Here is a 56,424-nt window from a genome sequence, read left to right on the forward strand (position 1 = left end):
ATGATGACCAGGCGCCTGACCCGCCACTAAGCGCGCCAGGACCACCCAGTCAGGTTCAAAGACACGCTCTAAGAACGGTTCTAACCGTCCTTACCACTCACGAGACGCGCCCCAATGCCTTACCGCGCCCTGACTCCGTCCGTGCCTCCAGGACCGGTCTAAGGCAGGCGCTGCCCCAGGAAGAGCGAAGCCGCGGCACCGATCATCAGCACCAAAGTCCCGATGATGACCCAAGGCTTGCTCGCGTCGGCGTCCTTCAGCTCGTACCCGATCTGCTCGCCGAGGTCGTCGTACACCCGTTTCAGCTCGTCCGCGCTCGCCGCCTTGTAGAAGTCACCGCCCGAAAGCCGCGCGATCTCCTCCAGCGATTCGTCGTCGACCTTCACGTCCTGCGGTTTGCCGTCGATGTCGACCGAACCGTGCGTGGTCCCGAACGAGATCGACGAGATCGGCACCTGGGCCTGCTTCGCGGCCTGCGCGGCCGTGTAGCCGCCGCGCGGGGCGTACAGGTCGTCCGGGACGGTCTGTTTGCCGTCGCTCATCAGGACGATCCGGGCGGGCGGCGGGCCTTCGGCGCCACCGACGATCGCCGAGAAGCTCTCGATCGACTGCAACGCGGCGAAGATCCCTTCGCCGGTGGCCGTCGACTGCGCCAGCTTGAGATTGTCGATCGCCTTCACCACGCCGCCGCGATCAGTGGTCGGCGCGACCAGCACGGTCGCCGTCCCCGCGAAGGAGATAAGCCCGAGGTTCACCCCCGGGGTCATGTTCTGCGCGAACGAACGCGCCGACTCCTGGGCCGCCTTCAACCGGGTCGGGGCGACGTCGGTCGCTTCCATCGACAGCGAGGTGTCGATCACCAGCATCACGGTGGCCCGGTTGCGGGGCACCTTCTGCTCGGCCGTCGGCCCGGCGAGGGCGACGGTGAGCACCAGCAGCGACAGCACGATCAGGATGGCGGGAACGTGCCGCACCCACCCCTGGCTCTTCGGCGCGACCTTCTCCAGCAGTTCCAGGTTGGCGAACCGCATCGTGCGCTTGCGCCGCGCGCGCTGGGAGAGCACGTAGCCCACGGCCACCGCGGCGACCGCCAGCAGCAGCAGGAACCACCACGGCGACGCGAATCCGGTCAGGCTCACGCGACACCACCGGACCAGCGGCGCTTGCGGGCCACCACGAACCGGACCATGTCCGCGATCCAGTCCGAATCGGTGCGCAGCACCAGATGCGCGGCACCGGCCCGGCGCAGCGCGGCCGCGACCTCCTGCCGGTGAGCGTGCGCCGCGGCGCCGAATTCCTTGCGCAGCAAGGCCGAAGCGTGCACTTCGCGCTGTTTCCCTGTCTCCGGGTCGGCCAGCACGACGGTGCCCACGTCGGGCAGGTCGATGTCGCGCGGGTCGAGGACTTCGATGGCGATGAGGTCGTGGTGGCCGCCGAGCGCGCGCAACGGGCGCTGCCATTCGGTGTCGCCGAGGAAGTCGGAGATCACGACGGCGAGGCCGCGACGACGCGGCGGGCGGCGCAGTTTCTCCAGTGCCGCGGCGAGATCCCCGCGGACACCTTCCTCGGCACGCGGGGTCTCGGCGATCTTGCGGACCAGTCCCCGCGCGTGCGGGAGCCCGCCGCGCGCCGGGATCCGCGTGATGCTGCCCGCACCGTTGGAGACGAGCGCGCCGATCCGGTTGCCGCCACCGCCGGTCAGATGGGCGACCGCGGCCGTCGCGCAGACGACCAGGTCGCGCTTCTCGCACAGCGCGGTACCGAAGTCGAGGCTCGCGGACACGTCCGCCACCAGCCACGTCTCCAGTTCGCGGTCGGCGACGGTCTCCCGGATGTGCGGGCTCGTCGTCCGCGCGGTGACCGCCCAGTCCATCCGGCGGACGTCGTCACCGGGCTGGTACGGCCGGGCCTCCCCCGGTTCCGAACCGGGCCCCGGTACCAGGCCGAGATGGTTTCCCTGAAGCAGACCGTCGAGACGGCGGCGCACGTCGAGTTCGAGCGTGCGCAGGCCCGCTTCCATCCGCTCCCCGCGGAGTACCGGCGGAGCCCAGGAAGGACGTTCGCCCTTCTCGTTCTTCACTCGGATTCCTTCAATCCTGTTGGTGAACCCGCGACCGACGTCGGGGTTCACGCATTTGGTCGCCTTTCCTGGTACATCTTCAGCTCCGCCTACCGGCCCTACCTGACGGGTGCGCCGGCCGGGACCGGGCCGCCCTGCCCGGCGCCGCCCTGCGGACGGGCCGAGACCTGCGGCAGCGGTACGGTCTGCAGCACCCGCGTGATGATGTGGTCGATGGGGACGCCGTCGGCGAGCGCGTCGTAGGACAGCACGAGCCGGTGACGCAGCACGTCGGGAACGACGTCGACGACGTCCTGCGGCAGTACGTAGTCCCGGCCGCGGACCAGCGCCAGCGCACGGGCCGCGGCGATGATGCCGAGGCTGGCACGCGGCGAGGCACCGTAAGACACCCAGCCCGCGACGTCGGCGAGCCCGTGGTCGTTCGGTGTACGGGTGGTGAGCACGAGGCGGACGACGTAGTCGACCAGCGCGTGGTGCACGAAGACCTGCGAAGCGACGTTCTGCAGCCGGACCAGCTCGGCCGGGGTCAGCACTTCTTGCGGAGTGGGCGGGGTGACGCCCATCCGGTAGATGATCTCGCGCTCTTCCTCGGCCGTCGGGTACTCGACGACGATCTTGAACAGGAAGCGGTCGCGCTGCGCCTCGGGCAGCGGGTACACACCCTCGTTCTCGATCGGGTTCTGCGTGGCGAGCACGAGGAACGGGTCGGGCATCGGGAAGGTCTGGCCGCCGATCGACACGTGCCGCTCGGCCATCACCTCGAGCATCGCCGACTGCACCTTCGCCGGCGCGCGGTTGATCTCGTCGGCGAGCACGAAGTTCGCCACCACCGGGCCGAGCTCGACGTCGAACCGCTCGGCCCCCTGCCGGTAGATCCGGGTGCCGAGGATGTCGGCGGGGACCAGGTCCGGAGTGAACTGCACACGCGAGAACGAACCGCCGACCACTCGCGCGAAGGTCTCGACGGCGAGGGTCTTCGCGACACCGGGGACGCCTTCGAGCAGGAGGTGTCCCCTGGCCAGCAGGCCGACGAGCATCCGCTCGACCAGCCTGTCCTGGCCGACGATGATCCGCTTGACCTCGAACACGGTCCGCTCCAGCAACTGGGCGTCCCGCGCCGGCGTTCCGGGCTGCTGCGCGCCGTCGGCGTAGCCGGGCTCGGTCACTCGTGCCTCCTGTGTTCCCCGCTTGCGTTCTTGCGTCCGGATGTGACCGTAGTGGTCGGTGACACAGCCGTTCGTGACGGTAGCCAACCCGATCAGCGGTATGACGGCTGTGAAGGGACCTCGCGCGCCTTCCGGAACTCCACCAGGTCGTCCCACGCCTGCTTCGGATGCATCGCCATCCGCTGCCGGACGACGGCGAGCCGGTGCAGGGCCGGCGTCAGCCGGTCGCCGGTCAGCGTGTCGTCGAAGATCTCCAGCACGGTCGCGCAGAACAGCACGAAACAGCCGCTGTGCCAACGCAGATCACGGATCGCCGCGGCGTCGCCGTCGCCGTCGGCCACCAGCCGCTCGGCGATCCCGGCCAGTTCCCCCGGCTCCTCCGTCCCCGGGATGCCGAGCAGCTCCGTGGTGAGCGCCGTCAGCTCCGGCGACCGGTCCAAAGTGGCCGCGGTGGCGGTGAAGGCGCGGGCTTTGCCGGCCAGCTCCCCGGTGACGAGGCTTCGCGCGACGATCTCCAGTGACGGCCGGTAGACCTCGCTCGCGAGATCGACCATCTCGATGGCGCAGCGTTTGAGGTCCCTGGGCAGGCCGCCCGACAGACAGTGCGCCAGGTAGCAGAACTGTTCCGAGATCCCCCGCAGCCGCAAAGCGATCCAGAGCCTGCTCTCGTCCAAAGTGAACGGTTCGAGCCGCAACATCTCCGAGAACGCGCTGTCGAACGCGTCGCGGACGCCGAGCCCGCGCTGTTCGAAGCCGAGGACGGCATCGTCCGAAACGGACACGAAGAACAGGCATCCCGGGACGTCGAAGACACCTTTGACGTCGTTGATGAACTGATGCGCCTTGTCGGGCTCCCCGATCTTGTCCAGTTCGTCGATGGCGATCACGACCCGGCCGGCGACCCTCTCCGCCGCCAGCCGTCGCGCCGCCTCTTCGGCGAACTCCCGGAACTTGTCGACGACCTCGGGATGGGTGAGCTGCTGCTCGGCACGTTGCGTCGACCAGGTCCGGCCTGCTTCCCCCTTCAGCGGCATGCTGAGCTTCCCGGACCATCCGGTCGTGTAGGTCTGCAGGAACCGGATCCGGTCGAGTTGCTGTTCGGTCAGGCGCCGGAAGCCCGCCAGGCGAACGTCCCGGCGGCGCGCGATCAGCAGGCGGGCGACCGCGGCACCGGCGACCGACACACCGAACACCAGCCGCAGGAGGAACAGCGACACCACTCCGATGGCGACGAGCCGCCCCACCGGCTGTCCCGTCCACACCTGCTGAGGCGTGACACGCCCGTTCACGACATCGAGCGCGAGCACCCAGAGGTCCTGCCACGGCGTCCCGCCCCAGAGAAGCCAGACGGCCGACGCCGCCGCTCCCCAGAACGCCAGGAACGACAACGACTTCCGGAGCGCTCGCCCGAGCATCCGCCGCCGCCGAAGACGGCCGGACACCGTTCGCGAGTCCTTCGAGATCTTCGCCAGCACCGCCTTGCACAGCAGCGCGTGCAGGTGCAGCACGAAGTCGCGCGCCTCGTACGCGGCGGGCGCGGAGGCGACCACGACCAGCGGCGCCGCCCGATCCGACCGGCTCAGCAGGCCTTGCTCCAACGACCGGATCGACGTGGTCTTGCCGGTGCCGCGATGCCCGGCCAGCGCGACGGCCACCGAATCCGCCCGGTCGACGATCCTGCGGAGGCGCTTCACCGCGGCCGTCCGCACGAGCCCCGCTTCCAGATCCGTCGAGGTATCCGGCTCTTCGAAGACGAGCTCCACCCCCTCTCGGATCCGCCGGTGATCGCGCAGGTAGTCGCGGAGTTCCGGCAAGACGATCTCGCGCAGCGCGTACTCCCACCGGTCACCCAGGCCGATCATCTCGGGATGCGCCCATTCCTCCGCGCGTGCCCAGCCTTCCGTGACGAACAGGCCGGGGACCCGGCGGCCGATGACCAGGACGGCCATCCCGATCACCGCGCCGAGCCCCAGCACACCGACCAGTTGGAAGGGCAGCGGCATCGACGACCACGACAGCCGCAGGATCCGGAGGTAGCCCACCAGGAGCGCACAGGTCACGAGCAACCAGCCCACCTCCCGCGCGGTCACCCGCCGGAACGGGAGACGCCGGGGACGTTCGAACACCACGCCCGCCCGCTCCCGTTCCATCCGGATCCGCGCGAGCGCGGTGACGTTGCCGAGAACGGCCTCGCGGGCGTCTTCGGCACGCAGTCCTTCCCTGCGGAGTCCCGAGGCGATCTCCGGCTCGGCGAGCGCCTCGTCGAGCACGTCCTCCAGTGCGAGCAGCGAGGACCACGTGTCGAAATCCTCGATGAATCCTTCGCCGTCACGCAGGAGGTCCGACTCGTATTCGTCCGGATGCAGGTCGCTCACCGGCTTATGATGCCGAACCGCCTCCCCGCGTTCCCCTGCTTCGGTCAGGAGAACCGGTTCAGATCCTCCGGCGTGTCGATGTCGTCGCTCTCGCCCGGCTCTTCGGGCACCTCGACGATCTCCAGCCCGCCCAACGTCCGCCGCAGCGACGCGTTCTCCACCTTCTCCGGCAGTGCGTCGCGCAGTGCCTCCGCACGCCAGGCACCGAGCAACCACTGTCGCTCCCCCGAGGCGTCGACCAGCACCGCTCCGGCGGCGGAACCGAGCCCGGACAGCAACCGGTCCACGGTGGACTTCCGGACGCCGGCGAGGTCGCCGGCCAGCACCACGACGATCTCCGTGCGCACCAACGCGAGCCCGGCGGCCAGCGCGGCGACCGGACCCGTTCCGGGTGAGGACTCGCGGGTCCAGACGACGTCGCCGAATCCCGGCCGTTCCGGGCCGACGACGATCACCGGATCCGCGTCCGCCAGTGCGGCCAATGCCCTGGCCAGCAACGGTTTGCCACCAACGGACAGCGCGGGTTTGTCCACACCGGACAGACGACGCGCGGCGCCGCCCGCCAGCACGATCCCCGCGTGCGCCACGCCTAGCCGATCAAGCGGGTCGCGTACGGCATGATGCCGCCGTAGCGCACCGGCGCGATCCGGACCCGCAGGCCCGACTGCGGCGCCTCGACCATCTGCCCGTTCCCGAGGTACATCGCGACGTGGTGGATGCCCCGCGCGCTGCCGCCCCAGAAGAGCATGTCGCCGCGGCGCATCTGGGACAGCGGCACCTTCCGCCCGGCGTCGTACTGGTAGCCGCTGTAGTGCGGGAGCGGCTTCACCCCGGCGAACGCGTAGATCATCAGGCCCGAGCAGTCGAAGCCGATCTTGTTGTAGTCGCCGTAGCGGTCCGCCGTGCCGCCGTCGCGGATACCCCGCGTCGGGCCGGAGGTGTTGCCGCCACCCCACGCGTAGACCACTCCGAGTTGGGACAGGGCCCGCTGGACGACGGCTTCGACACTCGCCCCGGCAGGGGCCGACTGGACGGGCCTGCCGGCCGGACGGCCACCGCCGCCCTGGCTGGGCCTCGACGCGGCAAGAGCGGCCTGACGAGCGCGTTCCTCGTCCTCGCGGGCCTTTTGCGCCTTCCAGTCCTCGTAGCGCTGCCGCTGCCCCTGCAGGCCGCTGACCTTCTGCTGCGCTTCGAAGAGCTGCTTCTCGACGTTCGCCTTGTCGGCTTCGAGCTTCTCGTTCTGCGTGGCCTGGGTGTCCTGCGCGTGCTGCGCGGCGCTCTGCGCGTTGTCGGCCTCGTGTTTGGCCGCCTCGGCCGCGCGCTTGCGCTCCTGCGCGATCTCCAGCTTCTTGCGCGCGGTCGCGTCCTTGTTGGACTTGTCCGTCTGCGCGCGCTTCATCGTGTCGAGCGCGTTGAGCCTGCTGCCGCCGACCGCGTCGAGCAGCTGGGCGCGGCCGAGCAGTTCCTTGGGGCTGTCGGCGGTGAGGTACGCCGAGACCGAGCCGACGGTGCTGCCCTGCTGGAAGCTGGCGGCGGCGAACTTGTCGAGGTCGGCGCGAGCCTTGTCGATGGCGGCCTGCGCGGCGTCGGATTCGGTGCGCGCGGACTTCGCCTCGCGATCGGCCTGCGCGGCTTCGTCCTGCGCGGTCTCCGCGTCGACCCTCGCCTTGTTGGCCTCTTCCATCTTCAGCTCGACGTCGTCGTTGAGCTGAGAGAGCTTCGACTCGGCCTGGGCCAGCTGGTTCGTGAGCCTGCCGACATCACCGGCCTTGGCGTTGGCCTCGGCCTTGCTGGAGTTGATTTCGGAGTCGCTGGGGTTCGGCGGGGGCGGCGGAACCGCGACGGCCGTACCCGTCACGCCGAGCAACAGGGCGATGCCGAGCGCGCCGATGGTCATGCCACGGCGGACACCGGTCCCCGACCCTGCTTCACCACGCACGATCCGCCCACCTCCTGATCTTGAACGACGAGGTCACTGTGCCACTGCCGTCACAGCATTACCAGAAGCACCACCAGGAACTTACACACCGTAGGCACCAATTCCCCTCAACGGGGGACGAACAAGCGAACGTTTCGCCACTCGAACGGCCGCAGGCCGATGAGACCTGCACGACTCGCGTGTCGGCTTGCCAAGTCAAAGTGAGCGGCAAGGGTCCGGAACCCGGGGGCGACTTGAATTTAAAAAAGGACGGGCGTACTGTTTGAAGGGACGAACGAGGTGTGCCATCCCGGGTCCGGACTTACGGTGGGGGTGCGCAACACTCGCTCCGGGTCGGCCCGAACGACCTGGAGAACACACCGAACTGACCCGCCACTGGAGTTAGAAGTGACCGCACCCGCCAGCAAGGACAGCTTCGGCGCCAAAGACACGCTGAAGGTGGGCGACGCCTCCTACGAGGTGTTCCGCCTGAACAAGGTCGAGGGCTCCCAGCGCCTTCCCTACAGCCTGAAGATCCTGCTCGAGAACCTGCTGCGGACCGAGGACGGCGCGAACATCACCGCCGACCACATCCGCGCGCTCGGCAACTGGGACGCCAAGGCCGACCCGTCGATCGAGATCCAGTTCACGCCCGCCCGCGTGATCATGCAGGACTTCACCGGCGTGCCCTGCGTCGTCGACCTCGCCACCATGCGCGAGGCCGTCACCGACCTCGGCGGCGACCCGGACAAGGTCAACCCGCTCGCCCCCGCCGAGCTGGTCATCGACCACTCCGTCATCATCGACGTCTTCGGCCGCGCCGACGCCTTCGAGCGCAACGTCGAGATCGAGTACGAGCGCAACCGCGAGCGCTACCAGTTCCTGCGCTGGGGCCAGGGCGCCTTCGACGAGTTCAAGGTCGTCCCGCCGGGCACCGGCATCGTGCACCAGGTCAACATCGAGCACCTCGCGCGCACGGTGATGGCCCGCAACGGCCAGGCGTACCCCGACTCCTGCGTCGGCACCGACTCGCACACCACCATGGTCAACGGCCTCGGCGTGCTGGGCTGGGGCGTCGGCGGCATCGAGGCCGAAGCCGCCATGCTGGGCCAGCCGGTCTCCATGCTCATCCCGCGCGTCGTGGGCTTCAAGCTCACCGGCGAGATCCCGACCGGCGTGACCGCCACCGACGTCGTGCTCACCATCACCGAGATGCTGCGCAAGCACGGTGTGGTCAGCAAGTTCGTCGAGTTCTACGGCGAGAGCGTCGGCGCGGTGCCGCTGGCCAACCGCGCCACCATCGGCAACATGAGCCCGGAGTTCGGCTCCACCGCCGCGATCTTCCCGATCGACGAGGAGACCGTCCGCTACCTCAAGCTCACCGGCCGGTCCGAGGAGCAGGTCGCGCTCGTCGAGGCCTACGCCAAGGAGCAGGGCCTCTGGCACGACCCGTCGCACGAGCCGGAGTACTCCGAGTACCTCGAGCTGGACCTGTCGACGGTCGTCCCGTCGATCGCCGGCCCGAAGCGCCCGCAGGACCGCATCGAGCTCACCGACGCGAAGAACTCGTTCCGCAAGTCGATCCACGACTACGTCGGCGGCGAGCAGGTCCCGCACACCAACGTGGACGAGACCGTCGAGGAGACCTTCCCGGCCAGCGACCCGGCCGCCCTCTCCTTCAAGGACGAGGACGCCGTCGAGATCCAGTCCGCGGCGAACGGCCACAGCGGCCGCCCGACCAACCCGGTCAAGGTCAGCACCGCCGACCGCGGCGAGTTCATCCTCGACCACGGCGCCGTGGTGATCGCCTCGATCACCTCGTGCACCAACACCTCCAACCCGTCGGTCATGCTCGGCGCGGCGCTGCTCGCGCGGAACGCGGTCGACAAGGGTCTCGCGGTCAAGCCGTGGGTCAAGACCTCGATGGCGCCGGGTTCGCAGGTCGTCACCGACTACTACGACAAGGCCGGCCTCTGGCCGTACCTGGAGAAGCTGGGCTATCACCTGGTCGGCTACGGCTGCACCACCTGCATCGGCAACTCCGGTCCGCTGTCCGACGAGATCTCCGCGGCGATCCAGGAGAACGACCTCACCGCGGTTTCGGTGCTCTCGGGCAACCGGAACTTCGAGGGCCGCATCAACCCCGACGTGAAGATGAACTACCTCGCGTCGCCGCCGCTGGTCATCGCGTACGCGCTCGCCGGCACGATGGACTTCGACTTCGAGAACCAGCCGCTCGGCCAGGACACCGACGGCAACGACGTCTTCCTGAAGGACATCTGGCCGTCGGCCAAGGAGATCCAGGAGACCATCGACTACGCGATCACGCAGGAGATGTTCACCAAGGACTACGCCGACGTCTTCGACGGTGGCGAGCGGTGGAAGTCGCTGCCGACCCCCGAGGGCAAGACCTTCGACTGGGACGCGGAGTCCACCTACGTCCGGAAGCCCCCGTACTTCGAGGGCATGCAGGCGAAGCCCTCCCCGGTCACCGACATCTCCGGCGCGCGCGTGCTGGCGAAGCTGGGCGACTCGGTCACCACCGACCACATCTCCCCCGCCGGCGCGATCAAGCCGGGCACCCCGGCCGCGCAGTACCTGACCGAGCACGGTGTGGAGAAGAAGGACTTCAACTCCTACGGCTCGCGTCGCGGTAACCACGAGGTCATGATCCGCGGCACCTTCGCGAACATCCGGCTGCGCAACCAGCTGCTGGACGACGTCCAGGGCGGCTACACCCGCGACTTCACCCAGGACGACGCCCCGCAGGCGTTCATCTACGACGCGGCGCAGAACTACGCGGCGCAGGACATCCCGCTGGTCGTCCTGGGCGGCAAGGAGTACGGCTCCGGTTCCTCCCGTGACTGGGCGGCCAAGGGCACGCGCCTGCTCGGGGTGCGCGCGGTGATCACCGAGTCGTTCGAGCGCATCCACCGGTCGAACCTGATCGGCATGGGCGTCATCCCGCTGCAGTTCCCGGCGGGCGAGTCGGCCTCGTCGCTCGGCCTCGACGGCACCGAGACGTTCGACATCTCGGGCATCACGAAGCTGAACGACGGCGAGACCCCGCGCACGGTCCACGTCACCGCGACGAAGACCGACGGCACCAAGGTGGAGTTCGACGCGGACGTCCGCATCGACACCCCGGGTGAGGCGGACTACTACCGCAACGGCGGCATCCTGCAGTACGTCCTGCGGAAGATGACCCAGGCGTAAGCACCACATACGAAGGCCCCTTTCCCCGCACTTTGGGGAAAGGGGCCTTCGTATGTTCTTCGGTAGCTTGGACACATGGCCCACGGTCGGATCCAGGTCGAGAACGGCGAGCTCGCATACGAGATCCGGGGCGAAGGTGATCCCGTCATCCTGCTCCACGGCGGTATCCTCGACTCGCGAATGTGGGACGCCGAGATGACGGCGCTCGAACGGCGCCACACCGCCATCCGGTACGACGCTCGCGGACATGGCGAGTCGTCCACGCCGACAGAACGGTTCAGGCACTACGAGGATCTCCGCGAGCTGATGATCGCGCTGGAATTCCCCCGCGCGTCACTGGTCGGGTTGTCCGGCGGTGGGCGGATCGCGGTCGATTTCGCGCTGACCTACCCGGATCTGGTCGAGAACCTCGTCCTCGTCGCCACCGGCCTCAGCGCTATGGTGGCGAAGGACCCCTTCGTCCTGGAACAGAACAAGAAACTCGAAGAAGCGGGCGCCCGAGGCGATCTCCCCGCCGCCATCGAAGCCATCCTGCGCATGTGGGTGGATGGCCCCCGGCGGGCGCCCGCGAACGTCGACCAGCGGGTCCGGCGGCTGTGCCAGGAGATGTACACGCAGACTGTCGTGCGGCACGGACTCGCCGGCTTCACGCTGATGGACGAACTGCGCGCCATCGAACGCACCGGCGAGCTGACCCCGCGCACATTGACCTTGGTGGGAGATCTGGATTCCTCGGACATCGTCGCCATCGCCGACCAGATCGAAAGCGAGGCACGCGACGCCCGGAAACTGGTCGTCCCCGGGGCCGCGCACATGATCAATCTGGAGAAACCCGCCGAGTTCTCCCGGATACTGCTGGATTTCCTGGCCCGCTCGTGAGTGGTGAGGACGGTTCTAACCGTCCTTACCACTCACGAGGTCTTCTTCCCGGTGTCCCCGAGCGCGTCGTGGATCGTGTCACGCAGCCAGCGCTGGGCCGGGTCGGCATCGAGTCGCGCGTGCCAAAGCTGGCAGACCTCGATCCGCGGGAGATCCGCGGGGATCGGGAACCAGCGGATGCCGAGCGAACGGCCGTACTGCTCGGCGAGCCGCTGGGGCGCGAGCCCGATGTAGTCGCTCGACGCGACCAGGAACGCGGCGACGGCGGAGGTGGGAACGACCGCCGCGACCCGGCGCTGGAGACCGGCCGCCTCCAGCACGTCGTCGAGCGGCCCCCTGCCCCTGCCGCGCCGTGAAGCGGAAACGTGGGGATACCGGCAAAGCTGCGCCAGCGTCGGACGGCGAACGTCGCCGAGCGGACCGTCCGCCCTGACGATCGCGACCACGCGTTCGTGGTACAGGAGCGCCGAATGGATATCGGGCGCCGCGATGTCGCCCGCGCCGATGTCCAGGTCCACCGAACCGTCTCGCAAGGCTTCGGTGCTTTCGCTGCCTTCGGCGACAAAGCGCAGGACAACGCCCGGCGCGACGGCGGCGGTCGCCTCGACGGCGGCCGTCACCAGTGTCGCGGCGACGCCGTCGTTGATGCGGATGGTGAAGGTGCGTTCGAGGTCGCCGATCGCCAGCTCACGGTCCGCGCTGATCAGGGCCGACGCCTCGTCGAGCAGCGATCGCACCCGCGGAGCCGTCCGGAGGGCGAACGGCGTCGGCACCATCCCGCGGCCGGCGCGCACCAGGATCGGATCTCCCATCGCCCGTCGCAACCGGCCCAGCGCCCGGCTCGCCGCCGGGATCGACAGGTGCAGACGTTCGGCGGCCGCCGTCACGCTGCCCTCCCGCAGCAAGGCGTCGAACACCCTCAAAAGGTTGAGGTCCAGCTGATCGGCCATCGTTGCATGATACGCAACTCTCACTTGCCAAAGTTGCGTGGCATGAAGAACCTGCTGGCCCATAGCTTCATGGACATGCCACTCCGACTTCAACTCCGCGACAACCCCGCAGCCGCGGCGGACCGTCCGTCCTCGCGGCGCGGCCTGCCGGCCGCCATGTGCGCCTGTGTCGTGCTCATGGTCGGGATGGTCGCCGCGATCAACCTCGCCGTCCCGATGCTGGCCGCGAGCGACCTCCACCCGTCCGCGTCGGCGCTGATCTGGATCGTCGACACCTACGTCGTTTTCTTCGCCTGTCTCGTGATCCCCGGCGGAGCGGCGGGCGACCGCTTCGGCCGCAAGGGGGTCCTGCTCACCGGCCTGGCTCTGTTCGCGGCCGGCGCGCTGCTGTCGGCGATCGCGCCGAACGTGCCGTTCCTGCTGGCGGGCCGGGCGATCACGGGGATCGGGGCCGCCGCGGTACTGCCCAACACGCTCGCCGTCCTGCTGCACGCCGTCCCCGCCGAACGCAAGGGCGTGACCATCGCGACCTGGGCGTCGATGACCGGCATCGGTGGTGTGGTGGGGAACGTCGGCGGCGGCGCCGTGCTGGCGGGCGGATCGTGGCGCTGGCTGTTCGCGGCCGCCGTCCCGCTCTCGCTGGTGCTCGTCGCGCTCGTCGCCCGGATCGCACCGGTGTCCCCGCGGCACGACCGGCCGCTCAGTCCGCTCGGCGCCGTCCTGCTCGTCTGCGCGTCGGTCGCGTTGCTGCTCGGCATCGTCGAAGGTCCCGAAGCTGGCTGGACCAGCCCGATCGTCCTGGCCGGATTCGCCGGCGCGGTCGTGCTGTTCGCCCTGTGGACGTTCGTGGAGCTGAAGGCCGGGCATCCGCTGCTCGATCCCCGGTTGTTCCGCGTGCCCGCGCTGCGCAGCGCCTGTCTCGGCATGACCACGATCTTCTTCGGGATGTTCGCGCTGTTCTACGTCAACGCGTCCTTCCTCCAGTACGGCAAGGGTTTCAGTGTGCTGCTGACCGGGCTCGGGATCATCCCGCTGACCGTCCCGGTCATCCTCGGCGCACGGCACGCCGGCAGGCTCGTCCAGCGCGTCGGCGTCGACGCCACTGTCGCCATCGCGTTCGTCTTCTGCGGCTGCGGCCTCATCGGACTGTCCACAAGCGACACTTCGACGCCATATCCGGTCTATGCGGCCTGGCTCGTGGTGACCGGGATCGGTGTGACGGCGGCCCTTCCGACGCTGTCCGCCGCGATCTCCGGTTCGCTGCCTCCGGCGCAGGCCGGTGTCGGCGCGGGGCTGCAGGCCACCACCCGCGAGTTCGGCAGTGCGCTCGGTGTCGCGGTCATCGGCACCGTCCTCACCGGACGGTTCGTCGCCGCGCTGCCGTCCGGCATCCGTTCGGACCACGATCCGCACACCGTGGCGCAGGCGCTGGCCGCCGCCCCCGGACGCTCCCCCGAAGTGATCTCCGCGTTCGTCACCGCCGCGAGCACGGCCCTCCGGGTGATCGGTGCGAGCGTGCTCGTCCTCGGGGCGCTCGCCGTCCTGCAATCACGGCTTTCCCGTAACACCAAGTAGAAGGAGTATTCCCATGCACGTATTCGTCACCGGGGCGACCGGCTGGATCGGCTCGGCCGTCGTGGACGAGTTGCTCGACGCCGGCCACGAGGTCACCGGCCTCGCCCGCTCGGACACCTCCGCCGCCGCGCTGGAGCGGAAAGGCGCCCGGGTCCGCCGGGGCGATCTGGACGATCTCGACGGCCTCCGCGCGGGCGCCGAAGAGACCGACGCCGTCATCCACCTGGCGAACAAGCACGACTGGGGCAACCCCGCCGAGTCCAACCGGGCCGAGCGGGCGGCCGTCGAAACCTTCGCCGACGCCTTGACCGGGACGGGCAGGGCCTTCGTTCTCGCCGCGGGCCTCTCCACACTGGCCAAGGGGCGCCCCGCCACCGAGACCGACCTCTCCCCCGCCATCGGCCCCGACTCCCATCGCGGCGGTAGCGAGAACCTCGCGCTCGAGTACGCCGAGAAGGGCTTGCGGGTGATCAGTGCCCGCTTCGCGCCGTCAGTGCACGGCGTGGGCGACCACGGATTCCTCGCCGCCATCGTCGCGGCCGCTCACAAGCACGGCGTGTCCGGCTACATCGGTGACGGCACCGCGGCCTGGGCCGCCGTGCACCGTGCCGACGCGGCCCGGCTCGTCCGGCTCGGGCTGGAAGGCGCGCCCACCGGCTCGTTGCTCCACGCTGTCGCGGAAGAAGCCGTGACCACCAAGGAAATCGCCGAAGCCGTCGGACGGGTGCTCGACCTTCCGGTGGTGTCCGTGGCACCGGAGAACGCCGCCGAGCACTTCGGCTTCGTCGGCCGGTTCTTCGCGCTGGACATGTCCGCGTCCAACGAGCGCACTCGCGAACTCCTCAAGTGGACCCCGTACGGACCGAGCCTGGCCGAAGACATCGAAGCCGGCGCCTACGCCTGATCGAGAGGAATCATCATGTCCGAAGTGACCGCCTTCATGCTGGTGAAGACCACGCCGGAATGGCTCGGCCTCACCGTCGAACAGCGTGTCGAGGCCTTCAAGACCGAAGTCCTCCCGGCGATCGAGAGCAAGGTGAAGGGAGTCCGGTCCCGGTTCTTCGACACCGAGTTTTACTCCGCGCGAGTGACCGACGTGTGGGTGTGGGAGGCCGAGGACCACCAGTCGTATCAACTGCTCGTCGAGGTGCTGCGTGAGACGCCCTTCTGGGACCGGTACTTCGAGGTCGTCGACCTTCTGGTCGGGGTCGAGAACGCGTACGCCACGAACTACGGTCTGGACGCCTACGCGAGCGTCAACGTCTGAAGCCGGCGGGAGCCTCCCGCCGGTAACCCACGAGAAGACGGCCTCCCACGCCGTCGAGGACACCGGCGGCGACCCGGCGCAACGACGCCGGATCCCCCGCGCACACGACCTGCCGGTAGCCGAGCAGGAGTTCCCGGCAAGTCTCCGGATCGGCTTCCCGAAGCCGTCGCAGGAGCCACTTGCCGTGTGAGCGCCACCGTCCTCCCACCAGGAGGATCAGCTCGGCCACCGCGATCAGCAGCCGGTCTGCGATGAAGACCAGTTCGTCGGGATCGTCGGCCCCGCCGAGGTCGTCGAGGAGATCGGTGAGCAGGTAGCGCTGGTCCTCCAGGTCGGTCGCGGAAAGCGGCGGCGGCCCGGCACGCAGTCGCTCCCGGGCCTCCGCCCGCGTCCGCTGGCCGAAGCCGTCGCGGTCGAGCAGGACGGCACCTTCACCGCACATGTGCAGCAAAGGTGAGCGGCGATTCGCCGTCTCCTGCTCGGCGAAACCCTCGTACGACTCGGGGGTATGGCAGAACAGTTCCACCGGCACGCCGTCGTGTTCGGTCGTTTCGCGGTACGGCGCGGGCGGCCCGTCGAGGAACACGACGACGTCGAGATCTGAACTCGCGGTGCGCCGTCCGGTGATCGCGCTTCCGCCCAGAATCGCGGCCCTCGCGCCGGGAAAGCGGGCCTCGACCACCTGGCGAGCGATACGGACGGGATCCATCGGCCCAGCATGCCTCAGCCTGGTCGGCCGGTGGGTGAGCCAGGCGCACCGGCGGCCGCGACCAAGCCGAAGCCGGTGCCCTGGTCACCCGCCCGGATCACCTGGACGAACAGTTCGTCCGCCCCATCCGGCCCTCCCCGTCCGGAACTCCAGGGCCGGGCGTCCGGGACCCGTCCCCGGACGCCACGAAGGCCACCGTCGTGACGGTGGCCTTCGTGGTCATCAGCCCAGGATCAGGCGGTTTCGAACGGCTGGACGTTCGGCTGGAACACCTGGCCGTTGGCCGGGACCTTCAGATCGATCAGGTAGTCGGCCGTCACCTTGTCCACCCCGAGCGAGTCGCCCAGGATGCAGTGCCCGAAGGCGTCGACCGAGAGCAGCCGGGCGTTGCCCAGCTCGTCGGCCATCCGCTTCGAGAACAGGTACTGGGTCGCCGGGTCGTAGAAGTTGCCGACGACCAGCACCGGGGTGTCGGTCTTGGCCTGCCACGGGCCGCGGTAGACGTCCGGCTTCTTCACCGGCCACACCGGGCAGCCCGCCACGTCCGAGAACGCCTGGTAGCGACCGAAAGTGGGCGATTCCTTCTCCCACTTCGCGGCGATCTCGGGGACCTTCTCCTGCTTGATCGTGATCTTCTTGTCCGAGCAGTTCACGGCGAAGTAGGAGTCGTCGCCGGTGTACGGGCTGTCCGGGTTCGCGTCCGCGCGCCCGTTCGCACCCGACCGCAGCACCTTCAGCTCGACGGCCTGTGCCGTCTGCGTCTGGACCGACGGCGGGTGGACGACGTTGTACAGCGCCTGCAGGTCGTCGGCCAGCGGCGGGAACGACGTCGGCGAGTACAGCACCCCGGACACCGTGCTGGTGAACGCGTTGATGTCGTAGCTGCTCCCGTCCGGCAGCTTGATCGGCTGCTGGCGCAGGTGGTCGCGGATCTCGTCGAACTTCTCCCGCGGCGTACCGGCGCTGAAGGAGCACTTCGGCCCGACCTGCGCGCACTTGCGCAGGAAGGCGTCCAGCGCGATCTCGAACCCGCGAGCACGCTCACGGTCGTACTGCACGCCGTCGCTGGTGCGCAGTGCCGGATCGACGTTGCCGTCGATGACGATCGCCCGGCTCTGCTTCGGGAACATCGACGTGTACGTCGACCCGATCAGGGTCCCGTACGAGAAGCCGACGAAGGTCAGCTTCTGGTCGCCGACGGCCGCTCGCATCTTGTCGAGGTCACGCACGACGTCCTTGGTGGACATGTGGTTCAGCAGCGCGCCGGCGTTGTTCTTGCAGAACTGGCCGTAGTCGCGGTACGAGGCCAGCGTCCCGGAGATCTCCTGCCGCGACAGCGGCACGGGGATCTGCGCGGCGAAGACGTCGTCCGCGTCCTCCTGCGTGGTGAAGCATTTGAGCGGGTTGCTGGCCCCGACCCCGCGCGGGTCGAACCCGATCAGGTCGAACCGGTCCAGCACTTGCGGCTGGAAGTAGTTCGCCGCGCCGATCGGCATCCGGAACCCGGAGCCGCCGGGACCGCCCGGGTTGAGGAACAGCGAACCGACCTTCTTGTCGGGCGTCTTCGCCGCCCGCTTCAGCATCGCGATGTCGATGGTGCCGAGCGCCGCGTTGTCGTGGTCGATCGGCACGCGATACCGCGCGCAGCTGTAGAACTTGACCTGATCGGCGGGAACACCGCGGATCTGGTCCGCCGTGCAGGCACCCCAGTTCACCGGCGCCGTCGCGCCGACCTGGGCGGCGGGCGTCCCGGCCTCCTGGGCGGCGACCGCCGTCCCGGACGCCCCGTTCAACGCGGCGCCGGCCACGAGTGCCCCTACCAGTGCGAAACCGCGCACCGGCCTCCTTGTGGATCTCGGCAAAACGACTCCTCCCTCGGCTGGCGACGTGACGGACCACGTCGCTCGGCGCGCCGCCGACGTCACGGCGCGTAACACCAAGCGAGCCTCGCACAAGCCGGTAACCCAGTCACCGGCCGAAAGGATGGTACGAACCTATCGAGTGGTTGTCTTCAACTCGAAAATCGGTAACACACGGCAAGCGGCGTGGGCCTCCATGGAGTAACCGGGCCAGAACTCGAGCAGCAGTTTCCACATCGCTTCGTACTCGTCGCCGAGCAGTTCCCTGGCCTTGACCGGGATCTCCTTGCCCGCCAGCGCGACGACCGCGTCGGGGTGCGAGCGAAGGTTGTGTGTCCACGCGGGATCATTCGGCCTCCCCCAATTCGAGCCGACGAGCACGAAGCCTTCCTCGTGCGGGAAGTACAAGAGGTTGGTACTGCGGGGCAGCCCGCTCTTGCGGCCGGTCGTGGTCAGCCGCAGGGAAGGGAGCCCGGCCAGCGCGACCAGGCTCACCTTCCCTTTGAACAGCCGGTGGAGTCTCTTGTCCACCCAGATGATCCCGCCCGCGAGCCCCATCAGCCACGGTTTCGTGCCGAGCGCGCGGGCGAGCGACGTGAGAGGGTTAGGCACGGACAGATCTTGCCAGGCTCACCCCGAACCGCGATTCCGAGTCCGTCCACCATTTCTCCACCGAGAAACCGGCTTCGGCCAGTTCCGCGGCGATTCCTTCCCGCCGGAACTTCGCCGAGATCTCGGTGCGCACGTATTCGCCCTCGGCGAACTTCACCTGCAGGTCGGCGCCCGGGATGTCGACGGTCAGCGGCTCGCGGGCGCGCAGGCGCATTTCGATCCACTCGTTCTCCTCGTCCCAATACGAGACGTGGTCGAAGGCGGCCGGATCGAAGTTCGCACCGAGGCCGTTGTTGATCACGTGGAGCATGTTGCGGTTGAACTCGGCGGTGACGCCGTCCGCGTCGTCATAGGCGCGTTCCAGGGTTTCCCGGTCCTTCACCAGGTCCGTCCCGAGAAGGAACCACTCCCCTTCGTCGAGCACTTCGCGGACCGAGCGCAGGAAGGTGGCGCGGTCGGCGGGGAGGAAGTTGCCGATCGTGCCGCCGAGGAAGACCACCAGCCGTGGGCGGTCGCCCGGCAACAGGTCGAGGTGCTGGGTGAAGTCACCGACCACGCCGCGGACTTCGAGGGACGGGTAGTCGGCCGTGATGGCTTCCGCCGCTTCGGCGAGCGCGGTTTCGGAGACGTCGAGCGGGACGAACTCCTTCAACGTGCCGTGGCTCGTGAGCGCGTCGAGCAGGAGCCTCGTCTTCTCACTCGATCCGGAACCGAGTTCGACGAGGGTGTGCGCACCCGAGCTTTCGGCTATCTCACCACCGCGCGCGGCGAGCACCTCCCGTTCGCTCCGGGTCGGGTAGTACTCGGGAAGGGCGGTGATCTTCTCGAACAGTTCGCTGCCGCGCGCGTCGTAGAACCATTTGGGCGACAACCACTTCTGGTCCGCCTCCAGGCCGGCGCGGACGTCCGCGCGCAGCTGCTCGGTGATGTCCGATTCGCTGTGGTGTACGTCGAGGTCGACTTCGGTCATCGTGCCTCAGGGCTCCGATCGGCTTCGAGGGGAAGGATTTCCACGCCCGCGCCGGTGACCCGGACGGCGTGGTGGTCGGGAACGGGAGTCCATCCGGGATCGTCGTCGCACGGTTCCGACGCGACGAACACACCGTCACCGGTGTCCCGATAGGACAGGGAATGCGTCCACGCGGTACCGATGAGCGTCCGGCCGTCGGTCAGCAGGAGATTGAGCCGCGAACCCGGCCCCGCCTCCTCGATCATCCCGGTCAGCCAGGTGACGGCAGAGAGCGGGTCCTCGCCCGCCTCGAGCCGCTCACGCAGCAACGCCCACAGCAGTACCGAATCCGTGGTCGCCTCCAGCGTCAGCAGACGAGTGATCGGCAGTTTCGCGGCGAGTTCGGCCACCGAGTCCGGCCAGCCCCTCACGAGCCCGTTGTGGCTGAAGAGGTAGCCGCCGCCGGTGAACGGCGCGTTCGCCGCCTCGACCACGGGCATCCCCGTCGTACCGTTCCGGACCGCCGCCAGAAAGGCGTGCGACCGGACCGATCCGGCCAGCGCGGGCAGGTCCCCGTCCGTCCACAAGGGAGCGGACCGGCGCAGCCGCAGCGGATCGGGGCCTTCGGCGTACCAGCCGAGGCCGTACCCGTCCGCGTTGACCGAGCCGCCGCCCCGCATGTCACGAGGGGCGTAGGACTGCACGAGCAGCGAATGAGGGGCGTGAAAGAGCATCTCGGCCGGCGAACGCGGCTCACCGAGATACGCGAGGTGACGGCACATGCCGCTCAGGCCACCTCGCTCGGCCGCGCGTCCCGGGCACAACGGAACCCGGAGAAGATCTGCCGCCGGATCGGGTGATCCCAGTTGCGGAACGTGCCGCGGATGGCCGCCGCGTCCGTGCCGAACGAGCCACCGCGCAGGATCCGGTAGTCCCCGCCGAAGAACACCTCCGAGTACTCCTTGTACGGGAACGCGGCGAACCCCGGATACGCTTCGAAGCCGCTGCTGGTCCACTCCCAGACGTCGCCGATCAACTGATGCACGCCCAGCGGCGAGGCACCCGCCGGGTACGCGCCGACCTCCGCGGGCCGCAGGTGCCGCTGCCCGAGGTTGGCGTGGTCGGGGGTCGGTTCCTCGTCGCCCCAGGGGAACCGGCGCGAACGGCCGGTCGCCGGGTCGAACCGGGCGGCCTTCTCCCACTCCGGTTCCGTCGGCAGGCGCCGGCCGGCCCAGGCGGCGTACGCCTCGGCCTCGTGGAAGGAAACGTGGACGACGGGTTCCGCGGCGGGCACCTTCTCGTAGACGCCGAACCGCGTCCGCCACCAGCCGTCCTGTTCCCGTTTCCAGAAACGCGGCGCGTCGATGCCGTGCTCGCTGCGGTACGACCAGCCGCGCTCACTCCACCACTTCGGGTCTTCGTAACCCCCGGAGTCGAGGAACTCGGCGTACGCCCCGCAGGTGACCGGCGTGGTGTCGATGAAGAACGCCTCGACCGCGACCTCGTGCGCCGGACGCTCGTTGTCCAGCGCCCACGGCTCGGCGGAGGTGCCCATGGTGAAGGCGCCGCCGGGCACGAAGACCTCCGCGGGCAGCGGTCCGGACCGCGACGGCGGCGGGACGGGCGCGTGCAGCACCGGATCACCCTTGCGGAGCTGATGGGTGGCCAGCATCGTCTCGTCGTGCTGCTGCTCGTGCTGGGTGATCATGCCGAAGGCGAAGGCGTCCTCGGTGAGCCGCCTGCCTTGCAGCGGAACGGTTTCCAGGATGTCGAAGGATTTCTCCCTGACCTCGCGGACGTACTTGCGCGCTTCCTCCGGGCCCAGCAGCGGCAGCGCCGGACGATCCGCGCGGGCGTGCTGGAACGCGTCGTAGATGTCGTCGATGTCGGGCCGGAGCGCCTCGCGGCCGCCGACGTCGCGCACCAGCCAGAGCTCCTCCTGGCTGCCGATGTGCGCGAGGTCCCAGACCAGCGGCGACATCAGTTTCGAATGCTGGCGGACCAGGTCTTCGTCGTCGACGTCCGTCAGCGCGACGCTGCGCTCGCGGGCCCTGGTGAGCGCCTCGGCCGCGTGAGCCCTCAGGTCTTGCGGGCTCAGCGCGCGAAGCGGGTTGGTCTCGGTGCTTTCCACGCTCATGACTGGTGGCTCCTCGAACCGCGCACGAGGGACTGCACACCCTCGCTGATCTCGGTGATGGTCTCCGGCGGCAGACCGGTCGTGCCGAGTTCGGCACAGCCGAGGTCCACCACCTCTCCCGCGACGGTGGCGATCGCCCTGTCGGCCAGGCCGAGCCGGGCCGCGCACTCCCATCTGCCCATGACCGGTTCGCACAGTTCGAGCACCTTGTCCACTGTGGACGGGCGCGCGAGCAGTGCGGCCAGCAGGGCCACCGGGTGCAGCCACTTGGCGGCGGGCTGGGCGTCCAGGTAACGGATCTCCAGATACCCCTGCGGACGGACCGGGGTGAAGAACGTCGTCAGGTGATAGGCCAAATCGTCCTCGGTCGGCCTGCCGAGCCCGGCACCTTCGCCCCGTCCGTCGATCCAGTCGGCGAAGGTCAGGGAATCGGGTGCGTCCCAGCGGCCGTCGAGGCCGGGAAGGACCATCAGGGGGGTGTCCAGGATCCTGCGTGCCCACTCCCCCGCCGGATCCTTGGTCGGTTCCGCCGACCGGGTGCGGACCTTTTCCGTTTCCATCACGGCCAGCCAGCGGGCGGACGCGTGGCCGGTGTCGCGTCCGGCGTGGACCCGGGAGTTGGCGAAAGTGGCCAGCAAGGGCGGACCGAGCGCGTGGACGGCGGCCCAGCGGACGGGCAGGTCGTGCGCCTCGCCGGCGTCCACGCAGACCTGCAGGCCCGCGGTGCTGCACATCATCGTCGCGCCCCCCGCGCCCATGGGGGCGAAGCGGCGTTCCATCGCGGCGTAGCGCGGTGTGCCCAGTTTGCGGGCAGGGGCGCGGTGCCTGTCTATCCCGGTGTCACCCAGGTACAGGCCTCGGGCGGCGAGAAGGGTTTCGAGGTGGGCCAGATCGGCCGAGACCACGGCGTCCAGGTGGCGCAGCGTGGTCTGTGGTTGAGCGGAGATCTCCACCTGACATCCGGGCTCGAGGCTCAGCGGTGAACCTGCCGGAAGCGGGAGGGCGGGGCTGTCGGGGCGCAGTGTCCGCGGGGTGTGCGGGCCGAGCGCGGTGGCGAGATCGTCGGGATCGAGTGGCCGGGCGGGCTCGTCGGCGTAGTGCACGGTGAATTCCAGCTCTACGCCGAGGAGTCTCGGTGGCCCGTGCTTGAAGCACACGGAAGCCACGTACGCCTCGCCCTCGGCGCGGTCCGAGAGAACCTTCGCCGTCGCGTTCGACGCGCTCCCGGACTTCTCGGGGAAATCATGAACCGTAGTCATCTTTCCGCCGTCCAGTCGGTTGTCCGATAACTGAGATACCTTGCCTTCGGACGCTACACGCGGGGTCCGACAAATTCAGGCGGGTTCTTACGGGGCAGGATCGCCGGCCCACCACTCAGGACCGGATGATTCAGGGCAAAGCGGGCTCCGTACCCAGGCCCAGCGCCGCGGCCGCGTTGCGGACCGCCTCGATCACCAGCTGCAGCGCGGGTCGCCGCGACGAGGTCGTCCGATAGGCGATCGAAACCGTCCGGAGCAACGGTGTGGTCAACGCGACGACGTCGATCCCCGGTGGCCGCAGACCGAGCCCGAGGTCCGAGACAAGGGTTACCCCGAGCCCTGCCCGGACCATCGCCATCGCCGTCGACTGCTCCTCGACCTCGTGGTTGATCTTCGGCTCGAACCCGTGGCGGTGACAGGCCGTGCGCACGGCGCGGCCGAAATGACTCTTCGGACTGGCGAGGATCCAGGGATGCTCACCCAGTTCCGGCAACGACGCGCTACCGGCGGGTACGGCACCGGCGGGCACCGCGGCGTGCAGTCGTTCGACCGCGATCACCGCCCGCTCCAGGCCGGCGTCCCACGGCGTCGGCGCGTCGGAATAGTCGAGTACGAAGGACAGGTCCAGTTCGCCGTCGCGGACGGCGTCGGCGGTGTCCTCGGGAGCCAGCTCACGGGTCCGGACCTGGATCCCCGGATGCTCGCCCGCCAGTGCGGCCAGGGCGTGCGGCAGCAGTCCCGAAGCGACGGACGCCCACACCCCGGCCATGAGCCGGACCGAAACGGTCTCCTGCGCCTCCTCCAGTGCCAATGTCGCCCGCTCGACGGATCCCAGGATCTCCTCCGCGTGCTCGGTGAGCAGCAGCCCCAGTTCGGTCAGCTGCACCCGTCTGCCGAATCGTTCGAACAGCTTCGCGCCCACGTCCCGCTCCAGCTGTGCCAGCTGCTGCGATACCGCCGAAGCGGTGTAATGCAGCGAAGCGGCGGCCGCCGTGACCGTCCCGCGCCGGCTCAGCTCACGCAGCATCCGCAGGCGGTGCAACGAAAGCTCCATGTCACCAACGTAATCGGGCGCGGTCGCCGATGCCGGATGACGCGTTACACCAGTTTCTCTGCACATCATCGTTCAGATTCGGTAAATGGACGGCCGTGCCCGCCGGGGCGCACCCTCGGAAGTGGCGCAGGACGACCCCGAATCCCGAAGGAGGTGGCCGCATGGCCGCGAGGAACGCCGAACCGCTGATGAGGCTCATCTGGACCGACCCCGTCACCGGTGCCACCGGCTACCTCGTAGTGCACAGCCTGGTCTCCGGTATCGCGACCGGCGGGACCCGGATGCGCGCGGGCTGCACGATGTCCGAGGTCGAGGACCTGGCGAGGGGGATGGCGAACAAGACCGCGACCTTCGGCCTGCCGGTCGGCGGGGCCAAGGGCGGCATCGACTTCGATCCGAAGGACGAGCGTGCTTTCGGTGTGCTGGAACGGTTCTGCGCGTTCCTGCGGCCGTGGATCGACAACCACTGGGTGACCGCCGAGGATCTCGGCGTGCCGCAGCACCTGATCGACGAGGTGTTCGCGAAACTCGGGCTCGAGCAGTCGTACCACGCCGCGATCCGGCGTTCGGCCGATCCGGCGCACACCCTTCGCCGCGTGCAGGCCGGGTTGAGCACACCGGTGCCCGGCGGGCTCCTGCTCGGCGACGTGATCGGCGGCTACGGCGTCGCGCAGGCCTGCCTCGGTGTCGCCGACGCGTGGGAGTGGCCCGCCGACAAGACCACGGTCGCCGTCCAGGGCATCGGCACCATGGGCGGCGGCGCGGCCTGGTACCTGCACGAAGCCGGGATGAAGGTCGTCGCGGTCGCCGACGCGGCCGGGACGCTGTACCGGCCCGAAGGCCTGGACATCCCGGCGCTGCTGGAGCTGCGCGACGAGTACGGCGAGATCGACCGGAGCCGCCTCCCCGCCGACGTCCGGCTGCTCCCCCGCGACGAGATCGTGGCGACGGAGGCGGACATCCTCGTCCCGGCGGCGATCTCCTACGCCTTGCGCGCCGGGAACCAGGGCACGGTCAAGGCGAAGGTCGTCATCGAAGCGGCCAACGCGGCGACCACACCCGACGCCGAAGCGGGCTTGGCGGCTCGTGGCATCCCGGTGATCCCGGACTTCGTCGCGAACGCCGGCGCGGCCGCGTGGGCCTGGTGGCTCCTGCTCGGAGAAGTCGGCGCAGATCCCGCCGACTCGTTCCTGCGCCTGAGGACCGAGATGCGGGCGAAGGTGGCTCTGCTGCTGAGTTCGTGGAATCTCGACCGGATCGCCCCGCGCACCACCGGGCTGCGGCTCGCCGAAACCACCCGTTCGGACGCCGCGACCGCGCTCGAATCCGCCCCCGCGCTGGTCATCCCCTGAGGGTGCGCGTGAAGGCCCCTCACCTCGGCTCAGCTGAGGCAAGGGGCCTTCACGCGGTATACGTGCCTCAGGAAGCGAAGCGGTCCGTCGCACCGATGAGGACTTCGCGCATCGGCTCGTCCTGGGTGCTGTGGCCGACCTCGTCGATGACCACCAGCTCGCTGCCGGGCCACGCGTGCGCCAGCTCCCACGGAGTCCCGATGAGGTTGCCCAGATCGAGGCTTCCTTCGGCGAGCACGGCCGGGATGTGGGCCAGCTTCCCGGCCTCGCGCAGGACCACGCCTTCGTCCAAAAAGGACCCCTGGCTCCAGTAGTGCGTGACCAGCCTGGCGAAGGCGAGCCGGAACTTCGGTGACTCGAAACTCTTGTACGGCGGGGAAGTCGGGATGATCGCGTCCTCCCAGGCGCACCAGCCGGCCGCCGCCTTCCCGTGCACCGCCGGATCCGGGTCCATCAGCAACTTGAGATACGCCGCCGCCAGGTCGCCGTCGCGATCCGCTTCGGGAACGCCGTCGCGGAACTTGGCCCAGGCCTCGGGGAAGACGCCGCCGAGGCCGCGCGTGAGCAGGTCGGTCTCGCTCCGCCGGCCGGTGGCCAACCCCATCAGGACCATCTCCGAGACGCGGTCCGGATGCCGCTCGGCGTAGACCAGCGCGAGCACCGAGCCCCAGGAACCGCCGAAGAGCAGCCACTTCTCGATGCCAAGATGCTCGCGAAGCCGCTCCATGTCCGCGATCAGATGGTCGGTGGTGTTGGCGGAGAGGTCCGCTTCGGGCTCTCCCGCGTGCGGGGTGCTGCGGCCGCAACCTCGCTGGTCGAAAAGCACGACGCGGTACTTCGCCGGGTCGAAGTACCGGCGAAGACCGGTACTGCAGCCGGTGCCGGGGCCGCCGTGCAGCGTGACGGCAGGTTTGCCGCCGGGGTTCCCGCAGACCTCCCAGTACACGAGGTGCCCGTCGCCGACGTCGAGCATCCCGTGGTCGTACGGTTCGATTTCCGGATACAGCCGTGTCACGTTCTCGTCCTCCCAGACCCCGCCAGAAATACAACAGCACTGTCACAATAGCCTGGATGGGCGCTACGGAGTGCATGCTTTGACTCAGGGCTCACAAGTACGTGAAGGCCCCCTTCATTGCGTTGAGCGCGATGAAGGGGGCCTTCACGTACTTTGCCTGTGACTAGCTGCCCAGCGTCCCGGAGACGTGCCGGAGCGCGTCGGCCAGCTCCGCCGGACCGGCGGGGCCGATGTGGACCACCGCGTCGTTGCCCTGCCCGGTCGTATAGCTGAGGTACCGGCCCCAGTCGGTGTCGGCGAAGTGGAGCGGATCCTCGACGGCGACGTGCCTGCCGACTTCGTCCCGCTTGCCGGCGTAGAGCTCACCGCTCCCCTCGACCGGCCGCTGCACGAGGCTGACGATGTCGGCGATCACCGGCGGCAGCGAATGTGTGTCCGGGCCGCGCCGCGCCGCCTCTTCGAGCTCGTACGCGCGGACCGTGCGAAGCCTGCCACCACCCGCCGGAACGGGTGGCAGCTGCTCGATCAGCGTCTCGGGCAGCCGCCGCCGGTCGATCTCCTGGATCCCGACCCAATCGCCGGACGACACCGCCAAGACCGCCTGCAATCCCAGGGATGCGGCGAGGAGGCCATACGTCTCGCCACCGGTGTTCACCCAGCCGTAGTACTCGATGGCCGGTTTCGTGAGCACCGGGAGCCAGTCCAGGAAGTCGACCGACGCGCGACCGCTCGAATCCAGCAGCCCGGCTTGCGCCAGCGCGGCTTCCACTCGCTTGTCCGCCTCCGCACGGGCCGTCCTGGACAGCCAGCGCGGTTCAGGACGCAGCGTGATGTGCAGGTCGCCGACACGTTCGCGTTCGGCGAGCACAGCCAAGGCTTCGACCGGGACGTCCACCCGGCCTGTTCTGACGGTCATCCGCTACTCGCCGATGACCGGCGGGCTGGTCCGCTGGTCGGTGCCGAAGATCGCGTCGGGGTCGGCCTCGATCAGGTAGTCGGGACGCTGGTGCTCGTCGTCCTCGTCGCCGTCGGCACGCCTGCCACCGGCACCCATCGGACCCATCTGACCGGCGCCGCCGCGGCCCGCCGCGCCACGACCACCGGCCAAGTGGTCGGCGCCACCCATGCCGCCGCCGAGGCCACCCATGCCGGAGCCCCTGCCGCCGCCGAGACCGCCGGAACCCGGTCCACCGGGACCGCCCGCGCGGCCACCGGTGCCGCCCTCGCCGCCGAGAAGCCTGCCCGCGGCGCTGTTGGGCCCGGGCACGTTGCGTCCCCCGCCACCGCCGGGCTGGTTGGGTCCGCCGCCACCGGGGCCGTAGTTCTGGTTGAGCCCGTTGGTGAGGCCGACGACGTCTTCCAGGTCACCGTTACCGTTGCCGCGTCCGGTGTTCCGGCCCGGGAGCTCCGTGGTCCCGCCACCGGGCCTGCCGCGGCCACCGCCGGACGGGAGCGTCGTGTCCCCCGGTCCCGGCTTCCTGGTGGGCGTGGTGATCTCCGTGTTCGGCCGGTCCTTCGGGTTCACCGGACGATCATCGATCGAGCCCGGCTTGTTCTGGTTCTGATCGGTGCCCGGCTTGTTCTGGTTCTGGTCGGTGCCGTTGTTGTCCGTGCCGCTGGTGTCGGTGCCGTCGTTGTCGTCCCCGCCGCCGTTCCTGCCGGGTTTCACCGGGATGACGGGTGGCGGCTTGATCGGAGGCGGACCGCCATCGACCTTGACGCTGACGTCCGCGCCGTCGCTCTTCAGTACGCCGTAGTCGGTCGGCAGGCTGGAGCTGGTGCTGCTGGTGACCGAGTCGTACTGGTCCATCACGCGGACGTTGTTCTGGTTCGCCGCCTCGTGCTTCGCGACGCCCTCTTGGTAGTTCTTGATGTCGTTGTTGACCATGAACGGCCCGGCGATCGGGATCGCGCCCTTGAGGCCGGTGGTCCAAGGGTTGGGCTTGTCGGGTTTCGGCGGCACCGGTACGACGGACTGCCCGGAGTCATCGAAGCTCTCGGCCTGCGTCGCTACCGAATCCCTGGTCTGGAACAGCGGATCGGCGGTCTCGCGGAACGCCTGCTCGAGCGGGCCGGCTCCGGCGTTCGCCGCGTCGGCGGCGGAACCGGTCCAGGACGCCGTCATCCGCGACTGCAAGGATTTGATCGCCATCCCGCGTTCGACATAGGCGTCCGAGAGGTCGGCGATGCGATCGGCCGCCAAACGCAGGTTGCGGGTGTCGCCCTGGGTGAAGTTCGTGTAGATCTGTTTGCCGTCCACCCTCATGCCCCCTTGAGTGTCTTGATCATGGCCGACACGGCCTTCTGCGCGTTCCCGCAGGATTCCTGCTCATTGTCGTAGCCCCCGGCATGCACGCTGACCGACAGATCGTCGGCGACGCCGACCGCGAGGTCGCAGTTGCCGCTCGCCCGCCGGTCCTGCAAGCCGAAATAGACGGTCGGATAGCCGTCGATGTCGGGGCCGGGCTCCAGGAACCGCAACTGCCCGGATTTCTTCGCCTTGTGCAGACCGGCCAGCCCGCCCATGCCCTTTTCCCGGTTACCGCTGCCGAGGATGATGTGCAGGCCGTCCGCCTTGCCTCGCATCGTCCAGCTGCAATCGGGGTTACTGGGATCGTTGTTCGACTCGCCGGGGTCGGTGAACCCCAATTCCGCGGTCACGGCCGCCGGAAGCAGCTTGCAGACATCACCGGCGAACGCAGAGGCGTCCAGCGGATTCGCCACCTTCGGGACATTGGGGTCCTCCGGCGCGGCCGACGAAGCCGACGACGGCACCGTTCCCGGGGTTGGGCTCGGTGTACCGGGTGTCTCCCCCGTGCAGCCGGCGACCGCGACGGAAACAAGTACGAGCGCCGCCACCGCGGCGCGATTCCTCAACACGTTCGGCATCCTCAGGTCGTGCGCATCGTGTTGGCCGCGTCGGTGGCCATGGTCTTCGAACGGGCGACTTCGAGCTTGGCGATGTAGCCCTCGATATAGGCCTTCATCGAGTCGTTCTGCTTCTGCAGGGACAGCAGCGAGTCGATACCGGAGTTCACATAGCTGGAGCTGGCTTCGTCCTGACCAGGCGGCATCAGGTCTTGCATGATGAGCTCGATCTTTTGACCGTCTTTGGCGACTTTCTTCAGCTCGTCTTCCCAGAGCCCGATGACGGTCTTCAGCTCCTCCGGGCTCATCTCGAACCCGCCGCCACCGCCACCGCCACCACCGTAAACGGTCGGTTCCTTCGGTGTGGTGAGGTCACCCCAGACGGCCTTGATCGCGCTCGCGGCGTCGTTGACGATGTCCACGCCCGTACCTTCCCCTCAGCACTCACTCACCGTGATGGACAAAGAGTAGCCAAGCGGCGGACGACGTGTCAGCCGATCCGGCCGAGTGGTCCGACGTGTTTCGGAGCCGTCCGGTTCCCGAACGGAGCAGTAATCCCGCGAACTGGTCACAGTACGTACGTACGGATTGCATTGACCCGGTTCCCGGTGACAGGATTCCAGGATGCCACGGGTCAGCCAGGATCACCTCGACGCACGCCGGCGCCAGATCCTCGACGGCTCCCGCGTGTGCTTCGCACGCTATGGCTACGAGGGTGCCACCGTCAGGCGGCTGGAAGAAGCCACCGGCCTTTCCCGTGGCGCGATCTTCCACCATTTCCGCGACAAGGAGTCCCTCTTCCTGGCCTTGGCCGAGGACGACGCGGTCCGCATGGCCGACATCGTCGCCGAGCAGGGTCTCGTCCAGGTGATGCGCGAGCTGCTGTCGAACCGCAGCGAGCATCCCGCGGACTGGCTCGGTACGCGGCTGGAGGTCTCCCGGCGGCTGCGCACCGACCCCGAGTTCCGCGCCCGCTGGGCCGAGCGGTCCCACCAGCTGACCGCCGCGACCCGCCGCCGTCTGCTGCGCCAGCGCGACGCCGGGATCCTGCGTGACGACGTCGACGTCGACGTCCTGACCGCGTATCTCGAACTCGTTCTCGAGGGTCTCGTCTCCCACCTCGCGATGGGCCAGCCCGGTGACGATCTCGGTCCGGTCCTCGACCTGGTCGAGGAGAGTGTGCGGCGGCACCGCGCCCACACGGCCGGGGGAACGCGTTAAGATTGTCCCATCGTCGCAGTACAGCGGCGGTGCCTGTTGGTTCCGATCGAGGAGTGACTCTTTTCGTGCGCGACGCGCAGTCACCTGGTGACAGTATCGAGCCGGGTGGCACACCCGGCTGTTCCGCGGATCTCCCTGCCGACCTCGTCCCCGCAGGCAGGGAATGATGGAAGTCCTGCTCGCCGTTCTCGGCATTCTCCTGTTCCTCCTGCTGACCGTCGGCACCGGCCTCGCCGTCGCCGCCGAGTTCTCCCTCACCGCGCTCGAGCGCAGCACGGTCGACGCGAACGTCCGCCAGGTCGGCGACCGGCGCGCGCACACCGTGCAGAAGGCGCACCGCACGCTCTCGTTCCAGCTCTCCGGCGCGCAGGTGGCGATCACCATCACCACCCTGGTGACCGGTTACCTCGCGGAACCGGTGATCGGCGACCTGCTGCACCCGCTGTTCACCGCCATCGGGTTCCCCGAAGGCGTGGCGAACGGGGTGTCGCTCGGGGTCGCGCTGGTCCTGGCGACGTCGCTGTCGATGATCCTCGGCGAGATGATGCCGAAGAACCTCGCGATCGCGCGGCCGCTGCAGACCGCGCGCGCCGTCGCGGGGTACCACTCGCGGTTCTCGTCCCTGTTCCGCTGGCTCATCACCCTGATGAACAACAGCGCCAACTTCCTGGTCCGCAAGTTCGGCGTCGAGCCGCAGGAAGAACTGCGTTCGGCCCGTTCGCCGCAAGAACTCGGCTCGATCGTGCGCTCCAGCGCGGAAAGCGGCACGCTCGACACGTCGACGGCCGAATTGCTGGACAAGTCGCTGCGCTTCGGCGAGCGGACGGCCGACGAGCTGATGACCCCGCGCGTCCAGCTCGAGTCGCTGACCGTGGACGACACGATCGCCGATCTCATCGAGATCTCGCGCCGCACCGGCTTCTCGCGTTTCCCCGTCTACACCGAGGATCTCGACGACGTGCAGGGCGCGGTGCACATCAAGCAGGCGTTCACCGTCCCGGCCGCCCAGCGCGCCACGGTACGGATCGGTTCGGTCATGCGGCCGATCCCGACGGTGCCCGAATCGCTGCCGGGCGACTCGCTGCTCAACCGGCTGCGCGATTCCCGGTTCCAGCTCGCGATCGTCGTCGACGAATACGGCGGCACCGCGGGACTGGTGACGCTGGAGGACGTGGTCGAGGAGATCATCGGCGACGTCCGCGATGAGCACGACGAGCGGGAAGCGCCGTCCTCGCAGCAGGTCGGCGCCGACAACTGGCTCGTGTCCGGACAGCTTCGCGCCGACGAGGTCACCGACGAGACCGGCTTCCGGATGCCCGACGGCGACTACGAGACCATCGCCGGGCTGATCCTCGAGCGGCTCGGCCGGATCCCCTCCCCCGGTGACGCCACCGATCTCGACGCCTGGCGGCTCACGGTGACCAAAATGGACCGTCTCCGCATCGCCGAGGTCGAAGTCCGCCGGGTCAGCGAAACCGCCACGTCCGCCGAGCGGGAGCCTGCCCGATGAACGACTGGTTCAACATCTTCCTCGTAGTGGTCCTGTTGCTGGCCAACGCGTTCTTCGTCGGCGCCGAGTTCGCGCTGATCTCGTCGCGGCGCGACAGGCTGGAAGCCTTGCTGGAGCAGGGAAAGACCCGAGCCAGGATCGTGATCAACGCGAGCAGGAACGTCTCGTTGATGCTCGCGGGCGCGCAGCTCGGCATCACCATCTGCTCGCTGCTGCTGGGACGGCTCGGCGAGCCAGCCGTCGCGCACCGGCTTGCCGGGTTCTTCGAGCTGTTCGGGATTCCCGAGGTCCTGCTGCACCCGATCTCGTTCGCGATCGCGCTGGCGTTCATCACCATCCTGCACGTCCTCATCGGCGAGATGGTGCCGAAGAACCTCGCGATCGCAGAGCCGGAGCGGCTGGCGCTGTGGCTGGTCCCGGTGCACGTGGCCTGGGTGAAGGTCGCCAACCCGTTCATCTGGCTGCTGAACTTCGTGGCGAACTCGCTGCTGCGGTTGTTCAAGGTCGAACCGAAGGACGAGCTCGAAACCGCCTACACCTCCGACGAACTCGCCGAACTGCTCAGCGAGTCGCGGCGTGAGGGTCTGCTGGAACACTCCGAGCATCAGCGGCTGAGCAAGACGCTGTCCTCGGTGGAGAAGACGGTGGCCGACGTGCTGGTCCCCACGGCTCAGCTGACCACGCTGCCCTGCTCACCCACGCTGGGCGACGTCGAACGCGCGGTGTCCTCGACCGGGTTCTCCCGCTTCCCGGTGTGCACCGACGACGGGACGCTGACCGGCTACATCCACGTCAAGGACATCCTGGACCTCGTGGGCGAGGATCCGACCACCGTGGTGCCGTCGGACAAGACGCGGGCACTCACCGAATTGCACGCCGACGCCCGGCTGGACGAGGCGTTGTCGGCGATGCGCAAGGAAGGCAGTCACCTGGCGCGGGCGCTGAGCCCGGCGGGGGCCGCCGTCGGCGTCGTCGCGCTGGAGGACCTCGTCGAGGAATACGTGGGAACTGTCCGCGACGGTACCCACGTCATGTCATGACCGGCCCGATCGTCCTTCCCGAGCCCGTCTGGCGGACTCGGGAGGACGACCACGTCACGCGGATGCGGCGCTGGACGAGACCGCACCAGCGCCGCCGCTCGCGGGGTGAGAAGCATCCGGTGCTCGACTTCCTCTTCACCTACTACTCGCACCGGCCCGGGCATCTCGAACGCTGGCAACCGGGCCCGGGCGTCGTGCTCGAAGGCGCGTCCGCGCGCCGGTTCCTGGAGCGGAAGGGCTACCTGGAGACTCCGGACGGCGTCATGCTCGATCCGGCCGGCTTCACCGAGGGCCGGGCCAAGACGGCCGAATTCGTCCTCGGGCTGCTTTCCGCGACCGCGTCCCGCTCACCGAGGCTCAGTTGTTTCGGGCTTCACGAATGGGCAATGGTTTACCGGGAGTCCGCGAACGAGGTTCGCCATTCACAACTTCCGCTCCGGCTCGGTTCGGCCGGAACCGACGGCGTCGTCGAGTCACTGGAGATCCGATGTGGACATTTCGACGCCTTTCGGTTCTTCACCGAGCCCGCCCGGCCGCGCAACACACTGCGGCCCGAGCGGGAGAACCAGATCGAGTTCGAGCAGCCGGGCTGCCTGCACGCCAACATGGACCTCTTCAAGTGGGCGTACAAACTCGATCCGTTCGTCCCCGCCGAACTGGTCGGGGACTGCTTCGAGCTGGCGGCGGACATCCGGGAGCTGGACATGCGGGCCAGCCCGTACGATCTGGTGTCGTTCGGGTACTCGCCCGTGCGGATCGAGAGCCCGGAAGGCCGGGCCGAGTACGCCCGCGCGCAGGCCGGTTTCGCACGCCGGGCCGCGCCGCTGCGTGAGCACCTGATAGCGCATTGCCAACGACTCTTGGCCGAGTTAAAGAAGGTGCCCGCGACACGCGGAAAACAACTGTGAGTCGTCGCATTCCCCGTAACATCCTGCCCTGTTAGAGTGATAACGGTTTGATTGCATACGCAGCGCGAGCGCGCACGTTTCGAAAGGACAACGATGGGGCGACACAGCGTGGCCGAGGAGCCGGTGCCGCATCCCCTCGACCCGCCGAAGCGGCCTCAGGGTCGCGGTGAGGCGACCGGTTCGCACCGGATCGTCGGGAAGAAGGCCCCTCGGCGGCGGATCGCCAAGTGGCCCATCGCCTGCCTGGTCCTCGTGGTCCTGGTCGCGATCGGCGTGTTCGGCTGGAACTGGGCGGACGGGGAGCTCAACACCCGCGCCGAAGCCCAGGCCAAGGCGTGCAGCGCCGGCGACACCCCGATGCGGGTCATCGTCACCCCCAGCATCGAGAAGCCGGTCCGGGCGGCGGCCGAGCGGTGGAACAAGGCCGCGACCGTGGTCCGCGACCACTGCGTGATCATCCAGATCGACGCGCTCTCCTCCGCTTCCGTGCTCGACGGCCTCCTCGGGCGGACCAACCTGGACTCCATCGGCGGCCTTCCCGCCGCCTGGATCCCCGAGTCCTCCTACTGGGTGACCGAGCTGAACACCGCCAAGCCCGAGCTGGTCGGTTCGCCCGCCCAGTCGGTCGCGACGGCGCGTTCGGCCGACTACCCGCTCGTCGGGCTCGCCGGCAAGACCATCGACGAGGTCCAGATGCGCGCCTCGCAGACGTTCCGGCAGTTCCTGCAGCAGCCCGCCCAGCAGGCCGACTTCGCCGCCGCGGGTATCAAGGCAACCTGAGTCTCCGACCTACGGGAGAGGCCCCTTCACCGCTCGGGAAGGGGCCTTTCCCGTACCTCGGTTCTCGTGAGTGCTAAGGACGGTTATTGGTAAGGCAATGGTGTCGTGTCGAGGGACACCCGAACGGCACCTGCGGCCCCAGGCACACCAGCAGTCACAGCGATGCCGCGTGAAGGTCTTGCGCGGTACATGATGGCCCCCTTCCTTGCGCCTGGCGCAAGGAAGGGGGCCATCATGTACTCGCAAGGGTGTGAAGGTCGAGTTCCCTGCGTCATTCCACCCCGCGCGCGGCGTACGCGCGCAGATACTCCGCCGTGTCCGCGTCGGCGGGGAAGAAGGACTCGATCACCAGCTCGGCGACTGTGATGTCCAACGGCGTCCCGAAGGTGGAGACGGTGCTGAAGAAGGTGAGTTCGGCAGCCTCGTGCCGCAGCTTCAACGGGACGAAGATGTCACCCGGTCCGGGGACCTCCACCTCGGGAACGGGATCCGCGCACGGATAGGTGAGCAGCTCCTCCAGGAGCTCGGTCAGCACCGGGTCGGCCGTCTGGGTCACCTGACGCCGCAGCCTGCCGAGCAGATGAGCGCGCCACTCCCCCAGGTTCAGCACGTGCGGCGCCATCCCCTCCGGATGCAGCGTCACCCGCAGGACATTGACCGGTGGCGCCATCAACGTGGGCGAGACCAGGTCGGTCATGATCGAGATGCTCTGGTTGGCGTCGACCAGGTTCCACCAGCGGTCGGCGACGGCGGCCGGGTATGGCTCGTGACCGGTCATCAGCTGACGGACCGCTTTGCGGACGGCCGCCAGTTCCGGGGCGCCGAGGCCGCTTTCGGCGTACGCGGGCGCGTACCCCGCGGCCAGAAGCAGCTGATTGCGTTCCCGCAAGGGCACCTCCAGGTGTTCGCCGAGCCGCAGCACCATCTCGCGGCTGGGCTTGGACCTGCCGGTCTCGACGAAGCTCAGGTGCCGGGTGGAGATGTCCGCCGAAATGGCGAGGTCCAGCTGGCTGATCCGGCGGCGGTCGCGCCATTCCCGCAGGAGTTCGCCGACGGGGCGGCCCGCGCGGCTCGCGGTCACTGTGGTCGTCACGTTCACGAACCTACGGCCACGAGTACCGGGCCGCCATTACCTCCCGCGTAATCGACGAGACCCACCCTCGGCCGACAGAGTTGCGGCATCGGTTGCCCCACAAGAAAACGAGGAGACACCATGTCGGACATCCAGCGCGTCGCCGAGCAGTACATCGCCGTGTGGAACGAGACCGACGCGGACAAGCGCCGCGCGCTCATCACCGAAGTGTTCACCGAAGACGCCACCTACACCGACCCGCTCGGCGCTGTCACCGGCCACGACGGTGTCGACGGTTTCATCGCCGGCGCGCAGGCCCAGTTCGCGGGTCTGAGCTTCAGCCTGCCCGCGGCACCCGACGCGCACCACGACATCGCGCGGTTCCAGTGGTACCTCGGCCCGGAGGACGCGGAGGAGCCACTGGCGATCGGCTTCGACGTCATCACCGTCGAGGACGGGCGGATCAAGCAGGTGCTGGGCTTTCTCGACAAGATGCCCGGCTGACGATCAGGCGAAGGCCTCCGGTGGCGGGCAGGAGCAGACGAGGTTGCGGTCCCCCGCGGCCCCGTCGATCCGCCGCACCGGGGGCCAGATCTTCGACGCGGTGAAGCCGGCCGGGAAGACCGCGATCTCCCTGCCGTACGGACGATCCCACTCACCCGCGAGACTGCGCGCGGTGTGCGGGGCGTTCCGCAGCGGGCTTTCCGCCACCGGCCACTCCCCCGCGGCGACCTTCTCGATCTCGCCGCGGATCGCGATCATCGCGTCGCAGAACCGGTCGAGTTCGCCGAGGTCCTCGCTCTCGGTGGGCTCGACCATGAGCGTGCCCGCGACCGGGAAGGACATCGTCGGCGCGTGGAGGCCGTAGTCGGCGAGCCGCTTGGCGACGTCGTCGACGGTGACGCCGGTCCGTTTGGTGAGCGCGCGGAGGTCGAGGATGCATTCGTGCGCCACCAGGCCCTCGTGCCCGGAGTAGAGCACCGGGTAGTGCCCGGCGAGGCGCTTCGCGACATAGTTGGCGTTCGCGACCGCCGTCAGCGTCGCCCGCTTCAGGCCTTCCGTACCCATCATCCGGACATAGGCCCACGAGATCGGCAGGATCGACGCGCTCCCCCACGGCGCGGCGCTGATCGGGCCCACACCGGTGGCCGGGCCCGCGTCCGGCTGCAGCGGGTGGTTCGGCAGGTACGGCGCCAGATGCGCGCGGACGCCGATCGGCCCGATGCCGGGTCCGCCACCGCCGTGCGGGATACAGAAGGTCTTGTGCAGGTTGAGATGAGAGACGTCGGCGCCGAACCTGCCGTACTGCGCCACCCCGATCAGGGCGTTCAGGTTCGCGCCGTCGACGTACACCTGACCGCCCGCGTCGTGCACCAGCGCGCAGACCTCGCGGACGGTGTCCTCGTAAACGCCGTGCGTCGAAGGGTAGGTGATCATGATCGCGGCGAGATCGTCCGCGTGGTCGTCCACAGTGGACTTGAGGTGGCCGAGGTCGATATTGCCCTCGTCGTCGCATTTCACGACGACCACCCGCATCCCCGCCATGACCGCGCTGGCCGCGTTCGTCCCGTGGGCGCTGGAGGGAATCAGGCAGACGTCACGAGCCGCGTCCCCGCGTTCACGGTGATACGCGCGGATGGCCAGTAGCCCGGCGAACTCGCCCTGGCTTCCGGCGTTCGGCTGCAGGGAAACCGCGTCATAGCCGGTGATCGAGGCGAGCCACCGCTCCAGATCCGTCACGACGGTGAGCAGACCGGCCGCGTCCTCGGCCGGCGCGAACGGATGCAGACCGGCGAACTCGGGCCAGGTGATCGGCTCCATCTCCGCCGTGGCGTTGAGTTTCATCGTGCAGGAGCCGAGCGGGATCATGCTCCGGTCGAGCGCGACATCCTTGTCGGACAACGCCCTCAAGTACCGGAGCAACGCCGTCTCCGAGCGATGCGCGTGGAAGACCGGATGCGTCAGGTAGTCGCTGGTGCGGCGCAGATCCGGCGGGAAGCCGTCGGCCGTGTCCGCGTCGAGCGAGTCCACATCGGACACCGCGACCCCGAACGCCTTCCACACCAGGGAAAGGTGTTCACGGGTAGTCGTCTCGTCGCAGGCCACGGCGACGTGGTCCGCGTCCACGAGCCGAAGGTTGACCCCGAGTTCCCTGGCCGTGCCGACGATCCCCGCCGCACGGCCGGGGACGGAAACCGTCACGGTGTCGAAGAACTCGCAGTGCACGACGTCGACACCGCTTTCGGCGAGCCCCGCGGCGAGCACGGTGGCCATCCGGTGCGCGCGGTTCGCGATGGCGCGCAAGCCTTCCGGACCGTGGTAGACCGCGTACATCGACGCGATGACAGCCAGGAGCACCTGCGCGGTGCAGATGTTGCTCGTCGCCTTCTCGCGGCGGATGTGCTGTTCGCGGGTCTGCAACGCGAGCCGGTACGCGGGCGCGCCGTCGGCGTCCTTCGACACTCCGACCAGCCGGCCGGGCAGCTGCCGTTCGAGGCCCTGCCGGACGGCGAGGTACGCGGCGTGCGGCCCGCCGAAGCCCATCGGGACGCCGAACCGCTGCGTCGAACCGATCGCGACGTCGGCGCCGAGCTCACCAGGCGACCGCAGCAGGGTCAGCGCCAGCGGATCCGCGGCCATCACCACGGCCGCGCCCAGCTCCTTGACCTCGGCGATGGTGTGATCCCATTCGCGGACGACCCCCGAAGCACCCGGATACGACAGCAGCACTCCGAAGAAGTCGCCGCCGAGCCCCAGCCCGGTGATGCCCTGGGACAGGTCCGCGGTCACCAGCTCGATGCCGAGCGGTTCGGCGCGGGTGCGCAGGACCTCGATCGTCTGCGGGAGGACGTCTTCGTCGACCACGAACCGGTGCGATTTCGCCTTGCCCGCCCGGCGGACCAGCGTCATCGCCTCCGCCGCCGCGGTCGCCTCGTCCAGCATGGACGCGTTGGCGATCGGCAGGCCGGTCAGGTCGGCGACCATGGTCTGGAAGTTGAGCAGCGCTTCGAGGCGGCCCTGCGAGATCTCCGGCTGATACGGCGTGTACGCGGTGTACCAGGCCGGGCTCTCCAGCACGTTGCGGCGGATCACCGGCGGGGTCACCGTGTCGTGGTAGCCGAGGCCGATCATCTGGACCATCGGCCGGTTGCGCGCGGCCAGTGCGCGGAGTTCGGCGAGCGCGCCGGTCTCGGTGGCGGGCGGCGGCAGGTCCGGGGGTGTCGCGGACTCCCGCAGCGACGCGGGGACGGCCCGCTCGGCGAGCTCGTCGAGGGAGGCGACGCCGATGACGTCGAGGATCCGTGCGAGCTCTTCGGCACCGGGACCGATGTGCCGGTCCGCGAAGGGGGTTCCGGATTCGAGAGCGGCCAGTGAAACGGGCTCCATCGGGGACCTCCCAAGACGCGGGGGTGGGGCCGGGACGGATTGTCCTGGCCCTCCCCACTCTGTCCGTACCCCCGTGGGGGCGCCTGAGAGTTTCACCCGAGTGTTGAGCCGGGCTTGCACCGTCGGCGGGGCCGCCAGGCTGTGACCTGGCGAACCACTTTCCAGAGGCGTCTCTTCCGCGCGGTCCAGGGTGCCTGAGAGGTTCCGGGGAGGACTTGCTCCTTCGGCGCCGAGCTCAACGGTTATCGACTCGGTCTCTCCCGCGCGGATTCGTCGACCGCGGAAGCGAGCCTACCCTGCCGCCCGCGCGGCTTCATGATCAGCCGGTGCGACGTGCGTTACGTCGCTGAGTGAGCTCGTCCGGCGTGACCGTTTCGATCACGCCGCCGTCGGCCCGCTCCGCCGGGAACTCGTGGATGGTGCCGCTGATCTCCTGCATCGCGCCGCTGACCGCGATCCCGAAGACACCCTGCCCGCCCTGGAGTAAATCGACGATCTCTTCGGGCGAGGTGCACTCGTAAACGGTGGTGCCGTCGGAGAACAGGGTGACCTTGGCGAGGTCTCGGACCCCGCGCAGCCGCAGGTGGTCGACGGCGACACGGATGTTCTGCAGGGAGACACCGGTGTCCAGCAGGCGCTTGACGACCTTCAGGACGAGGATGTCCTTGAACGAGTAGAGCCGCTGCGAACCGGAGCCGTGCGCGGTACGGATGCTCGGCGCGACCAGCTTCGTGCGGGCCCAGTAGTCGAGCTGCCGGTAGGTGATCCCGGCGATCTGGCAGGCGGCGGGACCGCGGTAGCCGACGAGTTCGTCCGGAAGGGAAGAGTCGGGGAACAGCTCGCCCTGCTCGCCGTCAGCGACCGGAACGAGCGGCTCTTGAGGGCTACCAGCCTCGACCACGCCATGCCTCCCCTCGCCCGACCTGGTGGCCGGCGAACAAAGCCGCGCGGACCCACGTGAGTCCGCACCGGAGTCAACCGTCAAGACGAATGCCCCAGACATCCGAATCACACCTTGGCGATTCACCTTCATTGACGGTAAGCGCGTCCGGCAAAGCGGTCAACGCGACGCGCGGTCGGCCTCAAGCTCTTCTTGAGGCTTGTCGAGGACGGTCCCCCGTTCGGCCGCACACTTGCCACTTTTACTCAGTCGTGTTAATTTTTACTCATGCAAGTAAATCCCTCCACCCGAAGTGCCATGCAAGAGGTCCAGGCGGAGCTGGGGCTGTCGGTCACCGAGGCGGCCCGGCGGGCCCAGATCGTCGGAGCCACGATCGCGACGATCTCGGATCTCGGCTACCACAAGACGTCGTTCGCGAAGATCAAGGAGCGGGCCGGGTTGTCCAGCACCCGGATCATCTCGTACCACTTCACCAACAAGGCCGGCCTGATGCAGGCCGTGGTCACCACCGCGACGGGAATGAAGGACAAGTTCCTAGAGGAGCGGATCCAGGGCACGACCGACCGGGCAGGGCTGCTGCGCGGTTACATCGAGGCGGAGATCGCGTTCCTCGGTTCGTACCCGGAACTGGTGCGGGTCATGGTCGAGATGGCTTCGAGCGGATCGGACGCCGAGGGCTGGTTCATGTCGGCGCCGATCGTCGAAGAGTTCCGGACGGGACGGCTCGAACGGCAGCTGCGCCAGGGTCAGCAGGAAGGCGCTTTCGGCGACTTCGCGCCGGACGTGATGGCGCTGTCGATCGCGCAGGCCATCGACGGCGTCGCGGCGAAGTTCGCGGCGGATCCGAAGCTGAACCTGGAGCGGTACGGGCGGGAACTGGCGGACCTGTTCCTCAAGGCGACCGCGGCCTGACTCGTGAGTGGTGAGGACGGTTAGAACCGTCCTTGCCACTCACGAGACCGATCACGTATCCGCACCCCGAAAATCCTCTGGCGAAACGGAGTCGAGGAACTCGCGGAACTTCTCGACCTCGTCCTCCTGCTCGTCGGGGATGATGAGGCCCGCTTCCTCCAGCACCGCGTCCACGGCGTGGATCGGGACCCCCACCCGCAGCGCCAGCGCCACCGAATCGCTCGGTCGCGCCGAAACCCGGATGTCCCCGTCGAAGACCAGTTCCGCGAAGAACGTGCCTTCCTTCAGATCGGTGATGACGACCTGCTCCAGTTCACGGCCCAACGCGCCGATGACCTCCTTGAGCAGGTCATGGGTGAGCGGACGGGCCGGGCGGACTCCCTGCTGCTCCAAGGCGATGGCGGTGGCCTCGACCGAGCCGATCCAGATCGGCAGGTAACGCTCGCCTTCGGTTTCCCGTAGCAACAAGATCGGCTGATTCGCGGGTAGCTCCACCCGCACGCCGACGACGCGCATCTCGCTCATCGGGCTTCGCCTCCCTCTCGTGCGCACGGGCTGCAACGCTTGTCTCGACGACCAAGCGCCGGCAGTCCCGACGCTACCCGTCTTCCGAGCGCTGTGCTCGCTGTCTCCGACATTCTCGGTTCGCCCGTGGCAAACCCAACTCTCACGGTACGGCATAGGGTGCCGAACATTCAGTCATTGACAAGTGGCCTCGCAACGGCTCGCGGTTCCCCGATGCCGTTCAACCGCCCGTGACAGCCCGTATTCCGGCCTTCACCAAGAGCGTGTGCAACGCCACGGTCAAGGCGGCGAGCTCACGGACGACTTCGTCGCCCCTCGCCTGGGCGTCCTCGTCACGATGCCGATACACCGGGGTCACGATCTGCTCCAGCAGACCGACCTCACGGTCGGCCGCGGCCCGGAAGGCACGCAGATGTCTCGGCTCTATACCGAATTCGGTCATCGCTTTCACGGTCTTCGCCACGAGGACCGCGTCGGGATCGAAGAACCCCGCCGCTCCTGGGCGCACTAGACCGTATTGCCGCAGCTCAGCCAGGGTGGCGGCGTCGATGCTTGCCTGACGGAGCAGCTCTTCCTCGGTCAGCCTGATCTCGCGATCGGTCTCGAAGTCCCCGGGGGACGGCAGTCCGCCGTTTTCCCCGGGGGCGTCGAGTGACACGAGTTTGCGAGGCAGCCTCGGCATCGCCGCGGCGGGCGCGGCGCCCTGATCCGCCGCGTCCAGCTGTTCCTTGATGACCTTCAGCGGGAGATAGTGATCCCGCTGGGCGGACAGGACGAACCGCAACCGCTCCACGTCCGCCGGAGCGAACTGCCGGTACCCCGACGGGGTCCGGCCCGGCTGGACCAGACCCTCCGCCTCGAGGAACCGGATTTTGGAGATGGTGACATCGGGGAAGTCGCCGCGCAGTTGTGCCAGCACGGCCCCGATGCTCAACCCATCGCGCTGCGACGCATCCCGATCAGGCCGCCCGGCCGCCGTCACCGTGCCCCCTGGCCCCCGTGACCCGGGCCGGTCAGGAAGACCAGGCGGAACTTGCCGATCTGCACCTCGTCGCCACCGGCGAGGACGGCCTGGTCGACCGGCTCGCGGTTGACGTAGGTGCCGTTGAGGCTGCCGACGTCGATGACGACGAACTCGCCGCCCTCACGGCGGAACTCGGCGTGCCGCCGCGAGACCGTGACGTCGTCGAGGAAGATGTCGCTGTCCGGGTGCCGTCCCGCGCTGGTGGTGTCGCGGTCCAGCAGGAAGCGCGAACCCGCGTTCGGGCCCCGCTTGACGACCAGCAGCGCGGAACCCGCGGGCAGCGCGTCCACGCCCTGGACGGGGGTCTCGGCAGCCGGAGGAGCCTCAGTGCCTTCGACGTCGGCCAGGAAGTCGGCCCGGAAGACAGAAGTCCGCTCCGGAGACTGCTCCGGGGGAACGCCGGGCCCGTCGTTCGTGCTCACCTGAGCTCTCCTAACGCATGTGTGTTGCCACTACTCAAGAACGTGTGGAGGACAAACGTACCGTGCCTGATCGAATCTCCGGCCCGCGGCTCCCCCTACTCTTCCCGAAGGGCCACGGCCTGCGACTATTCCTTGATCAGAGCCTGGTACGCCTCGGCCTCCAGCAGGGAGTCCACCGAACTCACGTCGTCGAGGCGGAGTTCGATCAGCCAGCCCTCGCCGTAGGGGTCGCTGTTGATCAGCTCGGGCGACTCGGTCACCGCGTCGTTGACCGCGACCACCTCACCGTCGAGCGGGGCGAAGAGCTCCGAGACGCTCTTGGTCGACTCGACCTCGCCGAACGCGTCGCCCGAACCGAGCTGTTTGCCGACCTCGGGCAGTTCGACGAACACCACGTCACCGAGCTGGTCCTGCGCGTACTCCGTGATGCCCACGCGCACGAGCCCTCCGTCGCGCACGGAGACCCACTCGTGTTCCTCGGTGTATCGCAGTTCTTCTGGAGTGGACAACGCCGCTCCCCTTTCTGATGCCCCTCGCACGAAACCGACGCGCGCAGTTTCGCATCCCGCCGGGTCACGCGCCCGGCGCCTCCCGCAACTCGACGGGATCGGCCGATCGCAGCGCCCGTGCCGTCTGGACGATGTACAGCACGCCCGAATAGACGTACAGGACCGCACCCCACGCCGTGAAGGCGTATCCGATCGGCCGGGCGATCGCGGCGATGTCGGAACCACCCTGGGTGAGCAGCAGGAACGGGAAGGCGTACATCAGCACGAAGGTGGCGCCCTTGCCGATGTAGGTGACCTCCGGCGGAGCGAAGCCCCGGCGCCGCAGCAGCAGCACGCAGACGCCCAGCACGGCCTCACGGACGACCAGCGGGACCACCAGCCACCACGGGATGATGTCGCGGATCAGGAAGGCGATGAGCGTCGCGAGGATGTAGAGCCGGTCGGCGGCGGGATCGAGCAGCCGGCCGAGCCGCGACATCTGGTTGAGCCAGCGGGCGAGTTTGCCGTCGAGCCAGTCGGTGAGCGCGCTGAACACGAGCAGCGCGAGCGCCCAGCCGTCCTCTTTCGGGCCGAGAAGCAGCCACAGGAAGACCGGCACTCCGGCGAGCCGGAGGATCGAAAGCATGTTGGGAACGTTCAGGGCCTGCCGCAGCAGGGAAGGCTCTTCGCTGGTCACGCTCGGTTCGGGGGGCGTACTCACCCGCTCAGCCTAGCCAGCGGCGGCAGGTCCTCCCGCGTCAGCTGGCCCGGGTGTGCGTCCAGCCTCGGCGTTGCAGGTCCGCGCTGGTCAGCGCCACGGGCCTGCCCCGGTGGTCGGTGCCCATCCAGCGATGATGGCCGGCGGAGCTCTCCAAGACGTACGGGCGGCCGCCACACCAGACGACGGTGCACGGTGCCGTCGGTGGCAGCTCCGTGCTCGCCGGTGCGGTGGCCTGGGGTGACGCGGGATCGGTCTGTTCGTCGGTCTTCATCGCTCTCACGGTTTCGGTGACGGGGACTGGGACACGCCGGGGCGTTACCTTTGTTTTCGGCAGAACGGGGCCGCGTGTTAACGGCTCCACACCGGATTCGTCCGATCGGTTCGCAACGACAGCAGGGTGTTGTCGAGCTGTGAACGGCATGTTAGTTGTCCACAATGGACAGTGGTTGGGCGGTCCTCGCGTACCGCGGCGGCGTGGGCGCGATAGCCTCCCGCGAATCGAACGTGGCTCAATGCCACGACATCGGGCCCGGCCGGGCCAGAATGGGCCGGCCACGACCGGCCGACGAAAGGATCGCCTTGCCCGTCTCGACGACCACGGGAACGTGGTGGCGCCTGTTCGCGGCCTGCGCCGTCGCCGGAACGCTCGCCGCCTGTTCGGGCGAAGATCCGCCACCGCCTGTCACCTCGATGTCGGTGTCGCCCCCCGCGCTCCCCTCGAGCGTGTCCAGCGCGTCGATACCGCCGATCCCCTCGCAAACCGCGCCGAGTCCGTCCACCGCCCAGGCCTCCGCCCCCGAACCGAAACCCGCTGAACCGGTACAGGGTTCCTGTGGCACGGTGACCGCGGCGAGCGGGCTGACCCTGCAGGTGCTCAACGGGCCCGGGGTCTCCTGTGCGGACGCGACCGGGATCGTCGGTTCGTTCCACAAGAGGATCGCCGGACGCCAGTCCGCGGGCTCGGACGAGCCGGTCAGCGAGACCGTGGACGGATGGCTGTGCGTCTCCGGCGCTCCCGCCGCGCAAGGCGGCACCAGTTGCAGCAAGGGCGAACAGAACGTGTTCGCCGCCGTCGTCCCCGTCGAATGAACATCCCCGAGAAGAAGGGCCCATGAAGAGCCTCGCCGTACTTCCCGCCGCGTTCGCCGTCGTCCTGCTGAGCGGCTGCGGCGCCGATCCCGCCCCGGCGGCCGCGCCATCGTCCTCCCCCGCCTCGGCTCCCTCGGCCGACCAGGCCCTCGCCGGTTCGCCCTGCGGGGAGGTCACCGGGTTCCAGGGTGCGAAGAACAAGGTCGTCGTCCACGGAAAGACCGACTGCGCCGAAGCGACACAGGTGCTCACGGACTACTTCTCCAAGCTGACGCCCGCCGAAGCGAAGTCACCGCAAGGACCCGGCCCGGTGGTGGTCGGGGCCTGGACCTGCGGGAGCGGGCCGAACGATCCGGTGACGAGCTGCTCGACCGAAGACGAGCGCCAGATCGAAGCGACCCGTTCCTGAGGCTTCAGACTCGTGAGCGGTAAGGACGGTTATCGAAGAATAAGGCAAACGTGTCGTGACCGAGTTTCCTGTTGCGAAGGCCTTCTTCGCCGGCTTCACAGTGGACAGAGAGTCCTTCGCCGCGCTGTTCTGGACTGACCGAGGGGATCGGCCGTGCACCGAGTGTCCACAGGGGACACTCCTTGGCGGCAAAATATCCGATTGATGCCCATATGCGCAGTTCGGGCACTTGATCGAGGTCAGTGTCTGTTAGGGATAGTCGAGAATGCGCCAGGTCGCTGTGGCGAACCGCTCCCGCCGCCAACCCCACCACGCCACATTTGCCCTACCCTCAATAGAACGTCACGGTATCGGGCTATTTGCTGCTGACCTGCGCGAGGGCGACGATCCCAGCGGGCATCGACGCGAGGTGACCCCCGTCCCGGACCATGATCAACGGAAGATCCGGGACACTCAACGTCCCCCATCCTCCGTTGATCAAGGCTGTGCCACTCAGGTCGCCTGAATGAAATACGTGATGGCCCCCTTCATTGCACTAGGCGCAATGAAGGGGGCCATCACGTACAGGGACCCTTCACGCGCCGACCAGCCCCGAACCCACTTGCCGTCCGAGGTAAGAGTCGTATAGACTCAAACTATGCTCACCAGGGACGAAGCCGTGACGATGATCGAGAACACGGTTGACGCGGCCACTCTGTTCGCCCGCCACCGCTACCGCGAACTGGCGGCGATGCTCCACCCCGACCGCAACCCCGGCGACGCGCGGGCCCACCGCGCCGCCGCCACTCTCAACCGCCTCCACGATGACTGGAAGCGCGCCCGGCGCCAGACGGTGACGACGGCGACGTCGGCGTACACCCTCACCGCGCCGCACGCGGTGGGCAGTGTCGCGACGACCTACCGGACCACCGGCCCGCACCTGGTCAAACTCGTCCGCGATCCGGCGCTCAACCCGCTGATCCACGCCGAGTGGGCGGCGTTGCGCATGCTCGACGGCTTCACCGAACGGCATCGGTGGCTGCGCCCCTACTACCCGCGGCTGCTCGACACCTCGGGTCCGGTGGCACGGGGCGACCGCGCGTTCAGCGTCCTCGATCCGCTCATCGACGGCTTCGTCACCCTCGCCGACATCGGGAAGGCCTTCCCCCGCGGCCTCGACGGCCGCGACTACGCCTGGATGCACCGTCGCCTGCTGCGTGCCGTGGCGGGCGCGCACCACGCGGGTGTCGTCCACGGCCATCTCACCGCGGACAACGTGCTCGTCCACCCCGGACAGCACGGCATCGTCCTGGCCGGCTGGTCCTTCGCCGTCGAAGACGGTGCGCTCCCCTTGGCGGCGGACAACTCCATCCGATACCCGCCGGAAGTCCACAAAGGACTACCGGTCACCGCGGCCACCGACGTCCACATGCTCCACAGCATGATGCTGGAACTGCTGGCACCAGGCGAAACCCGCCAACGCGAGTTCGCCAAGTGGTGCACCCAGGAGATCCCGGCACAGCGACCCGAGGCCGCCGGCCTGCTCGACGAGTACGACGCACTGCTCGACGACCTGTACGGCCCCCGCACCTTCCGCCCCTTCACCATCCCCGAGACAGGAGCCTGACCATGGGACACGGACACTGGGACGACAACGCCTACGCCGCCGCGAAGACCTTCCGCGCGGCAAAGGGCGAGGACGATTTCGGCTACACCGCCGATCTCCGCTCCAAGCCCGCGAGAGACTGGAAGGTCGCGCCCGCGCTCGATCCGCTGAACGCCGTGCGGGAATGCCGGGATTCGGCCGACCACACCGATTCGACGCCGATCGCGGTGCTGTTCGACGTCACCGGCTCGATGCGCCGGGTGCCGCGGGTCATGCAGGGAAAGCTCGGGAAACTGCACGGCCTGCTGAAGCGCCGGGGTTACCTGGCCGACCCGCAGGTCCTGTTCGGCGCGATCGGCGACGCCGACAGCGACCGGGTCCCGTTGCAGATCGGGCAGTTCGAATCGGACAACCGGATGGACGAGCAGCTGCGCACGATCTTCCTCGAAGGCGGTGGCGGCGGGCAGAAGAGCGAGTCCTACGAACTGGCCGCCTACTTCATGGCCCGGCACGTCGTCACCGACGCATGGCAGAACCGCGGCCGCAAGGGCTATCTGTTCATCATCGGAGACGAGCTGAACAAGCCCGCGCTGGAGGCTCGCCACATCCGCCGCGTGATCGGGGACGACGTGCGGGAGGACATCGACCCGGCCTCGGTGTACCGGGAGCTGGCCCGCAAGTGGCACGTTTACTTCGTGCTGCCGAACCAGTCGTCGTACTACAACGATCTGGAGATCGGCGAGCACTGGAGCGGTCTGCTCGGGCAGAACTTCCTCAAGCTCGACGATCCCGGCGCGGTGTGCGAACTGATCGCGGCCACCATCGGGCTGGAGGAACGGGTCGTGGACGTCGACCGGGCACTCGCCGATCTCGCGGACGTCGGCTCGGTCGCCGAGAGCGCGGCGGTCGGCAAGGCGCTGGCCAAGCTGGGCACCAGGTCGGTCGTCACCACCTCGGCGGTGCCGGAACCGGACGGACCGAGCGATGTGGTGCTGCGATGAGTCTCCTGGACGGACACGTGGTGGTGGTCGGGCTCGGCTTCGGTGACGAAGGCAAGGGCGCCGTGGTCGACGCGCTCTCCGCCGCCCGGCCCACCACCGCCGTGGTCCGCTTCAACGGGGGTGCGCAGGCCGCGCACAACGTCGTCGTGGACGGACGGCACCACACCTTCAGTCAGTTCGGGGCGGGCACGTTCGCCGGCGTGCCCACCCATCTGTCGCGGTTCGTGCTGGTGGAGCCGTTCGCGCTGGCCGCGGAAGCGCGACGGCTCGAAGCGGCCGGCGTCCGGAATCCGCTCTCGCTGCTGAGCGTGGACGGCCGGGCCCTGCTCACGACCCCGTTCCACATCCACGCGAACCGGGCCAGGGAGGAGGCCCGGGGCGCGAACCGGCACGGCTCGTGCGGGAAGGGCATCGGCGAGACCGTCTGGTACTCGCTGCTGACCGGGGCCGTGCCGGGTGACGTGGTGGAAAGCCAGGAAGTGATCGGGACCCCGGGGGAAGCGCCCACGGTCGCCGACTGCGCCCGGCCGTCGGCGTTGCGGCGCAAGCTGGACGCGCTCGCGAGGTTCTACGCCCCGCTCGCCACGCCATCGCACAGTGTGGACGAACTGGTGGCGCTGTACCGCGATTTCGCGGGCGCGGTGCGGATCACCGACGGGGGCGAAACGGGACGGCTGGCGGATTCCGGGCGACTGGTGTTCGAGGGAGCGCAGGGGGTTCTCCTCGACCAGCACCACGGATTCCACCCGCATACGACCTGGTCCACCACCACGCCGCACAACGCCCGCGCGCTGCTGGGCGGGCGCCCGCACGCCGTCGTGGGTGTCACGCGGACGTACCTCACCCGGCACGGCGCGGGGCCACTTCCGACCGAATCCGCCTCCGTGCTCGCCCGCTTTCCGGAGGCGCACAACGAAACCGGCGAGTTCCAGGGCGCGTGGCGGGCGGGCCATCTCGACGCGGCCCTGCTGGATTACGCGATCGCGGCCTGCGACGGCGTGGACGCGCTCGCGGTGACCCATCTCGACGCGACAGGTCTGCGGGTCGTACCCGGGGACGGTTCCCCCGCCGTCGACCTGCCGGATCCACTGGCGTGGTTCGGCGCGCGGCTGCCGGTGGCCGTCGCCGGGTACGGCCCGGACAGGGCCGGTTACCGGGTCGCGGAGGCAAGGTCGACAATCAACGCGTGATCGAGTCGACGCCGGTGTCCGTTGACGTGCTCGTGGTGCGGTTCGCCCCCGGCACCCGGAACGTGCTGCTGGGAATCGCGCCGCGGGCGGCCGAGCCTTTCCAGGGAGAACTCGCCCTGCCCGGGGTGCTGCTCGGGCTCGGGGAACGGCTGCGGGAGGCGGCCCTCCGGGCGGTGGTCGGCAAACTCGGCCTGCCGCCCGACGCGCTCTCGGCGACGGGACAGCTCGCCACTTTCGACGAGCCGAACCGTGATCCCCGCGGTCCCACCCTCTCCATCGCCTTGTGGGCCACCGTGAATCCCGCGCTCGACGAGCCGGGGAACGTGGTGTGGGCTCCGCTGGACGCGGTCCCGCCGCTGGCGTTCGACCACGACCGGATCGTGGCGGACTGCCGTCCGCTGCTGGCCGAACGGCTGTGGCGGGACGTCGCCTTCACCGCCGGGCTGCTGGGGCCGATCTTCACGACGGCGCAGGCACTGGACGCCACCGAAGCGCTGACCGGGGACCGCCCCTATCCGGCCAACCTCGGCCGGACCATGGAGCGGGTCCCCGGATTGCGGCGCACCACCGAACACGCGGCCGCCCTCCCCAAGGGAGGACGGCCGCCGTCGTTGTGGCGCTGGGAGTGACGAGGTCAGATCCCGCAGGAGGAAGCCGACCAGAACCGGGTGTCCCGGTGCGCCACGTGCGTGTGATCGTTGTGGCCGGGGTAGCCCGGCCCGAGGATCTCACTGAACCCGTGGTTACGGGCCTGCTGCGCCAGACCGCAGAAGCCCTGCGAGCCCGCCCCGAGGTCGACGGCGTCCCCGTAGAGATGCCTGCTGTTGGTCGCTCCGCCGACCGCGTTGTTGCAGGCGACGCTGCGGAAGCCGCCGTTTACGTCGATCGGCCGGTCGCCCATGGCGTGCCGCATCGCCTGCAGCTTCCACATCGAGACCAGCGCGTTGGCCCTCGCCGTCGCGGGTGAGACGTTGCCGCCCGACCAGTCGGAGTTGCACCGGTTCAGCTCCGCGTAGGTGAAGTTGACCGGCGTGCAGTCGTCGTCCTGCAACGCGTAGATCTTCGCGAACGTGGCCGATCCGGCGATGCCGTCCGCGCCCAGCCCGTACGCCTGCTGGAAGCGGGTGACCGCGGCCTTGGTGCCCGCGCCGAACTGGCCGTCGATGGCGAGCACACCACCGTAGCCGGGGTAACCGGCGACGCGGATCTGCAGTTGCCGGACGTCCTCACCGGACGCGCCCTGGGACAGCGTGCGTCCCCAGGAGTAACAGGCGTCGGCGACGAACACCTCGCCCGCCGTCACCGGGCCTGGATCGGCGGCGGCCGGGGCGGCCACCGCGGTACCGAGCCCGGCCACCAGGGCGAGCATCGGCAGGAGGAAACGAATGCGCATGACAGAACACCTTTCAAGGCAGGGAAGGTGAGACCCGTGACCCCCACGGGTTGTCAACGATTCACTGCCCAGGATGCTAACGCGGTTCCGGGTACCGCGCTGTGGGTCGTTCGACCCACACGCCCAACCCGGAACTCGCGTGCTTGGAGACGTGACTCGCGTGCTTGGAGGCGGAACACACCGACTGGGCGAGTTCCGTGTTCAAGCACGCGAGTTCCGGCTCCGAGCACGCGAGTTCGGAGTTCGAGACCGGGCCGTCAGCCTTTCAGCTGCGGGAAGTCCTCCTCGCGGAACTCCCCCGCCGGCCGCCCATCGGCCTCGTTCTCGCGTCCGCGCAGTTCGACGCGCCGGATCTTGCCGGAGATCGTCTTCGGCAGTTCGGCGAACTCCAGCCGCCGGATTCGCTTGTACGGGGCCAAATGTTCCCGGCAGAAGGCCAGGATGGACACCGCGGTGCCGGCCGTCGGCTCGTGCCCGTTCGCGAGGACGACGTACGCCTTCGGCACCGCGAGCCGGATCGGGTCGGGCGCGGGGACGACGGCCGCTTCGGCGACCGCTTCGTGTTCCAGCAGGACACTTTCCAGTTCGAACGGCGAGATCCGGTAGTCCGACGCCTTGAAGACGTCGTCCGTGCGGCCCACGTAGGTGATGTAGCCGCGTTCGTCGATCGAACCGACGTCCCCGGTGTGGTAGTAGCCGTTCGCGAAGGCCGCGGCGGAGCGCTCCTCGTCGTCCGCGTACCCGGCCATCAGCCCGACCGGCCGCTTGTCGAGGTCGAGGCAGATTTCGCCCTCCTGCGCACATTCGCCGGTGACGGGGTCCACGAGCGCCACGGTGAATCCGGGCAGCGGGCGGCCCATCGACCCGGGCACGACGTCCTGTCCAGGAGTGTTGGCGATCTGGACGCTGCTCTCCGTCTGCCCGAAACCGTCGCGAATCGTGACGCCCCAAGCCTTTTCGACCTGGTCGATCACTTCGGGATTGAGCGGTTCGCCCGCGCCGACCACCTTGCGCGGCGGCTTCTTCAGCACGGTCAGATCCGCTTGGATGAGCATCCGCCACACCGTCGGCGGGGCACAGAAACTGGTGATGCCGCATCGTTCCATCTGCGCCATCAGGGAAACCGCGTCGAAACGCGCGTAGTTGTAAAGGAATACCGTCGCCTCGGCATTCCACGGCGCGAAAACGTTGCTCCACGCGTGTTTCGCCCAGCCCGGCGACGAGATGTTGAGGTGGACGTCGCCCGGCTCGAGACCGATCCAGTACATTGTGGACAGATGGCCGACCGGGTACGAGACCTGCGTGTGCTGCACCAGTTTCGGCTTCGCGGTGGTCCCCGAGGTGAAGTACAGCAGGAGCGGGTCGTCCGCCGCCGTCGGGCCGTCTGGCGTGAAAGTGTCCGCTTCCGCGTAGGCGTCCACGAAGGACCGCCAGCCCTCGACCGGTTCCCCCACGGCGATGCGGGTGTAGTCGCCGTCGACGTTCTCGAACTTGTGCGCGTCGACGGAACGGATCACCACGTGTTTCGCCGCGCCCCGCTCGACCCGGTCGGTGAGGTCCGCCGGGCCGAGCAGGGTCGAGGCCGGGATGATGACGGCGCCCAGTTTGATCGCGGCGAGGATCGTCTGCCACAGCTCGCCCTGGTTGCCCAGCATCAGGATCAGCCGGTCGCCCCTGGCCACGCCGAGCGAGCGCAGCCAGTTCGCGACCTGGTCGGACCGCCGCGCCATCTCCGGATAGGTCCAGCGGTTCTCGATACCGTCCTCTTCGACGATCCACAGCGCGTACCGGTCCTGGTTGGCCGGATCGGCCGCGACGACGTCGAACCAGTCCAGCGCCCAGTTGAACTCCGCGGGCCGGGGCCAGGTGAAGTCCCGATAGGCGGTTTCGTAGTCCTCGCGATGGGCTTGCAGATAGTCCCGTGCCTCGCGGAACGTGCGGTATGCCTCCGAAGCGCTCACGATCGTCCTCCTGGTCCGCCGGTTGGGCCGCCGGTTCTTTCTACCCTGTTTGAACCCCCTATTCCCCCTTGAACTCGGGCGCGCGGCGCTCGAGGAAGGCCTGCACGGCTTCGCCCAGGTCCTTGCTGGGCAGGAACGCCGCGTTCCAGGCCGAGACGTAGCGCAGGCCTTCCGCGACCTGACGTTCGGTGTTCGCCGAGAGGACGTTCTTGGTGCCCTGCACGACCAGCGGCGGGTTCGTGGCGATCTCCCGCGCCAGCTTGCGCGCCTCGGCCAGCAGGGTGTCCTGATCCGCGTAAACGTCGTTGACCAGGCCGATCTTCTCCGCGCGAGCGGCGTCGACGTCCTTGCCGGTGTAGGCCAGTTCGCGCAGGTGCCCCTCGCCGATGATCGGCGCGAGCCGCTGCAGGCTGCCGAGGTCGGCCACGATCGCGACCTTGACCTCGCGCACGCTGAACTTCGCGTCGGCGCTCGCCAGGCGGATGTCCGCGGCCGCGATCACGTCGACGCCACCGCCGATGCACCAGCCGGAAATGGCCGCGATGACCGGTTTGCGGCATTCCGCGACCGAAGACACGCTCGCCTGAAGGGCCCGGACCTCGTCGAGGAACTTCGTCCGCGGGCCCGCGAGCGCGTCACCGCCGAGCATTTCGCCCCAGCTGGGCATCATCGCGGGCAGGTCGAGCCCATAGGAGAAGTGCTTGCCGCTCCCGGTCAGCACGACCGCCCTGACGCGGGAGTCCGCGTCGAGCGCACGGAAGACGATCGGCAGCTCACGCCAGAAATCGGGGCCCATCGCGTTGCCCTTGGACGGACCGAGCAGCGTCACTTCGGCAACGTGCCCGTCGATCTCCACCTTGAGCGAAACGAGATCGGGAAGACTGTCAGCTGTAGCGGTCATGAGGTCATCTTGACTCATGTGATTGACAGGCTGCCAACGGCCACCGTGCCCGGCCGCCCCGGAGATGCTTTCCTGGTACCAGCGAGTGCTACCGGTGAGTACCGACGAGAGACGTAAGGACGGTGGGATATGAGCCCGGCCAGTAGCGCCACCGCGGTCGCCGACGTGCCCGCGCCGCCCCGCGGACGACGACGGGAACGATCCTCCCGGCCGATCGAGCTGTCGGGATCCTTCACCCATGAGGGTCACCGGCTCGCCTACACCGAGTTCGGCTCCGGCGACCGGGTCGTTGTCCTCACCCACGGCATCATGCTGACGAGGCGGATGCACGCCCCGCTCGCCCGCAGGCTGGCCCGGGCCGGCTTCCGGGCGGTGACCCTCGACCTGCTCGGCCACGGCGACTCGGACCGGCCCACCGACTCGTGGCTGTACTCGATGCCCGCGTTCGCGGAACAGACCGTCGCGCTGCTGGACCACCTGGAGATCGACACCGCCGTCATCGGCGGAACGTCCCTGGGCGCCAACGTCGCGCTCGAAGTGGGCGTCGCCGCGCCGGAACGCGCGCTGGGCCTGGTCGTCGAGATGCCCGTGCTGGACAACGCGATCGTCGCCGGGCTGATCACGTTCGCGCCGCTGCTCATGGCCGCCCGGTTCCTGCCGGTGACCGTGCAAGGGGTGGCGCTCGCGGCGAAACTCGTGCCACAGGGCAACCAATGGGTCGACGTCGTCACCGACACGCTTTCCCAGCAGCCCGCGCCGATGGCCGCGCTCCTGCACGGTGTGCTCTTCGGCCGCATCGCTCCGCCCAAGTCGATCCGGCGGAAGATCGAGACCCCGGCGCTGGTCATCGGGCACGAGCGCGACCCGATCCACCCCTTCGGCGACGCGGACACGCTGGCCGCGGACATGCCGGCGGCCGAGTTCGTGCAGGCCCGCAGCCCGGTGGAGTTGCGCTTCGACCCGAGCCGCCTGACCGAGGCCATCGCCGGCTTCTCCGCGCGCTGCCATGACCGCTGATCCGGCCCCGACCCGGGACACGGGTGTGGAGGAGTCGAGGACCGGGCGGCGGCGGACTGGGCCCGCGTCCACCGGCCGGACGACCTCGTGATCGCCCGTGTCCGGGCGGAGCACCTGGACTCCCGGTGAGGGCGGAACCGACTGGTTGTACGTCTCCAACGGCGGCTACACCGGCTGAGCCAGCCCCGCCACCGGACCGAAAACGATCACCGCGGGAGGCCGCACCCCGGCCGCGGCCGCGTCCTCGACCACCTTGTCCAAAGTGGAGCGGAGAGCCCGCTGCGTGCGCATGGTGCCGTCCTCGACGATCGCCACCGGCGTGTCGCCCGGCCGCCCCGCCGAGAGCGCCTTGACGAACAGCGGCAGCCGCTCGACGCCCATCATCAGCACGATCGTGCCGCGCATCTTCGCCAGCAGATCCCAGTCCACCAGCGACTTCTCGTCGTCCGGCGCGACGTGACCGGACACCACGACGACCTCGTGGGCGACGCCGCGATGGGTCACCGGGACGTCCGCCGCGGCGGGGACGGAGAACGCGCTCGTGATGCCGGGGACCATCGTCACCGGAATGCCCGCTTCGGCGCAGGCGAGGACTTCTTCGAAGCCGCGGCCGAACAGGTACGGGTCGCCGCCCTTGAGCCGCACGACGAACTTGCCCGCCTTGGCCCGGTCGATCAGGGTGGAGTTGATCACTTCCTGGCTGGCGGCGCGGCCGTACGGGATCTTCGCGGCATCGACGATCTCGACGTGAGGCGAGAGCTCGTCGAGCAGTTCGCGCGGGGCCAGCCGGTCGGCGACGACGACGTCGGCCCTGGCGAGGAGGCGGCGGCCGCGGACGGTGATCAGTTCCGGGTCCCCGGGGCCACCGCCCACGAGGGCGACGCCCGGGAGGTCGTCATGGGCGTCCGGTACGCGGCCATCGGCGACGGTGCCGGCCCGAAGGCCGTCGAGGATGCTGTCCCGGACGGTGGCCGACCGCAGCGGCTCGCCGCCGGAGAGGACGCCGACCAGCAGCCCGCCGTGCCTGCCCGAGGCCGGCGTGACCGCGCTGCCGAGGTCTCCGTCGTCGGCGCGGACGCAGAACACCCGTGCGCGTTCGGCCTCGGCGCAGACGGCGGCGTTGACCTCGGGATCGTTCGTGCACGCCAGCGCGTACCAGGCGTCGGTGAGGTCGCCCTCGGTGTAGCGGCGCTCGTGCCAGACGATCTCGCCGGCGTCGGCCATGGCGCTCACCGACGGCGTGGTGTGCGGCGAGACCAGTTCGACCCGCGCGCCGGCGCTGATCAGCCGTGGCAGGCGGCGCTGGGCGACCGTCCCGCCACCGATCATCACGACACGACGGCCGGCCAGGTCGAGGCCGGAGAGGTAATGCGGGTCATCCATGCGGGGCAGTGTAAGGATTCAGAGCCCCGGACCGCGATCCGAGTGAGAACCGCCTCAACTCTCCAGCAGCGACAGGAGTTCGGTGTTGCCGAACATCCTGGCCGCGTCGATCGCCGACGGCTCCCCCGCCGACGCGTCCGCGCCGCCCTCGAGAAGCACCTTCACGACCTCGGGCTCGTTCTTGAAGACCGCGCCCGCGAGCGGGCTCTGGCCGCGGTCGTTCTCGCGGTTCGGATCGGCGCCCCGTTCGATCAGCGCCGCGACGGTCTCGGCGTGACCGTGGTAGGCGGCGAGCATGACCAGCGTGTCGCCCCGGTCGTTGGTCAGGTTCGCCGAAATACCGG

The 56,424-nt window shown here is 68.9% G+C and carries 55 protein-coding genes and 1 riboswitch (1 of these 56 only partly in view); of the genes, 20 read left to right on the forward strand and 35 right to left on the reverse strand.

What is annotated here, in order from left to right:
* Window positions 1-158: 158 nt before the first annotated feature.
* The 6 genes from H074_RS23605 to H074_RS23630 form a co-directional block, all read right to left on the reverse strand.
* Window positions 159-1,139 carry a VWA domain-containing protein gene (locus tag H074_RS23605; RefSeq protein WP_007032583.1) on the reverse strand — a complete coding sequence of 327 codons (981 nt, stop codon included), beginning with the start codon at window positions 1,137-1,139 and terminating at the stop codon, window positions 159-161.
* On the reverse strand, window positions 1,136-2,020 hold the full coding sequence (locus tag H074_RS23610; protein ID WP_225950060.1) for a DUF58 domain-containing protein: 885 nt from the start codon (window positions 2,018-2,020) through the stop codon (window positions 1,136-1,138). Before H074_RS23610 ends, H074_RS23605 begins: the two co-directional genes overlap by 4 nt.
* Window positions 2,021-2,178: 158 nt before the next feature.
* Window positions 2,179-3,246 carry an AAA family ATPase gene (locus tag H074_RS23615; protein ID WP_007032585.1) on the reverse strand — a complete coding sequence of 356 codons (1,068 nt, stop codon included), beginning with the start codon at window positions 3,244-3,246 and terminating at the stop codon, window positions 2,179-2,181.
* 92 nt (window positions 3,247-3,338) lie between these two features.
* Window positions 3,339-5,621 carry a hypothetical protein gene (locus H074_RS23620; protein ID WP_007032586.1) on the reverse strand — a complete coding sequence of 761 codons (2,283 nt, stop codon included), beginning with the start codon at window positions 5,619-5,621 and terminating at the stop codon, window positions 3,339-3,341.
* Window positions 5,622-5,665: 44 nt separating this feature from the next.
* The gene (mobA, locus tag H074_RS23625; RefSeq protein WP_007032587.1) at window positions 5,666-6,208 is read right to left on the reverse strand and encodes a molybdenum cofactor guanylyltransferase; all 543 of its coding nucleotides are present in this window, start codon (window positions 6,206-6,208) and stop codon (window positions 5,666-5,668) included.
* A gap of 2 nt (window positions 6,209-6,210) precedes the next feature.
* Window positions 6,211-7,560 carry an NlpC/P60 family protein gene (locus H074_RS23630; protein ID WP_007032588.1) on the reverse strand — a complete coding sequence of 450 codons (1,350 nt, stop codon included), beginning with the start codon at window positions 7,558-7,560 and terminating at the stop codon, window positions 6,211-6,213.
* Between the two features lie 387 nt (window positions 7,561-7,947).
* On the opposite strand from H074_RS23630, the gene acnA reads away from it, so the two are divergent.
* Together acnA and H074_RS23640 are read left to right on the forward strand one after the other, a co-directional pair.
* Window positions 7,948-10,755, forward strand: coding sequence for an aconitate hydratase AcnA (acnA, locus tag H074_RS23635; RefSeq protein ID WP_007032589.1), 2,808 nt, complete (start codon window positions 7,948-7,950; stop codon window positions 10,753-10,755).
* A 75-nt stretch (window positions 10,756-10,830) separates the two neighbouring features.
* Complete coding sequence (locus tag H074_RS23640; protein ID WP_007032590.1) at window positions 10,831-11,634, forward strand: alpha/beta fold hydrolase; 804 nt, start codon at window positions 10,831-10,833, stop codon at window positions 11,632-11,634.
* 32 nt (window positions 11,635-11,666) lie between these two features.
* Here the strand turns inward: H074_RS23640 and H074_RS23645 are convergent, their stop codons facing one another.
* A complete protein-coding gene (locus tag H074_RS23645; RefSeq protein WP_007032591.1) occupies window positions 11,667-12,584 on the reverse strand; it encodes a LysR family transcriptional regulator in 918 nt (305 codons plus the stop codon).
* 156 nt (window positions 12,585-12,740) lie between these two features.
* Between H074_RS23645 and H074_RS23650 the strand changes: the two genes are divergently transcribed.
* The 3 genes from H074_RS23650 to H074_RS23660 are packed head-to-tail and all read left to right on the forward strand — an operon-like array spanning window position 12,741 to window position 15,426.
* Complete coding sequence (locus tag H074_RS23650; RefSeq protein ID WP_200865811.1) at window positions 12,741-14,159, forward strand: MFS transporter; 1,419 nt, start codon at window positions 12,741-12,743, stop codon at window positions 14,157-14,159.
* Window positions 14,160-14,172: 13 nt separating this feature from the next.
* Window positions 14,173-15,063 carry an SDR family oxidoreductase gene (locus H074_RS23655; RefSeq protein ID WP_007032593.1) on the forward strand — a complete coding sequence of 297 codons (891 nt, stop codon included), beginning with the start codon at window positions 14,173-14,175 and terminating at the stop codon, window positions 15,061-15,063.
* A gap of 15 nt (window positions 15,064-15,078) precedes the next feature.
* Window positions 15,079-15,426 carry a darcynin family protein gene (locus H074_RS23660; protein WP_007032594.1) on the forward strand — a complete coding sequence of 116 codons (348 nt, stop codon included), beginning with the start codon at window positions 15,079-15,081 and terminating at the stop codon, window positions 15,424-15,426.
* Here H074_RS23660 and H074_RS23665 read toward each other — a convergent pair.
* From H074_RS23665 to H074_RS23700, 8 genes are all read right to left on the reverse strand, one after another.
* Window positions 15,416-16,135, reverse strand: coding sequence for a nucleotidyltransferase domain-containing protein (locus tag H074_RS23665; protein WP_007032595.1), 720 nt, complete (start codon window positions 16,133-16,135; stop codon window positions 15,416-15,418). The two genes, H074_RS23660 and H074_RS23665, sit on opposite strands and share 11 nt — an antisense overlap.
* A 233-nt stretch (window positions 16,136-16,368) precedes the next feature.
* On the reverse strand, window positions 16,369-17,973 hold the full coding sequence (locus H074_RS23670) for an alpha/beta hydrolase (protein WP_007032596.1): 1,605 nt from the start codon (window positions 17,971-17,973) through the stop codon (window positions 16,369-16,371).
* Window positions 17,974-18,129: 156 nt separating this feature from the next.
* Entirely contained in the window at window positions 18,130-18,552 is a 423-nt protein-coding gene (locus tag H074_RS23675) for a nitroreductase family deazaflavin-dependent oxidoreductase (RefSeq protein WP_007032597.1), read from the reverse strand.
* 46 nt (window positions 18,553-18,598) lie between these two features.
* Window positions 18,599-19,576 carry an L-histidine N(alpha)-methyltransferase gene (gene egtD, locus H074_RS23680; RefSeq protein WP_007032598.1) on the reverse strand — a complete coding sequence of 326 codons (978 nt, stop codon included), beginning with the start codon at window positions 19,574-19,576 and terminating at the stop codon, window positions 18,599-18,601.
* Window positions 19,573-20,337, reverse strand: a complete 765-nt coding sequence (gene egtC, locus H074_RS23685) for an ergothioneine biosynthesis protein EgtC (protein ID WP_007032599.1) — start codon at window positions 20,335-20,337, stop codon at window positions 19,573-19,575. The genes egtD and egtC overlap by 4 nt, the downstream gene beginning before the upstream one ends.
* A gap of 5 nt (window positions 20,338-20,342) precedes the next feature.
* The gene (gene egtB / locus H074_RS23690) at window positions 20,343-21,692 is read right to left on the reverse strand and encodes an ergothioneine biosynthesis protein EgtB (RefSeq protein WP_007032600.1); all 1,350 of its coding nucleotides are present in this window, start codon (window positions 21,690-21,692) and stop codon (window positions 20,343-20,345) included.
* Window positions 21,689-22,951 carry a glutamate-cysteine ligase family protein gene (locus H074_RS23695; protein WP_007032601.1) on the reverse strand — a complete coding sequence of 421 codons (1,263 nt, stop codon included), beginning with the start codon at window positions 22,949-22,951 and terminating at the stop codon, window positions 21,689-21,691. Before H074_RS23695 ends, egtB begins: the two co-directional genes overlap by 4 nt.
* Before the next feature lie 130 nt (window positions 22,952-23,081).
* A complete protein-coding gene (locus H074_RS23700) occupies window positions 23,082-24,005 on the reverse strand; it encodes a LysR family transcriptional regulator (protein WP_007032602.1) in 924 nt (307 codons plus the stop codon).
* A 161-nt stretch (window positions 24,006-24,166) separates the two neighbouring features.
* Between H074_RS23700 and H074_RS23705 the strand changes: the two genes are divergently transcribed.
* Window positions 24,167-25,357 carry a Glu/Leu/Phe/Val family dehydrogenase gene (locus H074_RS23705; protein ID WP_007032603.1) on the forward strand — a complete coding sequence of 397 codons (1,191 nt, stop codon included), beginning with the start codon at window positions 24,167-24,169 and terminating at the stop codon, window positions 25,355-25,357.
* A gap of 67 nt (window positions 25,358-25,424) precedes the next feature.
* On the opposite strand, the gene pip is transcribed toward H074_RS23705, so the two are convergent.
* From pip to H074_RS23730, 5 genes are all read right to left on the reverse strand, one after another.
* The gene (gene pip / locus H074_RS23710) at window positions 25,425-26,330 is read right to left on the reverse strand and encodes a prolyl aminopeptidase (RefSeq protein ID WP_051071992.1); all 906 of its coding nucleotides are present in this window, start codon (window positions 26,328-26,330) and stop codon (window positions 25,425-25,427) included.
* 205 nt (window positions 26,331-26,535) lie between these two features.
* Window positions 26,536-27,267: an ESX secretion-associated protein EspG gene (locus H074_RS23715; RefSeq protein ID WP_007032605.1), complete on the reverse strand. Its 732-nt coding sequence runs from the start codon at window positions 27,265-27,267 to the stop codon at window positions 26,536-26,538.
* 24 nt (window positions 27,268-27,291) lie between these two features.
* Window positions 27,292-28,638 (reverse strand): hypothetical protein, encoded by a 1,347-nt coding sequence (locus H074_RS23720; protein WP_085941001.1) that lies wholly within the window; start codon window positions 28,636-28,638, stop codon window positions 27,292-27,294.
* Window positions 28,635-29,261 carry a DUF3558 domain-containing protein gene (locus H074_RS23725; RefSeq protein ID WP_039923246.1) on the reverse strand — a complete coding sequence of 209 codons (627 nt, stop codon included), beginning with the start codon at window positions 29,259-29,261 and terminating at the stop codon, window positions 28,635-28,637. The genes H074_RS23720 and H074_RS23725 overlap by 4 nt, the downstream gene beginning before the upstream one ends.
* A gap of 2 nt (window positions 29,262-29,263) precedes the next feature.
* Window positions 29,264-29,662 (reverse strand): hypothetical protein, encoded by a 399-nt coding sequence (locus tag H074_RS23730; RefSeq protein WP_007032608.1) that lies wholly within the window; start codon window positions 29,660-29,662, stop codon window positions 29,264-29,266.
* Between the two features lie 202 nt (window positions 29,663-29,864).
* On the opposite strand from H074_RS23730, the gene H074_RS23735 reads away from it, so the two are divergent.
* From H074_RS23735 to H074_RS23755, 5 genes are all read left to right on the forward strand, one after another.
* On the forward strand, window positions 29,865-30,461 hold the full coding sequence (locus H074_RS23735; RefSeq protein ID WP_007032609.1) for a TetR/AcrR family transcriptional regulator: 597 nt from the start codon (window positions 29,865-29,867) through the stop codon (window positions 30,459-30,461).
* A gap of 163 nt (window positions 30,462-30,624) precedes the next feature.
* Window positions 30,625-31,971 (forward strand): hemolysin family protein, encoded by a 1,347-nt coding sequence (locus H074_RS23740; RefSeq protein ID WP_007032610.1) that lies wholly within the window; start codon window positions 30,625-30,627, stop codon window positions 31,969-31,971.
* Window positions 31,968-33,011 carry a hemolysin family protein gene (locus tag H074_RS23745; protein ID WP_007032611.1) on the forward strand — a complete coding sequence of 348 codons (1,044 nt, stop codon included), beginning with the start codon at window positions 31,968-31,970 and terminating at the stop codon, window positions 33,009-33,011. Before H074_RS23740 ends, H074_RS23745 begins: the two co-directional genes overlap by 4 nt.
* Complete coding sequence (locus H074_RS23750) at window positions 33,008-33,919, forward strand: hypothetical protein (protein ID WP_007032612.1); 912 nt, start codon at window positions 33,008-33,010, stop codon at window positions 33,917-33,919. Before H074_RS23745 ends, H074_RS23750 begins: the two co-directional genes overlap by 4 nt.
* A 93-nt stretch (window positions 33,920-34,012) precedes the next feature.
* Window positions 34,013-34,699 carry a hypothetical protein gene (locus H074_RS23755; RefSeq protein WP_235096855.1) on the forward strand — a complete coding sequence of 229 codons (687 nt, stop codon included), beginning with the start codon at window positions 34,013-34,015 and terminating at the stop codon, window positions 34,697-34,699.
* Between the two features lie 271 nt (window positions 34,700-34,970).
* On the opposite strand, the gene H074_RS23760 is transcribed toward H074_RS23755, so the two are convergent.
* Window positions 34,971-35,798 carry a helix-turn-helix domain-containing protein gene (locus tag H074_RS23760; protein ID WP_051071990.1) on the reverse strand — a complete coding sequence of 276 codons (828 nt, stop codon included), beginning with the start codon at window positions 35,796-35,798 and terminating at the stop codon, window positions 34,971-34,973.
* Between the two features lie 114 nt (window positions 35,799-35,912).
* Here H074_RS23760 and H074_RS23765 point away from each other — a divergent pair, with 114 nt between their 5' ends.
* Complete coding sequence (locus H074_RS23765) at window positions 35,913-36,275, forward strand: nuclear transport factor 2 family protein (RefSeq protein WP_007032615.1); 363 nt, start codon at window positions 35,913-35,915, stop codon at window positions 36,273-36,275.
* A 3-nt stretch (window positions 36,276-36,278) separates the two neighbouring features.
* On the opposite strand, the gene gcvP is transcribed toward H074_RS23765, so the two are convergent.
* Window positions 36,279-39,158 carry an aminomethyl-transferring glycine dehydrogenase gene (gcvP, locus tag H074_RS23770; protein ID WP_007032616.1) on the reverse strand — a complete coding sequence of 960 codons (2,880 nt, stop codon included), beginning with the start codon at window positions 39,156-39,158 and terminating at the stop codon, window positions 36,279-36,281.
* 171 nt (window positions 39,159-39,329) lie between these two features.
* A riboswitch (glycine riboswitch) is annotated at window positions 39,330-39,431 on the reverse strand.
* Window positions 39,432-39,477: 46 nt separating this feature from the next.
* Entirely contained in the window at window positions 39,478-40,059 is a 582-nt protein-coding gene (locus H074_RS23775) for a MerR family transcriptional regulator (RefSeq protein ID WP_005150040.1), read from the reverse strand.
* Between the two features lie 297 nt (window positions 40,060-40,356).
* Between H074_RS23775 and H074_RS23780 the strand changes: the two genes are divergently transcribed.
* Complete coding sequence (locus tag H074_RS23780) at window positions 40,357-40,971, forward strand: TetR/AcrR family transcriptional regulator (RefSeq protein ID WP_007032617.1); 615 nt, start codon at window positions 40,357-40,359, stop codon at window positions 40,969-40,971.
* A 51-nt stretch (window positions 40,972-41,022) separates the two neighbouring features.
* Here H074_RS23780 and H074_RS23785 read toward each other — a convergent pair whose 3' ends face one another.
* The 7 genes from H074_RS23785 to H074_RS41645 form a co-directional block, all read right to left on the reverse strand.
* Entirely contained in the window at window positions 41,023-41,496 is a 474-nt protein-coding gene (locus H074_RS23785) for a bifunctional nuclease family protein (protein WP_005150031.1), read from the reverse strand.
* A gap of 220 nt (window positions 41,497-41,716) precedes the next feature.
* Complete coding sequence (gene ftsR / locus H074_RS23790) at window positions 41,717-42,478, reverse strand: transcriptional regulator FtsR (RefSeq protein ID WP_039923247.1); 762 nt, start codon at window positions 42,476-42,478, stop codon at window positions 41,717-41,719.
* The gene (gene garA / locus H074_RS23795) at window positions 42,475-42,942 is read right to left on the reverse strand and encodes a glycogen accumulation regulator GarA (RefSeq protein WP_007032619.1); all 468 of its coding nucleotides are present in this window, start codon (window positions 42,940-42,942) and stop codon (window positions 42,475-42,477) included. The genes ftsR and garA overlap by 4 nt, the downstream gene beginning before the upstream one ends.
* Before the next feature lie 125 nt (window positions 42,943-43,067).
* Window positions 43,068-43,451, reverse strand: coding sequence for a glycine cleavage system protein GcvH (gene gcvH / locus H074_RS23800; protein WP_007032620.1), 384 nt, complete (start codon window positions 43,449-43,451; stop codon window positions 43,068-43,070).
* 64 nt (window positions 43,452-43,515) lie between these two features.
* Window positions 43,516-44,151, reverse strand: a complete 636-nt coding sequence (gene clsA / locus H074_RS23805; RefSeq protein WP_051071991.1) for a cardiolipin synthase ClsA — start codon at window positions 44,149-44,151, stop codon at window positions 43,516-43,518.
* 37 nt (window positions 44,152-44,188) lie between these two features.
* Window positions 44,189-44,422, reverse strand: coding sequence for a hypothetical protein (locus tag H074_RS23810; protein WP_007032622.1), 234 nt, complete (start codon window positions 44,420-44,422; stop codon window positions 44,189-44,191).
* Window positions 44,423-44,660: 238 nt separating this feature from the next.
* The gene (locus H074_RS41645) at window positions 44,661-44,930 is read right to left on the reverse strand and encodes a hypothetical protein (RefSeq protein ID WP_235096856.1); all 270 of its coding nucleotides are present in this window, start codon (window positions 44,928-44,930) and stop codon (window positions 44,661-44,663) included.
* A gap of 61 nt (window positions 44,931-44,991) precedes the next feature.
* On the opposite strand from H074_RS41645, the gene H074_RS23820 reads away from it, so the two are divergent.
* The 6 genes from H074_RS23820 (at window position 44,992) to H074_RS23845 (ending at window position 50,054) form a co-directional block, all read left to right on the forward strand.
* On the forward strand, window positions 44,992-45,240 hold the full coding sequence (locus tag H074_RS23820) for a hypothetical protein (RefSeq protein ID WP_005150008.1): 249 nt from the start codon (window positions 44,992-44,994) through the stop codon (window positions 45,238-45,240).
* A 22-nt stretch (window positions 45,241-45,262) separates the two neighbouring features.
* Window positions 45,263-45,649, forward strand: coding sequence for a hypothetical protein (locus H074_RS23825; protein WP_007032624.1), 387 nt, complete (start codon window positions 45,263-45,265; stop codon window positions 45,647-45,649).
* A 637-nt stretch (window positions 45,650-46,286) separates the two neighbouring features.
* On the forward strand, window positions 46,287-47,255 hold the full coding sequence (locus H074_RS23830; protein ID WP_007032625.1) for a hypothetical protein: 969 nt from the start codon (window positions 46,287-46,289) through the stop codon (window positions 47,253-47,255).
* Between the two features lie 2 nt (window positions 47,256-47,257).
* Window positions 47,258-48,235: a hypothetical protein gene (locus H074_RS23835; protein WP_007032626.1), complete on the forward strand. Its 978-nt coding sequence runs from the start codon at window positions 47,258-47,260 to the stop codon at window positions 48,233-48,235.
* Complete coding sequence (locus H074_RS23840; RefSeq protein ID WP_007032627.1) at window positions 48,232-49,425, forward strand: adenylosuccinate synthetase; 1,194 nt, start codon at window positions 48,232-48,234, stop codon at window positions 49,423-49,425. Before H074_RS23835 ends, H074_RS23840 begins: the two co-directional genes overlap by 4 nt.
* Window positions 49,422-50,054: an NUDIX hydrolase gene (locus tag H074_RS23845; RefSeq protein WP_007032628.1), complete on the forward strand. Its 633-nt coding sequence runs from the start codon at window positions 49,422-49,424 to the stop codon at window positions 50,052-50,054. The genes H074_RS23840 and H074_RS23845 overlap by 4 nt, the downstream gene beginning before the upstream one ends.
* A 5-nt stretch (window positions 50,055-50,059) precedes the next feature.
* Here H074_RS23845 and H074_RS23850 read toward each other — a convergent pair whose 3' ends face one another.
* From H074_RS23850 to H074_RS23860, 3 genes are all read right to left on the reverse strand, one after another.
* Window positions 50,060-50,818: a D-Ala-D-Ala carboxypeptidase family metallohydrolase gene (locus H074_RS23850; RefSeq protein ID WP_007032629.1), complete on the reverse strand. Its 759-nt coding sequence runs from the start codon at window positions 50,816-50,818 to the stop codon at window positions 50,060-50,062.
* A gap of 257 nt (window positions 50,819-51,075) precedes the next feature.
* Window positions 51,076-52,779: an AMP-binding protein gene (locus H074_RS23855; protein WP_007032630.1), complete on the reverse strand. Its 1,704-nt coding sequence runs from the start codon at window positions 52,777-52,779 to the stop codon at window positions 51,076-51,078.
* A 58-nt stretch (window positions 52,780-52,837) separates the two neighbouring features.
* Window positions 52,838-53,680, reverse strand: coding sequence for a crotonase/enoyl-CoA hydratase family protein (locus H074_RS23860; RefSeq protein ID WP_007032631.1), 843 nt, complete (start codon window positions 53,678-53,680; stop codon window positions 52,838-52,840).
* A 129-nt stretch (window positions 53,681-53,809) separates the two neighbouring features.
* On the opposite strand from H074_RS23860, the gene H074_RS23865 reads away from it, so the two are divergent.
* Window positions 53,810-54,697 carry an alpha/beta fold hydrolase gene (locus tag H074_RS23865; protein ID WP_007032632.1) on the forward strand — a complete coding sequence of 296 codons (888 nt, stop codon included), beginning with the start codon at window positions 53,810-53,812 and terminating at the stop codon, window positions 54,695-54,697.
* A 165-nt stretch (window positions 54,698-54,862) separates the two neighbouring features.
* Here H074_RS23865 and cobA read toward each other — a convergent pair whose 3' ends face one another.
* Window positions 54,863-56,080: a uroporphyrinogen-III C-methyltransferase gene (gene cobA / locus H074_RS23870; protein WP_007032633.1), complete on the reverse strand. Its 1,218-nt coding sequence runs from the start codon at window positions 56,078-56,080 to the stop codon at window positions 54,863-54,865.
* Between the two features lie 54 nt (window positions 56,081-56,134).
* On the reverse strand, window positions 56,135-56,424 hold the 3' portion of the coding sequence (locus tag H074_RS23875; protein ID WP_007032634.1) for an ankyrin repeat domain-containing protein. Its footprint extends 118 nt past the window's final position; only the last 290 of its 408 coding nucleotides appear in the window; its start codon lies off the right edge, out of view; it ends in the stop codon at window positions 56,135-56,137.

This window comes from Amycolatopsis decaplanina DSM 44594 (assembly GCF_000342005.1).
GTDB classification, from domain to species: domain Bacteria; phylum Actinomycetota; class Actinomycetes; order Mycobacteriales; family Pseudonocardiaceae; genus Amycolatopsis; species Amycolatopsis decaplanina.

Excerpts from the sequence above, each read along its gene's own strand:
- H074_RS23735 (WP_007032609.1), top strand. The coding sequence starts at position 29,865 with ATGCCACGGGTCAGCCAGGATCACCTCGACGCACGCCGGCGCCAGATC.
- H074_RS23830 (WP_007032625.1), top strand. The coding sequence starts at position 46,287 with ATGCTCACCAGGGACGAAGCCGTGACGATGATCGAGAACACGGTTGAC.
- egtB (WP_007032600.1), bottom strand. The coding sequence starts at position 21,692 with ATGAGCGTGGAAAGCACCGAGACCAACCCGCTTCGCGCGCTGAGCCCG.
- H074_RS23675 (WP_007032597.1), bottom strand. The coding sequence starts at position 18,552 with ATGGGGCTCGCGGGCGGGATCATCTGGGTGGACAAGAGACTCCACCGG.
- H074_RS23850 (WP_007032629.1), bottom strand. The coding sequence starts at position 50,818 with ATGCGCATTCGTTTCCTCCTGCCGATGCTCGCCCTGGTGGCCGGGCTC.
- H074_RS23665 (WP_007032595.1), bottom strand. The coding sequence starts at position 16,135 with ATGGATCCCGTCCGTATCGCTCGCCAGGTGGTCGAGGCCCGCTTTCCC.
- H074_RS23655 (WP_007032593.1), top strand. The coding sequence starts at position 14,173 with ATGCACGTATTCGTCACCGGGGCGACCGGCTGGATCGGCTCGGCCGTC.
- H074_RS23610 (WP_225950060.1), bottom strand. The coding sequence starts at position 2,020 with ATGGAAGCGGGCCTGCGCACGCTCGAACTCGACGTGCGCCGCCGTCTC.
- H074_RS23740 (WP_007032610.1), top strand. The coding sequence starts at position 30,625 with ATGATGGAAGTCCTGCTCGCCGTTCTCGGCATTCTCCTGTTCCTCCTG.
- H074_RS23860 (WP_007032631.1), bottom strand. The coding sequence starts at position 53,680 with ATGACCGCTACAGCTGACAGTCTTCCCGATCTCGTTTCGCTCAAGGTG.
- H074_RS23765 (WP_007032615.1), top strand. The coding sequence starts at position 35,913 with ATGTCGGACATCCAGCGCGTCGCCGAGCAGTACATCGCCGTGTGGAAC.
- H074_RS23720 (WP_085941001.1), bottom strand. The coding sequence starts at position 28,638 with ATGAGGGTGGACGGCAAACAGATCTACACGAACTTCACCCAGGGCGAC.
- H074_RS23660 (WP_007032594.1), top strand. The coding sequence starts at position 15,079 with ATGTCCGAAGTGACCGCCTTCATGCTGGTGAAGACCACGCCGGAATGG.
- H074_RS23840 (WP_007032627.1), top strand. The coding sequence starts at position 48,232 with ATGAGTCTCCTGGACGGACACGTGGTGGTGGTCGGGCTCGGCTTCGGT.
- H074_RS23745 (WP_007032611.1), top strand. The coding sequence starts at position 31,968 with ATGAACGACTGGTTCAACATCTTCCTCGTAGTGGTCCTGTTGCTGGCC.
- cobA (WP_007032633.1), bottom strand. The coding sequence starts at position 56,080 with ATGGATGACCCGCATTACCTCTCCGGCCTCGACCTGGCCGGCCGTCGT.
- H074_RS23705 (WP_007032603.1), top strand. The coding sequence starts at position 24,167 with ATGGCCGCGAGGAACGCCGAACCGCTGATGAGGCTCATCTGGACCGAC.
- H074_RS23755 (WP_235096855.1), top strand. The coding sequence starts at position 34,013 with ATGGGGCGACACAGCGTGGCCGAGGAGCCGGTGCCGCATCCCCTCGAC.
- H074_RS23650 (WP_200865811.1), top strand. The coding sequence starts at position 12,741 with ATGTGCGCCTGTGTCGTGCTCATGGTCGGGATGGTCGCCGCGATCAAC.
- pip (WP_051071992.1), bottom strand. The coding sequence starts at position 26,330 with ATGCTCGACGTCGGCGACGGGCACCTCGTGTACTGGGAGGTCTGCGGG.
- H074_RS23835 (WP_007032626.1), top strand. The coding sequence starts at position 47,258 with ATGGGACACGGACACTGGGACGACAACGCCTACGCCGCCGCGAAGACC.
- H074_RS23780 (WP_007032617.1), top strand. The coding sequence starts at position 40,357 with ATGCAAGAGGTCCAGGCGGAGCTGGGGCTGTCGGTCACCGAGGCGGCC.
- H074_RS23865 (WP_007032632.1), top strand. The coding sequence starts at position 53,810 with ATGAGCCCGGCCAGTAGCGCCACCGCGGTCGCCGACGTGCCCGCGCCG.
- gcvP (WP_007032616.1), bottom strand. The coding sequence starts at position 39,158 with ATGGAGCCCGTTTCACTGGCCGCTCTCGAATCCGGAACCCCCTTCGCG.
- H074_RS23750 (WP_007032612.1), top strand. The coding sequence starts at position 33,008 with ATGACCGGCCCGATCGTCCTTCCCGAGCCCGTCTGGCGGACTCGGGAG.
- H074_RS23810 (WP_007032622.1), bottom strand. The coding sequence starts at position 44,422 with ATGAAGACCGACGAACAGACCGATCCCGCGTCACCCCAGGCCACCGCA.
- egtC (WP_007032599.1), bottom strand. The coding sequence starts at position 20,337 with ATGTGCCGTCACCTCGCGTATCTCGGTGAGCCGCGTTCGCCGGCCGAG.
- H074_RS23695 (WP_007032601.1), bottom strand. The coding sequence starts at position 22,951 with ATGACTACGGTTCATGATTTCCCCGAGAAGTCCGGGAGCGCGTCGAAC.
- H074_RS23785 (WP_005150031.1), bottom strand. The coding sequence starts at position 41,496 with ATGAGCGAGATGCGCGTCGTCGGCGTGCGGGTGGAGCTACCCGCGAAT.
- H074_RS23640 (WP_007032590.1), top strand. The coding sequence starts at position 10,831 with ATGGCCCACGGTCGGATCCAGGTCGAGAACGGCGAGCTCGCATACGAG.
- egtD (WP_007032598.1), bottom strand. The coding sequence starts at position 19,576 with ATGACCGAAGTCGACCTCGACGTACACCACAGCGAATCGGACATCACC.
- H074_RS23645 (WP_007032591.1), bottom strand. The coding sequence starts at position 12,584 with ATGGCCGATCAGCTGGACCTCAACCTTTTGAGGGTGTTCGACGCCTTG.
- H074_RS23725 (WP_039923246.1), bottom strand. The coding sequence starts at position 29,261 with ATGCCGAACGTGTTGAGGAATCGCGCCGCGGTGGCGGCGCTCGTACTT.
- H074_RS23700 (WP_007032602.1), bottom strand. The coding sequence starts at position 24,005 with ATGGAGCTTTCGTTGCACCGCCTGCGGATGCTGCGTGAGCTGAGCCGG.
- H074_RS23825 (WP_007032624.1), top strand. The coding sequence starts at position 45,263 with ATGAAGAGCCTCGCCGTACTTCCCGCCGCGTTCGCCGTCGTCCTGCTG.